The organism is Leisingera daeponensis (assembly GCF_019801465.1).
GTDB classification, from domain to species: domain Bacteria; phylum Pseudomonadota; class Alphaproteobacteria; order Rhodobacterales; family Rhodobacteraceae; genus Leisingera; species Leisingera daeponensis_A.
In genome coordinates this window covers 55,291-110,027 of the sequence record NZ_JAHVJA010000004.1, presented here as the reverse complement: position 1 = coordinate 110,027, position 54,737 = coordinate 55,291, and the positions used below count along the sequence as shown (strand labels likewise).

General features: G+C 61.7%; 56 protein-coding genes (1 of these 56 running past the window's edge). 28 read left to right on the top strand and 28 right to left on the bottom strand.

All coding sequences use genetic code 11. The features are described from left to right. Positions 1-231: 231 nt before the first annotated feature. The 3 genes from KUV26_RS11485 (at position 232) to KUV26_RS11475 (ending at position 4,043) form a co-directional block, all read left to right on the top strand. Entirely contained in the window at positions 232-1,803 is a 1,572-nt protein-coding gene (locus tag KUV26_RS11485; RefSeq protein ID WP_222504197.1) for a Hint domain-containing protein, read from the top strand. Between the two features lie 257 nt (positions 1,804-2,060). Next, positions 2,061-2,882: a Hint domain-containing protein gene (locus KUV26_RS11480; protein ID WP_261399845.1), complete on the top strand. Its 822-nt coding sequence runs from the start codon at positions 2,061-2,063 to the stop codon at positions 2,880-2,882. A gap of 105 nt (positions 2,883-2,987) precedes the next feature. Further along, a complete protein-coding gene (locus tag KUV26_RS11475) occupies positions 2,988-4,043 on the top strand; it encodes a transporter substrate-binding domain-containing protein (protein WP_222508592.1) in 1,056 nt (351 codons plus the stop codon). Between the two features lie 9 nt (positions 4,044-4,052). Here the strand turns inward: KUV26_RS11475 and KUV26_RS11470 are convergent, their stop codons facing one another. Next, the gene (locus tag KUV26_RS11470) at positions 4,053-4,400 is read right to left on the bottom strand and encodes a hypothetical protein (protein WP_222504199.1); all 348 of its coding nucleotides are present in this window, start codon (positions 4,398-4,400) and stop codon (positions 4,053-4,055) included. Positions 4,401-4,544: 144 nt separating this feature from the next. On the opposite strand from KUV26_RS11470, the gene KUV26_RS11465 reads away from it, so the two are divergent. Further along, a complete protein-coding gene (locus KUV26_RS11465; RefSeq protein ID WP_222508435.1) occupies positions 4,545-5,078 on the top strand; it encodes a HutD family protein in 534 nt (177 codons plus the stop codon). Here the strand turns inward: KUV26_RS11465 and KUV26_RS11460 are convergent. The 4 genes from KUV26_RS11460 to KUV26_RS11445 all read right to left on the bottom strand — a co-directional run bounded on the left by KUV26_RS11460 (position 5,075) and on the right by KUV26_RS11445 (position 9,202). Then, positions 5,075-6,442: a formimidoylglutamate deiminase gene (locus tag KUV26_RS11460; protein ID WP_222508434.1), complete on the bottom strand. Its 1,368-nt coding sequence runs from the start codon at positions 6,440-6,442 to the stop codon at positions 5,075-5,077. The two genes, KUV26_RS11465 and KUV26_RS11460, sit on opposite strands and share 4 nt — an antisense overlap. A gap of 254 nt (positions 6,443-6,696) precedes the next feature. Then, positions 6,697-7,524 carry a 2,3,4,5-tetrahydropyridine-2,6-dicarboxylate N-succinyltransferase gene (dapD, locus tag KUV26_RS11455; RefSeq protein WP_222477144.1) on the bottom strand — a complete coding sequence of 276 codons (828 nt, stop codon included), beginning with the start codon at positions 7,522-7,524 and terminating at the stop codon, positions 6,697-6,699. A 119-nt stretch (positions 7,525-7,643) separates the two neighbouring features. Beyond that, entirely contained in the window at positions 7,644-8,243 is a 600-nt protein-coding gene (locus KUV26_RS11450; RefSeq protein WP_222508433.1) for a GntR family transcriptional regulator, read from the bottom strand. A gap of 38 nt (positions 8,244-8,281) precedes the next feature. Then, complete coding sequence (locus tag KUV26_RS11445; RefSeq protein ID WP_222508432.1) at positions 8,282-9,202, bottom strand: threonine/serine dehydratase; 921 nt, start codon at positions 9,200-9,202, stop codon at positions 8,282-8,284. A gap of 148 nt (positions 9,203-9,350) precedes the next feature. Between KUV26_RS11445 and KUV26_RS11440 the strand changes: the two genes are divergently transcribed. Then, positions 9,351-10,199: a TIGR00730 family Rossman fold protein gene (locus KUV26_RS11440; RefSeq protein ID WP_222504204.1), complete on the top strand. Its 849-nt coding sequence runs from the start codon at positions 9,351-9,353 to the stop codon at positions 10,197-10,199. Positions 10,200-10,226: 27 nt separating this feature from the next. On the opposite strand, the gene KUV26_RS11435 is transcribed toward KUV26_RS11440, so the two are convergent. Continuing rightward, positions 10,227-10,436 carry a hypothetical protein gene (locus KUV26_RS11435; protein ID WP_222504205.1) on the bottom strand — a complete coding sequence of 70 codons (210 nt, stop codon included), beginning with the start codon at positions 10,434-10,436 and terminating at the stop codon, positions 10,227-10,229. A 331-nt stretch (positions 10,437-10,767) separates the two neighbouring features. Between KUV26_RS11435 and KUV26_RS11430 the strand changes: the two genes are divergently transcribed. Continuing rightward, positions 10,768-12,009 carry a reprolysin-like metallopeptidase gene (locus tag KUV26_RS11430; protein ID WP_222508431.1) on the top strand — a complete coding sequence of 414 codons (1,242 nt, stop codon included), beginning with the start codon at positions 10,768-10,770 and terminating at the stop codon, positions 12,007-12,009. 39 nt (positions 12,010-12,048) lie between these two features. Here KUV26_RS11430 and rlmN read toward each other — a convergent pair whose 3' ends face one another. The 3 genes from rlmN to KUV26_RS11415 all read right to left on the bottom strand — a co-directional run bounded on the left by rlmN (position 12,049) and on the right by KUV26_RS11415 (position 14,368). Continuing rightward, positions 12,049-13,236, bottom strand: a complete 1,188-nt coding sequence (rlmN, locus tag KUV26_RS11425) for a 23S rRNA (adenine(2503)-C(2))-methyltransferase RlmN (protein WP_222508430.1) — start codon at positions 13,234-13,236, stop codon at positions 12,049-12,051. A gap of 105 nt (positions 13,237-13,341) precedes the next feature. Further along, a complete protein-coding gene (locus tag KUV26_RS11420; RefSeq protein ID WP_222508429.1) occupies positions 13,342-13,737 on the bottom strand; it encodes a lysozyme inhibitor LprI family protein in 396 nt (131 codons plus the stop codon). Positions 13,738-13,837: 100 nt separating this feature from the next. Beyond that, entirely contained in the window at positions 13,838-14,368 is a 531-nt protein-coding gene (locus KUV26_RS11415; RefSeq protein ID WP_222504209.1) for an invasion associated locus B family protein, read from the bottom strand. 192 nt (positions 14,369-14,560) lie between these two features. Here KUV26_RS11415 and KUV26_RS11410 point away from each other — a divergent pair, with 192 nt between their 5' ends. Continuing rightward, complete coding sequence (locus tag KUV26_RS11410; RefSeq protein WP_222508428.1) at positions 14,561-15,559, top strand: asparaginase; 999 nt, start codon at positions 14,561-14,563, stop codon at positions 15,557-15,559. Between the two features lie 37 nt (positions 15,560-15,596). On the opposite strand, the gene KUV26_RS11405 is transcribed toward KUV26_RS11410, so the two are convergent. From KUV26_RS11405 to serB, 5 genes are all read right to left on the bottom strand, one after another. After that, complete coding sequence (locus tag KUV26_RS11405; protein ID WP_222504211.1) at positions 15,597-15,917, bottom strand: YciI family protein; 321 nt, start codon at positions 15,915-15,917, stop codon at positions 15,597-15,599. 33 nt (positions 15,918-15,950) lie between these two features. Further along, positions 15,951-16,388 carry an SRPBCC family protein gene (locus KUV26_RS11400; protein WP_222508427.1) on the bottom strand — a complete coding sequence of 146 codons (438 nt, stop codon included), beginning with the start codon at positions 16,386-16,388 and terminating at the stop codon, positions 15,951-15,953. Continuing rightward, positions 16,385-16,705 (bottom strand): ArsR/SmtB family transcription factor, encoded by a 321-nt coding sequence (locus KUV26_RS11395; RefSeq protein WP_222508426.1) that lies wholly within the window; start codon positions 16,703-16,705, stop codon positions 16,385-16,387. Before KUV26_RS11395 ends, KUV26_RS11400 begins: the two co-directional genes overlap by 4 nt. A 64-nt stretch (positions 16,706-16,769) precedes the next feature. Further along, on the bottom strand, positions 16,770-17,528 hold the full coding sequence (locus KUV26_RS11390) for a TSUP family transporter (protein WP_222508425.1): 759 nt from the start codon (positions 17,526-17,528) through the stop codon (positions 16,770-16,772). A 7-nt stretch (positions 17,529-17,535) separates the two neighbouring features. Further along, positions 17,536-18,411: a phosphoserine phosphatase SerB gene (serB, locus tag KUV26_RS11385; protein WP_222508424.1), complete on the bottom strand. Its 876-nt coding sequence runs from the start codon at positions 18,409-18,411 to the stop codon at positions 17,536-17,538. A 280-nt stretch (positions 18,412-18,691) separates the two neighbouring features. Between serB and KUV26_RS11380 the strand changes: the two genes are divergently transcribed. Next, positions 18,692-19,846 (top strand): phosphoserine transaminase, encoded by a 1,155-nt coding sequence (locus KUV26_RS11380; protein ID WP_222508423.1) that lies wholly within the window; start codon positions 18,692-18,694, stop codon positions 19,844-19,846. Positions 19,847-19,908: 62 nt separating this feature from the next. Beyond that, positions 19,909-21,504 (top strand): phosphoglycerate dehydrogenase, encoded by a 1,596-nt coding sequence (gene serA / locus KUV26_RS11375; protein WP_222504217.1) that lies wholly within the window; start codon positions 19,909-19,911, stop codon positions 21,502-21,504. 57 nt (positions 21,505-21,561) lie between these two features. Here the strand turns inward: serA and KUV26_RS11370 are convergent, their stop codons facing one another. Further along, a complete protein-coding gene (locus tag KUV26_RS11370; protein ID WP_222508422.1) occupies positions 21,562-21,954 on the bottom strand; it encodes a hypothetical protein in 393 nt (130 codons plus the stop codon). 188 nt (positions 21,955-22,142) lie between these two features. Between KUV26_RS11370 and KUV26_RS11365 the strand changes: the two genes are divergently transcribed. After that, positions 22,143-22,871 carry a metallophosphoesterase family protein gene (locus KUV26_RS11365; protein WP_222508421.1) on the top strand — a complete coding sequence of 243 codons (729 nt, stop codon included), beginning with the start codon at positions 22,143-22,145 and terminating at the stop codon, positions 22,869-22,871. Positions 22,872-22,948: 77 nt separating this feature from the next. On the opposite strand, the gene tdh is transcribed toward KUV26_RS11365, so the two are convergent. After that, positions 22,949-23,977, bottom strand: a complete 1,029-nt coding sequence (gene tdh / locus KUV26_RS11360; RefSeq protein WP_222508591.1) for an L-threonine 3-dehydrogenase — start codon at positions 23,975-23,977, stop codon at positions 22,949-22,951. 14 nt (positions 23,978-23,991) lie between these two features. Next, positions 23,992-25,179, bottom strand: coding sequence for a glycine C-acetyltransferase (locus KUV26_RS11355; RefSeq protein WP_222508420.1), 1,188 nt, complete (start codon positions 25,177-25,179; stop codon positions 23,992-23,994). Between the two features lie 162 nt (positions 25,180-25,341). On the opposite strand from KUV26_RS11355, the gene KUV26_RS11350 reads away from it, so the two are divergent. Next, positions 25,342-25,743 (top strand): VOC family protein, encoded by a 402-nt coding sequence (locus KUV26_RS11350; protein WP_222508419.1) that lies wholly within the window; start codon positions 25,342-25,344, stop codon positions 25,741-25,743. Between the two features lie 65 nt (positions 25,744-25,808). Here the strand turns inward: KUV26_RS11350 and KUV26_RS11345 are convergent, their stop codons facing one another. Then, a complete protein-coding gene (locus KUV26_RS11345) occupies positions 25,809-26,015 on the bottom strand; it encodes a cold-shock protein (RefSeq protein WP_039184356.1) in 207 nt (68 codons plus the stop codon). A 245-nt stretch (positions 26,016-26,260) separates the two neighbouring features. Continuing rightward, positions 26,261-26,827, bottom strand: coding sequence for a helix-turn-helix domain-containing protein (locus tag KUV26_RS11340; protein WP_222504222.1), 567 nt, complete (start codon positions 26,825-26,827; stop codon positions 26,261-26,263). A gap of 198 nt (positions 26,828-27,025) precedes the next feature. Between KUV26_RS11340 and KUV26_RS11335 the strand changes: the two genes are divergently transcribed. Continuing rightward, a complete protein-coding gene (locus tag KUV26_RS11335) occupies positions 27,026-28,201 on the top strand; it encodes an acetyl-CoA C-acyltransferase family protein (protein ID WP_222508418.1) in 1,176 nt (391 codons plus the stop codon). Positions 28,202-28,463: 262 nt separating this feature from the next. Beyond that, the gene (locus KUV26_RS11330; RefSeq protein WP_222504224.1) at positions 28,464-28,850 is read left to right on the top strand and encodes a response regulator; all 387 of its coding nucleotides are present in this window, start codon (positions 28,464-28,466) and stop codon (positions 28,848-28,850) included. A 13-nt stretch (positions 28,851-28,863) separates the two neighbouring features. On the opposite strand, the gene KUV26_RS11325 is transcribed toward KUV26_RS11330, so the two are convergent. From KUV26_RS11325 to ubiE, 5 genes are all read right to left on the bottom strand, one after another. Continuing rightward, positions 28,864-30,012, bottom strand: coding sequence for a sensor histidine kinase (locus tag KUV26_RS11325; RefSeq protein ID WP_222508417.1), 1,149 nt, complete (start codon positions 30,010-30,012; stop codon positions 28,864-28,866). A 114-nt stretch (positions 30,013-30,126) separates the two neighbouring features. After that, the gene (locus KUV26_RS11320) at positions 30,127-33,423 is read right to left on the bottom strand and encodes a chemotaxis protein CheB (protein ID WP_222508416.1); all 3,297 of its coding nucleotides are present in this window, start codon (positions 33,421-33,423) and stop codon (positions 30,127-30,129) included. 80 nt (positions 33,424-33,503) lie between these two features. After that, complete coding sequence (locus tag KUV26_RS11315) at positions 33,504-33,893, bottom strand: response regulator (RefSeq protein ID WP_222508415.1); 390 nt, start codon at positions 33,891-33,893, stop codon at positions 33,504-33,506. 321 nt (positions 33,894-34,214) lie between these two features. Next, positions 34,215-35,744: a 2-polyprenylphenol 6-hydroxylase gene (gene ubiB, locus KUV26_RS11310; protein ID WP_222508414.1), complete on the bottom strand. Its 1,530-nt coding sequence runs from the start codon at positions 35,742-35,744 to the stop codon at positions 34,215-34,217. Between the two features lie 3 nt (positions 35,745-35,747). After that, positions 35,748-36,500, bottom strand: coding sequence for a bifunctional demethylmenaquinone methyltransferase/2-methoxy-6-polyprenyl-1,4-benzoquinol methylase UbiE (gene ubiE, locus KUV26_RS11305; protein ID WP_222508413.1), 753 nt, complete (start codon positions 36,498-36,500; stop codon positions 35,748-35,750). 86 nt (positions 36,501-36,586) lie between these two features. Between ubiE and KUV26_RS11300 the strand changes: the two genes are divergently transcribed. The 6 genes from KUV26_RS11300 to rarD all read left to right on the top strand — a co-directional run bounded on the left by KUV26_RS11300 (position 36,587) and on the right by rarD (position 42,389). After that, positions 36,587-37,201, top strand: a complete 615-nt coding sequence (locus tag KUV26_RS11300) for a hypothetical protein (protein WP_222508412.1) — start codon at positions 36,587-36,589, stop codon at positions 37,199-37,201. Then, positions 37,194-38,045: a bifunctional DNA-formamidopyrimidine glycosylase/DNA-(apurinic or apyrimidinic site) lyase gene (gene mutM, locus KUV26_RS11295; protein ID WP_222508411.1), complete on the top strand. Its 852-nt coding sequence runs from the start codon at positions 37,194-37,196 to the stop codon at positions 38,043-38,045. The genes KUV26_RS11300 and mutM overlap by 8 nt, the downstream gene beginning before the upstream one ends. Positions 38,046-38,108: 63 nt before the next feature. Then, complete coding sequence (locus KUV26_RS11290) at positions 38,109-38,885, top strand: enoyl-CoA hydratase (protein WP_222504231.1); 777 nt, start codon at positions 38,109-38,111, stop codon at positions 38,883-38,885. Positions 38,886-39,096: 211 nt separating this feature from the next. Next, positions 39,097-39,360, top strand: coding sequence for a 30S ribosomal protein S20 (rpsT, locus tag KUV26_RS11285; protein WP_222504232.1), 264 nt, complete (start codon positions 39,097-39,099; stop codon positions 39,358-39,360). A gap of 546 nt (positions 39,361-39,906) precedes the next feature. Further along, positions 39,907-41,313, top strand: a complete 1,407-nt coding sequence (gene dnaA, locus KUV26_RS11280) for a chromosomal replication initiator protein DnaA (protein WP_222508410.1) — start codon at positions 39,907-39,909, stop codon at positions 41,311-41,313. A gap of 173 nt (positions 41,314-41,486) precedes the next feature. Further along, positions 41,487-42,389, top strand: a complete 903-nt coding sequence (gene rarD / locus KUV26_RS11275) for an EamA family transporter RarD (RefSeq protein WP_222508409.1) — start codon at positions 41,487-41,489, stop codon at positions 42,387-42,389. Positions 42,390-42,397: 8 nt separating this feature from the next. Here the strand turns inward: rarD and KUV26_RS11270 are convergent, their stop codons facing one another. Next, positions 42,398-43,147 carry a phosphodiester glycosidase family protein gene (locus KUV26_RS11270; RefSeq protein WP_222508408.1) on the bottom strand — a complete coding sequence of 250 codons (750 nt, stop codon included), beginning with the start codon at positions 43,145-43,147 and terminating at the stop codon, positions 42,398-42,400. Continuing rightward, complete coding sequence (gene rbfA / locus KUV26_RS11265; protein ID WP_019295139.1) at positions 43,144-43,539, bottom strand: 30S ribosome-binding factor RbfA; 396 nt, start codon at positions 43,537-43,539, stop codon at positions 43,144-43,146. The genes KUV26_RS11270 and rbfA overlap by 4 nt, the downstream gene beginning before the upstream one ends. An 86-nt stretch (positions 43,540-43,625) precedes the next feature. Between rbfA and dapB the strand changes: the two genes are divergently transcribed. After that, entirely contained in the window at positions 43,626-44,435 is an 810-nt protein-coding gene (gene dapB, locus KUV26_RS11260; protein WP_222504236.1) for a 4-hydroxy-tetrahydrodipicolinate reductase, read from the top strand. Between the two features lie 144 nt (positions 44,436-44,579). On the opposite strand, the gene KUV26_RS11255 is transcribed toward dapB, so the two are convergent. After that, a complete protein-coding gene (locus tag KUV26_RS11255; protein ID WP_222504237.1) occupies positions 44,580-44,771 on the bottom strand; it encodes a DUF1674 domain-containing protein in 192 nt (63 codons plus the stop codon). A gap of 77 nt (positions 44,772-44,848) precedes the next feature. Here KUV26_RS11255 and KUV26_RS11250 point away from each other — a divergent pair, with 77 nt between their 5' ends. From KUV26_RS11250 to KUV26_RS11230, 5 genes are all read left to right on the top strand, one after another. Beyond that, the gene (locus tag KUV26_RS11250; RefSeq protein ID WP_222508407.1) at positions 44,849-46,111 is read left to right on the top strand and encodes an RsmB/NOP family class I SAM-dependent RNA methyltransferase; all 1,263 of its coding nucleotides are present in this window, start codon (positions 44,849-44,851) and stop codon (positions 46,109-46,111) included. A 98-nt stretch (positions 46,112-46,209) separates the two neighbouring features. After that, entirely contained in the window at positions 46,210-47,952 is a 1,743-nt protein-coding gene (locus KUV26_RS11245) for a heparinase II/III family protein (protein WP_222504239.1), read from the top strand. Between the two features lie 24 nt (positions 47,953-47,976). After that, a complete protein-coding gene (purH, locus tag KUV26_RS11240; protein WP_222508406.1) occupies positions 47,977-49,566 on the top strand; it encodes a bifunctional phosphoribosylaminoimidazolecarboxamide formyltransferase/IMP cyclohydrolase in 1,590 nt (529 codons plus the stop codon). 15 nt (positions 49,567-49,581) lie between these two features. Next, positions 49,582-50,064 (top strand): signal peptidase II, encoded by a 483-nt coding sequence (gene lspA, locus KUV26_RS11235; RefSeq protein WP_222504241.1) that lies wholly within the window; start codon positions 49,582-49,584, stop codon positions 50,062-50,064. 55 nt (positions 50,065-50,119) lie between these two features. Continuing rightward, entirely contained in the window at positions 50,120-50,641 is a 522-nt protein-coding gene (locus tag KUV26_RS11230; protein WP_222508405.1) for a DUF3035 domain-containing protein, read from the top strand. Positions 50,642-50,645: 4 nt separating this feature from the next. Here KUV26_RS11230 and KUV26_RS11225 read toward each other — a convergent pair whose 3' ends face one another. Further along, complete coding sequence (locus KUV26_RS11225; protein ID WP_222508404.1) at positions 50,646-50,834, bottom strand: hypothetical protein; 189 nt, start codon at positions 50,832-50,834, stop codon at positions 50,646-50,648. Here KUV26_RS11225 and KUV26_RS11220 point away from each other — a divergent pair. From KUV26_RS11220 to pnp, 3 genes are all read left to right on the top strand, one after another. Continuing rightward, a complete protein-coding gene (locus KUV26_RS11220; protein ID WP_222508403.1) occupies positions 50,818-52,161 on the top strand; it encodes a M16 family metallopeptidase in 1,344 nt (447 codons plus the stop codon). The genes KUV26_RS11225 and KUV26_RS11220 overlap by 17 nt on opposite strands. Then, positions 52,158-53,477, top strand: a complete 1,320-nt coding sequence (locus KUV26_RS11215; protein WP_222508402.1) for a M16 family metallopeptidase — start codon at positions 52,158-52,160, stop codon at positions 53,475-53,477. Before KUV26_RS11220 ends, KUV26_RS11215 begins: the two co-directional genes overlap by 4 nt. Before the next feature lie 246 nt (positions 53,478-53,723). Then, on the top strand, positions 53,724-54,737 hold the 5' end (the start) of the coding sequence (gene pnp, locus KUV26_RS11210) for a polyribonucleotide nucleotidyltransferase (RefSeq protein WP_222504246.1). 1,131 nt of this gene lie beyond the right edge of the window; 1,014 of the gene's 2,145 nt are visible here — the first part of the coding sequence; it begins with the start codon at positions 53,724-53,726; the stop codon falls past the right edge of the window.

The following is a 54,737-nucleotide window of genomic DNA, read 5'->3' as shown; positions in this document are numbered from 1 at the left end:
ATTGTGGCGCAAAAGCAGCGGTTTCGCAGATGCGGACTGGAAGGCCTGATGCAAAATCGGGAATCGTGTTAATCAATTGTTAATCATAATTAACCCGAGGCAGGGTGTCCTAGCAGAAGCACCACCGTAACGGCGGGGCGCGCCATTGGACTGCGGAGTTTCCGCCGGCTGAGCAGACAGGCGCATCTGTCTGCACGGGACGCTTGCCCGGATAGCAGGAGCAGCGGAAGCATGGTCAGGGCACGCGAGTTAAACTACAACACCAATGCCTCCGCAGTGGAGATGGCGGAAACCATCTTTGGTTCCGGGGCCACGGTTGTGGACGCCTCCTACTCGGGGTGGAGCCAGTCCTCAGCGATCTACTCTGGCGGGGATTCGCGGGCCCCTGGTGCGACGCCAAGTGATTCCGGCGTAATCCTTTCGACCGGACGGGCCAGTCATTTCACCCGGTCGAACGGCGATCCCAACAGGTCAACCCAGACCTCGACCAATACCACGGGCGAAAGCAACAATCCGGATTTCAATGCCGCGTCTGGAACCAATACCTATGACGCGTCCTATCTGGATGTTAGTTTCATTCCCGATGCTGATGTGATGACGATGCAATTCGTCTTCTCATCCGAGGAATTCCCGGAATTCCAGAGCTCGGTCTACCAGGATGTGGTGGCAGTATGGGTCAACGGTGAACAGGTGCTTCTGGAAATCGGCAATGGCCAGGCCAATCCCAGCAACATCAGTTCGTCGATCAACGAGAATCTCTATCTCGACAATGCCGGTGACGACTACAACACCGAGATGGATGGCCTAACCATCACTATGACACTGACCATGCGGGTGAACCCGGGCGAGGTGAACGACATCCGTATCGGCATAGCTGATGTCAGCGACAGCAGCTATGACAGTAACTTGCTGATCGCCGCCGACTCGGTTCAGACTGATCTGGTTGCAATAGCCGACAATATCTTTGTCGAGCCGGACAGCAGCAAAACCATCGATGTGCTGGCCAATGATGTGAACAATTCCGGCGGCGTGTTGACCATCACGCATATCAACGGGACCGAAGTGGCGGCCGGATCGGTCGTGACTCTCAACACCGGCCAGCAGGTTCAACTGAATGCAGACGGCACGCTGACGCTGGTCGGCGACGGCGACATCGAGGATTTCAATTTCACCTACCAGGTGACTAACGGCACCATCAGCGACACCGGCTTTGTCAACGCAAGCTCGATCCCGTGCTTTGTGGCGGGCACCCTGATCCGCACCCCCGACGGTGACGTGCCGGTCGAAGACCTGGAGCCGGGCGATCTTGTGGAAACCCGTGATGATGGAGCGCAGCCGCTAAGCTGGACGGGCGGCCGCTCGGTTGCGGCGGAGGGTGCTTTTGCCCCCATTCGTATCGCTGCGGATACCTTCGGGCGGCATGGCGAGCTGATGGTTTCTCCGCAGCACCGGGTGCTGGTGCGCGGCGCCCATGCGGAACTGTTCTTTGGCGAAGACGAAGTGCTGGTGGCTGCCAAGGATTTGGTCAATGGCCGAAGTGTAAGCCGCAGGCCGGGCGGTAAAGTCACTTATGTTCATCTGATGTTTGACAGGCATCAGGTAATCTATTCAGAAGGCTTGGAAACAGAAAGCTTCCTGCCTGGCCCGCAAATTGTCAACCTGCTGGAACGGCCGGCGGCTGAAGAGATTTGCGCGCTTTTTCCCGAATTGGATCCTGAAACCGGTGCAGGCTATAGCGCAGCGGCGCGGCCGGCGCTCAAATCCTTTGAAGGAAGGCTTTTGGCCGTTACACGGGCGGCCTGAGAGCAATGTCCTGGTTCGCGGTTTCTGGAGGCGGCCACGCTTGGTGCGATACCCGGGCGCTGAGGGGGGCGGCAATCAGTGACGGCGACTACCTTCTGGTGCGCGGTACTATTTTGCTGGAATTACACCTGCCTGAAACCGCGCGCCCTGAGCCTTTGCTGCTTTACTCACAAGGCGGTGACTGGCCATTGCGGCTTGCTCTGCAAGCAGTTCCGGGTGGCGGTCTCAGCTTTGTGCTTGAGCAATGCGGCGCCGTCTTGCACCAAACGCTGAACCCGACCGGTCAGGGGCGGGCGGGCCGGTTGCGGTTGAGCTATGCTTGGGATGCGCTTGCCGGGAGCGGGCGGCTGACACTCGAACAGCCGGACGGCGGCCAGATGCAGATCGCCGGCCTTTCTGCCCCCAAACCCTGGCGGTTGCGGGACCTTATGGCGCTTACTGGACCGTTGAGGTTTATAGCCCCGGCGGTGGCGTATCTTGCACTGTCCAGCAAGGTCGAGCCTGCCGGGCCTGCTCCGGGACTAATCCCGTCCATTCCTGTTGCCACACCGGCGGGTTACCGCGCGCTAAGCAGTCTGCAGCGGGGTGATCTGGTGCTGACCAGCGGAGGAGAGGCAGTGCCAGTCCTCCAGATGGTGGAACGCCAGGTGCCTGCAATCGGCACCTTTGCGCCGGTGCGGCTGAGGGCCCCCTATTTCGGGCTGCTGCAGGACATCCAAGTTGCCACGTTCCAGCGCCTGGTGCTTTCGGGATCCGAGGTCGAATATCTGTTTGGCCGTCCTGAGGTGCTGGTGCCGGCCGGCAACCTTGTGGGCACCGGTACAGCACTGACAAGTCGGGCAGAAACGCCGCTGATCACGTATTGCCAGGCCGTGCTGCCTGATCACGAGCCGCTGATTGCTGCTGGTGCAATGACGGAGAGCCTGTTTCTGGGCCGTCTGCGCCGCGACCCGCAGCGGCTGGCTGCCAGCCTTCTTGCTCCGTTTGGTGCATCAGTTTTGCCTGAGCACCGGCAGCCGAAGTTTCCGGTGCTTCGGGCCTTTGATTCCGCGGTGCTGGCAGACCGGCGAACGGCCTGACACAGCCCTTGCTGCAATTTCCTCGTGCAGCCTAGGCGCTTGCGCGAAAACCGTGATCCGCCTAAGGACGTTGAAACCCAATTTCGAGGCCAACCCGAGCTTTCCGTGCTGTATCTCCGCCTGATCACTGCTGCCTTGTTCCTGCTTTGGGGGCAATTGCTCTCCGCACAGGTTCTGACGGTTAATACTGTTACCCGGCCACCGTTTTCCATGGTGGAAGACGGGCGCGACACGGGCTTTTCTCTGGAACTGTTCAAGATTTTGGCGGAACGGCTGGACTGGGAGTACCGTGTCAACCGCGCCAGCAGCTTCTCGGAGATGCTGGAGGGGGTGCGCGGCGGCGAAGCGGACCTGGCCGCAGCCAATATCTCGATCACTGCCTCGCGCGAGATCCAGATGGACTTCAGTCATCCGATTTTTGCAAGCGGACTGCAAATTATGGTGCAGGCTGATGACATCCGCGAACCGTCGCTGTTGAGGGCGATCATGTCCTGGGATCTGGCTGCGGCCATCGGCATTGCCTTTCTGCTGCTGTTTGGCGGCGGCATGATGATGTGGACGTTCGAACGCCGTGCGCAGCCTTACTTCGACCGCCCGTTGAAGGAGGCCTGGTTTCCCTCTTTCTGGTGGGCGCTGAACCTCGTCGTGAACGGAGGCTTCGAGGAGCGGGTGCCGCGCACCCCCATTGGCCGTATGTTCGGCGTGGTGCTAGTGGTGTCTTCGCTGTTTATCGTCTCCATATTCGTCGCCAAGATCACGGCCGTGATGACGGTGGAAGCCATTAGCGGTTCCGTGAACTCGGTGAATGACCTATACGGCAGATCCGTTGGCACCATCGGTGGATCGACCGCCGCCGGGTTCCTTGACCGGCGCGAGATCGATTACGCTGCCTTCTCAGAGCTGGAGGAAATGTTTGCCGCGTTTGAAGCGTCTGAAATCAAGGCGGTGGTCTTTGATGCGCCGGTGCTCAATTACTATGAGTTTCAGGGAGGGCACAAATATGGGCAGACTATAGGCCAGCCGTTCCTGCGCGAGAACTACGGGCTCGTGTTTCCGGCCGGCTCTCCGCTGGTGGAGGATGTCAACCAGGCGCTTCTGACGATGCAGGAAGATGGCAGCTATGATGCCCTTTACCGCAAGTGGTTCGGCAGTCAGAACTGACGCCTATGTTTAGTGGAAAACCGGTTCCTCTCCATCGAAGAACGGGGTCATTTGGGCAACGATCACCGCGTTTTCCTCCAGTGCCCGCTGCATCAGATCGCGTTCCTCGTCGCCGATCTCATGGCCTTCGGCCTCTCGCTCTTCCAGCGTGCCGTATCCCGTGACGTCCAGCGGTGCGGTATCCGCCTGCTTCAGGATCGCTACGGTCTCGCGCACTGCCTCTGCCTCGTCCACACCTGAAGCATAGATCATCAGCGCCGCGCCGGTGGCGCCGTCGGGCAGCCCGTCTCCGTCCTTGCGCCCGATCTGGACAAGCAGGGTGTAGACTTGCTGGCGGGAGGGTTTCTTCTTTTCCATGCCGCCGCCATAGCGCCGGGGCAGGGGGATGGTCAATCAAATAGCACTGCCGCCACCGGCTTGGCGTGAGTAAAACGGAAAGCTTGCAGAACTTAGCCTCGGGACTTTATGTCAAAGCATAATTAATAGGCTTGAGGATACCCCATGCGCTTCTCCGCCCTGGCTGCCCGGCCTGTGCCCTGGAAAAACGGCGGCGGCTTGACCCGAGAACTGGCGTCGGAGACAAAAGGCGGCGGCACGGTCTGGCGGCTCAGCCTCGCCGAAATCTCGCGGAATGGCCCGTTTTCAGCTTTTCCAGGCCTCGCGCGCATTCACTGTATCGTTGACGGTGCAGGCCACACCTTGTCGAACGACTGTACCCGTCTGGAGGCAAGGCTTCTGGATCTGCTCGAATTCGATGGAGGGCTGCAGCTGGAGTGCCGTCTGCGCGACGGACCTTGCAAGGCGTTTAACGTGATCTATGACCCGGCACGCGTTGCAGCGTCCGCCAGCGTCCTGGGTGAAGGTGCCGTGCCGGTTTTTGGAGGGCGGCAAGCGCTTTTCGTTATCTCCGGCAGTCTGGAAATTACGGGCACCGGCCGCCTGGGAGCGGGAGAGGGCATTGTAACGGCAAGCGCTGCCTCTGGAGCAGTCTCCAGTGGCAGCGCAGTCGTTCAAGTGCAGCTTGCGCCTGTTTAGAGACTGTTCAGCAAGGCTTTGACGGCTTTGCGGTAGCCCTCGACCACTTCGTCCCGCGCGATGTGGCGGCCTTGTTTCACAACATGGCGGCCAGCGCTCCACACGTTGGTCACAGTGTCATCACCTGCGGCAAAGCAGAGGCCGTCCAGCAGCTGCTCGGACTTCAGCGCGCAGAGAGCGGGCACGCCGCTGTCAATCGCCACCAGGTCTGCTAGCGCGCCTTCCGCAATGCGCCCGGCATCGCGCCCCAAGGCTTGCGCCCCGCCTTTGGCTGCGCCCAGGTACAGAGTCTCGCCGACTGAGCCTTCATCCGCCACCAGCACGTTGCGCGCTAGGTCGCGCAGGCGCTGGGAATACTCAAAGGTGCGCAGCTCCTCGGGCAGCGAAATCCGCACATTGGAATCTGATCCCACGCCAAAGGCACCGTCATGCGCCAGATACTCGGGTCCATTGAAGGGGCCGTCACCAAGGTTGGCTTCGGTAATCGGGCAAAGGCCCGCGACGGCTCCGGACCGGGCCATGCCGATCGTCTCGGCGCTGGTCATATGGGTTGCGTGAATCAGGCACCATTTGCCGTCAACGGCAGCGTTGTCCAAAAGCCATTCAACCGGCCGCGCGCCGAGCCAGGCGCTTATGTCGGCCACTTCCTTGGGCTGCTCGGAAATATGAATATGTACCGGCATCCCTTGTTGAAGCTGCAACACCTCCGCAAGGTCCTCAGGGCAGGTGGCACGCAGGGAGTGCGGCGCGATGCCGACCCTGGCATCTCCCGCCAAGTTCCGGGCGGCAATTTCGCGGGCACGCGTGACGAGATCGGAGAACTCAGCCACCTTGTTTCCGAACCGCAGCTGACCGCCATTCAGGGCCTGTTTCTCAGCCCCGCCATAGCTGTAGAGCACCGGCAAATGGGTGAGGCCAATGCCGGTTCGGCTGGCAGCGGAAAACACCCGTTCACTGAGTTCCGTCATGGATTCGAAATGCAAACCGCCCGCCTGATGGTGGACGTAGTGGAATTCCCCAACTGAGGCATAGCCAGCTTCGAGCATTTCCAAGAACACCAGAGCCGCGATGGCCTCGTATTGTTCCGGGGTGATGCGGTCCATGAAACGGTACATCAGATCCCGCCAGGTCCAGAAGCTGTCCTTGCCCGCCGCACGGTATTCGGTCATCCCCGCCATCGCGCGCTGAAAGCTGTGCGAATGCAGATTGCCCAGCGAGGGCAGCAGCACGTCCGCCCGGGTATCGCCTGGCTGAGGCTCGGCCCCAGTTTCAATGGAGGTGATCCGTCCGGCTTCCATTGTCAGCCGGAGGTTTTCTGCCCATCCTTGGGGCAGGCGGGCGCGCTGGGCAAATATGGTCTGCATCTGACCCTCTTATGTGTAGATGTAATAGTATTAGCGGCGGGTTTATTGCGCGGCAAGGGTTTTGCACAGGAAGGGCCCGGCCGCTCGGGCTGGCGGCCTCACCCCGGGATATTTCCGGGCCAGATGAATAAAAGATCCCGTCTTCATCCGGCTGAAAATATCCGGGGGTTTGGGGCAAAGTCCCAACCGCCGGAGGCAAAGAAAAACGCGCCTCAAAAGAGGCGCGTTCCAGCTGTTCATAATTGCGGCGCGGGTCAGTCGCGCAGCAGCTCGTTGATGCCGGTCTTGGAGCGGGTCTTCTCATCAACGCGCTTCACGATCACCGCGCAGTAGAGGCTGATGTTGTTCTTCGAAGGCATGGAGCCAGCCACGACCACCGAATAGGGCGGCACTTCGCCGTACATCACTTCGCCGGTTTCGCGGTCGACGATTTTGGTCGACTTGCCGATGAAAACGCCCATGCCAAGAACCGAGCCTTCGCGCACGATGCAGCCTTCGACCACTTCGGAACGCGCACCGATAAAGCAGTTATCCTCGATGATGGTGGGGCCGGCCTGCATCGGCTCCAGCACGCCGCCGATGCCGACGCCGCCCGACAGGTGCACGTTCTTGCCGATCTGGGCGCAGGAGCCGACGGTGGCCCAGGTGTCGACCATGGTGCCTTCGTCAACATAGGCGCCGAGGTTCACGAAAGAGGGCATCAGAACTGCGCCGGGGGCGATATAGGCGGATTTGCGGACCACGCAGTTCGGCACCGCGCGGAATCCCGCGGATTTCCAGTCAGCTTCGCCCCAGCCGTTGAACTTGCTGTCGACCTTGTCCCACCAGCCGCCGGCCTGCGGGCCGCCTTCGTGGATTTCCATGTCCTTAATGCGGAAGCCCAGGAGAACTGCTTTCTTGGCCCACTGGTTCACGTGCCAGTCGCCATTCTCCAGCTTCTCGGCTACCCGCAGCTTGCCCGAATCGAGCGCGTTCAGGGTGTCTTCGATGGCTTCACGCTGCTCGCCGGTGGTGGCGGGGGTGATGGTGTCGCGCGCCTCCCAGGCGGCTTCGATCGCTGCTTCCAGCTGGGCGTTGGACATGGATGTTCCTCCGGCATCGGTTTGAGTCGCAGCTTCATAGCGGCAATCTGCCTGCAGGTCATGTCCGGATTGCGTCCAAATTGCCGCCCTCGACGGCGTTTTGCCGGGTTCCAGCCGGGTCAGCGCACCCGGCGCAAGTGGCGGCGCAGGATTTCGCAGGCGGCGGCAGGATCGCGGCGGGTCATCGCGCTGACGATGGCGGCGTGGTCGGCGTCGACCCGGCGGGTCCACTGGTGCTGCCAGTTGGCAAACAGATGCCGGGCGGCGGCGATGTGCAGATCGTCGATCGAGGCCAGCAGCCGCGGCATCGCGCAAGGTGCCAGGATCACCCGGTGAAAGGCGCGGTTCAGGCGTTCCCAGCCGGCCATGTCCTCTGCCGCGTCGCAGGCCAGCCGGGCGGCCTCGGCCGCGTCGATGTCCTCAGGTGTCAGGCGGGCAAAGGCGTGGGTGAGGGCCAGCACCTCCAGCGCCACCCGCATCTCGATCACCTCGCGGATTTCTGACGGGTCCAGCGCGCTGACCCTGGTGCCGCGGCGGGGCTCGGATTTGGCCAGCCCATGCGCCTCCAGCCGCAGCAAGGCTTCGCGCACCGGCACGTGGCTGGCCTCGAACTCGCGGGCGATATGGTCCTGGCGCAGCTTTTCCCCGGCAGGCAGGCTGCCGGTGATGATGCGCTCGCTCAACGCCTGGTAGATCGTATCGGCAATGGTTGCAGACATGTAATGGCGATACCGGGGCGGCTTGCAGCCCGCAAGGATTATCCCAGCGGATCCGGGGCGATGTTGCCGCCGCAGATCAGCACCGCCACCCGCTCGCCCGGTGCCGGCCGGTAGGCGCCGCACATCAGCGCCGCCAGCGCCGTTGCGCCGGCAGGTTCGACCAGGATCCGCCGCTCGCGCCAGAGCGCCGTCTGGGCTTCGGTGATGGCGCTGTCCGGCACAGTCAGAGAGGTGATGCCCTGCGTTGCCGCCAGCTCAAAGCAGATGCTGCCGATGCGCTTGGCGCCCAAGGCGTTGGCCGCAACGCCAGAGACCTCCACGTCGACCGGTTGTTTCGCCGCCAGCGCCGCGTTCAGCGCGCAGGAGGTTTCCGGCTCCACCGCCACGATCTTCCGGGCGCCCTGAAACCAGGCCAGTGCGCCGCCGATCAGCCCGCCGCCGCCGACGGCGATCAGCAGGGTATCGGCTTCCAGCCCCTGGGCCTGCCATTCCGCAAAACAGGTGCCTTGGCCCGCAACGGTGGCAGGCGCGTCATAGGCGTGCACCTGCATGGCGCCGGTTTCCTGTTCGTAAGCCTGCGCCTGTTCCAGCGCGTTGGCATAGGCGCCGGCCACCACCTGCAGGTCGGCACCGGTGCGCTCGATCAGGGAAATCTTGGCGGGGCCTGCCATCTCCGGCACATAAATGCGCGCCTTGTGGCCCAGCTGGTGCGCGGCATAGGCCGCCGCGGCGCCGTGGTTGCCGCCCGAGGCCGCAACCAGCCCGGCCGCGGGCACCTCCTGGCTCAGCAGCGTGTTGAAGGCGCCGCGCGCCTTGAAACTGCCGGTATGCTGCATGTGCTCCAGCTTCAGCTCCACCGGATACGGCAGCCCGAAGCCCTGTGCCTGCATCACTGGAGTGCGCTGCACATGGGGGCGGATGCGCTCTGCCGCTGCGGTGATTTCACTCTGCCAGTCCATGCGCGGTCCTCCCTGCCTGCTGCGCCGGAACCTTAGCCGCACCGGGCCCGGGCGCAAGCGGAACGGCGCGTTCTGAAACATTCTTGATTGGCGCTAACGGCCAAGGACGGTTACACAGGAGGTCCTGTCATTTTTACTTGGATTGCTTATGACCGAAGACCGCCACAGCCGTTTCCGCGACGCACACTCCGACCGGGACCGGGCCGAACATGTGCCCGCCACGCCGCAGACCCAGGCGCCGGCCTACCGGCTGGCCTTTGCCGATGAGGAATTCCTGTGCCGCGAGGAACTGCGCCCGGTGCGCTTGCAGCTGGAGCTGTTAAAGCCGGAGCTGATGCTGAATGAGCATGGCATCGAAAGCACCATCGTGATGTTCGGCGGCGCCCGCATTCCGGATCCCGCCCACAAGGACAAGGCACGCACCCAGACGCTGGCGGACTTGTCGCATTTCTATGACGAGGCGCGCGAGTTCGCCCGTCTGATGACAGAGAAGTCAAAGGAAAGCGGCGGCCGCCATAATGTTGTGGTCACCGGCGGCGGACCCGGCGTGATGGAAGCGGGCAACCGTGGCGCGCTGGATGCGGGCGGCCATTCCATCGGGCTGTCGATCGTGCTGCCGCATGAGCAGGCACCCAACGGCTATGTGACGCCGGACCTCAGTTTCAACTTCCACTATTTCGCGATCCGCAAGATGCATTTCCTGATGCGGGCGCGTGCGATCACCGTGTTCCCGGGGGGCTTCGGCACTCTCGATGAACTGTTCGAGAGCCTGACCCTGATTCAGACCGGACGCATGGAACGGGTGCCGTTCCTGTTGTTCGGCAGGGCGTTCTGGGACAAGATCATCAACTGGGAGGCACTGGCTGACGCCGGCACCATTTCGGATCAGGACCTTGATTTGTTCCGTGTGGTCGATACCGCGCAGGAAGCGGTACAGATCATCGATAACTGGGAACCTGCACCGCCGCGCGACAGCCTGCCGGGCCGCGAGCGCTGAGCGCAAAGTGAATTGCCGCTGCCGGGATCAGGCGAATTCCGGCGGCAGTCGGCCCACTTCATCGCCGGTGCTCAGCCGGGTGAGGATCTGGGCACCTTCGACTGTCCTGACTGCATAACCGTATCCGCGCAGGCGGAACCGCCACTCCCGCGGGCTGAGCGCCTTCTGTCGTTCGCTGCGGATCAGGTCCAGAACACTGGGTTCAATCGGGGCGGTCTTTTGTTCCGTCGGAGCCATCTGCGTTTCCTTCTGAAATTTTGATTGTCCGTAATCCGGAAACTGTTTGCCGGAAGCGGCGGAAATTGAGCTGCATTTGGGAAAGAATGCGGCACACCGTGCGGCTGCCGCTTTTGTTGTGTTTTTGCAACATATGCGCCCGGTGTCTTTTAGTTGCCGCAGCAGCAGGGACGTCGAGTGGAATCGGCGCGAAGCACGTGCCCGTGCTAGGAGGCGATCTGCATTTTCCGAAAACTTGCCTGTGTTTGCACCGCGTGCGCCAGGAAACCGGCCAATCTTGGCCACATTTGCAAACAAAAACTTATCGGTGGTGGAGCAGTGGAGATTACCTATGTCCGAAGTCACAGACTATACGGCGCTTTTGGCCTATACCTCGAGCAACAATTACCGCTGGAACAGCCAGGCAAGACTCGGTACCCAGGCTGTGGTCACCTACAGCTTCGTCGGCAACGGCGAACTGGGAAATGCAGCGGATGACCCCTACGGCGCGACGAGTTACTGGACCTTCAATAGCACTCAGCGCAATTATTTCCGACAAGCGCTGGCGGAATTCGAGGAAGTCTCAGGCCTGATTTTCGTCGAGACCGATGGCCCGGCGATGGTCAATGTCTTCGGCTACAACGGCGGCTCAGCGGCGGGCTGGGCAAACTATTCCTGGGCCAGTGCCTATTCGACCAGCCAAGGGGACTTGGCGATTCAGGGCAGCAGCATGGCGCCAGGCACCTACGGATATGAAACCATCCTGCATGAGATCGGTCACGCCGTGGGACTCGAGCACTCTCATGACGGTGAGAACACGCTGGCCGGGCACATGGACGATCAGGCCCACACCGTCATGACGTATAACTATGGCGGCTACAACGCCACCGATCTGGGCACATTGGATGTGCAGGCGCTGCAGCATCTTTATGGCGGGGCGGCAGGGACCAATGGCTGGAGCGCCTTCGTGAATGACGGAGGTAAAGTTGTTATCAAAGCCAGCGGCCGATCCGAGACTGTTCTGGCAACCAGTCAGGAGACCAGAATCTTTGCTTATGGCGGCAATGATACGGTCAAAGGCCGTGAAGCCGATGACATGCTTGCGGGTTGTAGGGGCAATGACCGGCTATTCGGCGGTTATGGCCAGGACACTCTGATCGGTGGTGACGGCGCTGATTCCTTATTTGGTGGCACGGGCGGGTCCGACTTTTCCGGCACCAATGGCGAGCGGGATATCCTGCGCGGCAATCTGGGCAACGACCGGCTGTTCGGCGGGCGCGGCAATGACGTGCTTCAGGGCGGCGACGGGCATGACCGCCTCGTCGGCGGCGACGGTTCAGACATCCTGTTTGGCGGCAGGCACGCGGATATCTTCATCTTTAAGGCTGCTGACTACAACGACAATGACATCATCAGGGATTTCGGCCGCGGCAACGATCGAATCAAGTTCGAAGGCACTGGCGCTGACAATTTCAGCGACCTCACGATCTCCCAGCAGGATGGGAACACGCTGATCAGCTACTACGGCAACTACAATATTGAGCTCACCGGCTACACCGGCGGGCTGGCCGCGGACGACTTCATTTTCAGTTAAGGCAGCCGGGGACCCTGCCGCAGCGGGGCCGGAGCCAGGTTACTTCATCCCGGCTTCGGCCTCAATCTGCTTGCGGCTCTTGCGGGCGCGTTCGGTTGCGGATTTCAGCTGGCCGCAGGCGGCCATAATGTCCTCGCCACGGGTCTTGCGGATCGGCGAGGCATAGCCGGCCTGATAGATGATGTTGGCAAAGGCGTGAATACGGTTGTTGGAGCTGCGCTTATAGGGCGCGCCCGGCCACTCGTTGAAAGGTATCAGGTTGATCTTGGCCGGGATGTTGTAGCGCTTGATGTGGTCGATCAGCCGGTGGGCGTCCTCATCCGTGTCGTTCACCCCGTCCAGCATCACGTATTCAAAGGTGATCCGCTCTGAGTTCGACGCCTTGGGATAATCCGCCAGCGCCTGCAGCAGCTCGTCGATGTTCCAGCGCTTGTTGATCGGCACCAGCACGTCGCGGGTCTCGTTGGTGGTGGCGTGGAAGGAAATCGCCAAGAGGCAGCCGATTTCCTCGGCCGTCCGGGCAATCTCCGGCACCACGCCGGAGGTTGACAGCGTGATCCGGCGGCGGGACAGCGAGATGCCTTCCGGGTCCATCGCAATCTTCATCGCGTCGCGCACGTTGTCGAAATTGTAGAGCGGCTCACCCATACCCATCAGCACGATGTTGGACAGCAGCCGGGTTTCTTCCTTCGGTGCGCCCGGCACCGGCCATTCCTCCAGATCGTCGCGTGCCATCATCACCTGGCCGACAATCTCTGCCGGGGTCAGGTTGCGCACCAGCTTCTGGGTGCCGGTGTGGCAGAAGGAGCAGGTCAAGGTGCAGCCCACCTGGGAGGAAATGCACAGGGTGCCGCGGTCATCCTCGGGGATATAGACCACCTCAACCTCGTGGCCGCCGTTGATCCGCACCAGATACTTGCGGGTGCCGTCGGTCGACACCTGCTTGCTCACCACCTCGGGGATGCGGATCTCAAACGTCTCCGCCAGCTGCGCGCGGTAGGCCTTGGCCAGGTTGGTCATGTCGGCAAAGTCGCGCTTGCCCCACTGGTAGATCCACTGCCAGATCTGGCCGACCCGCATCTTGGCCTGCTTTTCCGGCGTGCCGTGCTCGATCAGCAGTTCGCGCATCCGCTCGCGGGTCAGGCCCACAAGATTGATCTTGCCGCCCTCGGGCTCCTTGCGGGGCAGGGTCATTACATCCTGAGTGATCGGCGCGCTGGCGGTCATGGCAAAAGCCTCGGTGCTGGTGGGCGGATGCGGCTCTATATAGGATTTCAGCCGAAGATCAAAAGGAATCCGCGTAAATCAGGTTTCGCATTGGCGGCCGGGCGGTCACTGGCTCATCCGCACCAGCTCGTCGACCCGCTCCCGTCCCAGAGTTGTCCAGCAGGCCCGGGTGGCGATTCCGGCGTCTTCCGGTACAGGGTGCGCAGACCCGATGTAACTGCAGTGAAAGGCGCGAAACGCTTCCCAGGCGGTTTGGCTCGCCATCAGCGCAGCCTCTGTCTCTGTCCCGCCTCTGCTGTTGTCGCGCTCGGCAGCCGTGACCATTGCTGCTTCCAGCGCGTTGAACAGCGCCGCTTCCACGCCCTCCTCATCCTCGGCCACGCAGGTACCGACTTCCTCTTGGCTGACCTCGCCGCATTCCAGCGCCGGATTGGCCTGGGCGGGCAAAGCAAACAGCACAACCGCAAGGCAGGGGATCGGGAGCAAGGCAGAGTTCGGCATGGCAGGCACCTCCTGTTCCCATGCTACGCGCCCCGCGGCTTTCAAACAAGAAAACCCCGGCGCGGGCCGGGGTCTTGTCGCTCCGCATACATGCAAAGGGTTACTTGCTGCAGCGCTTCTCTGCGTCTTCCACCGCAGCGGTGAAGCCCAGGAGCGAGAAGGTGTCCTTGGTCTGAGTGCCGCGGGCCGAACGCGCGGTCAGCACCGCATCGGCACCGCGCTTCATGGCGGTGACGATCTTGGCATCATCCGCAGGCGTTGCCGGCCAGGCCCATTCGCCTTCGGTGAAAAGCTCGAACTCGGACTCGCCGATCGCCATGTTCACGGTCGAGCCCGGCGCAAACGGGTAGCCGCCGGTAAAGCTCACCTCGCCCTTGGGCGCATCGCCGCTGCGGAAGGTGACAAACAGCTGGATCTCGCTGCGGCGCACCGCCACGACGCGGCCGTCGCGGGTGTTCACGGTCTCCTTCGGCGCGGAAACCCCCCAGCATTCGTTCGGATCGTTACCTTCGAAAACGCTCCAATCCACCTTGGCCGCAACCCGGTTGTTCGACGTTTCCTGCGCAACTGCGGTGGTTGCCAATGCTGCCAGACACAGGCCCGCAGCCACGCGGGCGAGTTTCAATGCCATTTGTCCCGACTCCAAGACTGTTCTTTCATACCTCAAAACCAAGCAAAGGGCCCGCAGCGTTCATCCGCCGTCTGGTCCCGATCCCCTCGCTTGCGCTACACAAGCACACTAACGTAACTAGCACCACGGGCGAAAGTGCGTTTTGGCGGGATTTCGCCCAGAATTCCGCACGCAAACATGAGGGGAAATACCATGCTGAATCCAGTGCCCATGGCCGAAGTCTGGCGCGGCCCGCTGCTGGAAAGCCTGCATCTGGGCCATGCCGTCATTTGCGACGCCTCCGGCCAGGTGGTGCGCAGCTGGGGTAATCCGGACGCGGTGATCTATCCGCGCAGCTCCGCCAAGATGATCCAGGCGCTGCCGCTGGTCACCTCCGGCGCCGCCGCGCGCTACGGGCTCACGTCCGAGCAGCTGGCGCTGGCTTGCGCCTCCCACAACGGCGCGCATATCCACACCGACCGGGTCAACGCCTGGCTGGGTCAGCTGGGCATGGGGGATGACGACTTCCGCTGCGGCCCGCAGCTGCCGGATGACATCCCCGCCCGCAACGAGCTGATCAAGACCGACAGCAGCCCCTGCCAGGTTCACAACAACTGCTCCGGCAAGCACGCAGGTTTCCTGACCCTGAACCAGTACCTGGGCGGCGGCACTGAATATATCGAAATGGATCACCCGGTGCAGCAGGCCTGCCTGGCGGCGTTTGAAGAAACCACCGGCCAGGACAGCCCTGGCTATGGTATCGACGGCTGCTCGGCGCCGAACTTTGCCACCACCGTCACCGGTCTGGCGCGCTCGATGGCCTGGTTCGCGAGCGCCGCGGACCGTTCCGACCGCGCCACCGAGGCGGCGCAGCAGCTTGTTGCCGCCATGACGGCGCACCCGGAGCTGGTCGCGGGCGAAACCCGCTGCTGCACCAACCTGATGCGCGCCATGGGCGGCAAGGTAGCGATCAAGACCGGGGCCGAGGCGGTATTCATCGCCATCCTGCCGGAACAGAAACTCGGGGTCGCGCTGAAGATTGCCGATGGCACCACCCGCGCCAGCGAATGCGCGATTGCGGCGCTGATGGTCAGCCTGGGCGTGCTGGAAGCGGATCATCCGGAGACCCGCAAATACATGAACAAGATGCTCTACAGCCGTCGCGGGCTGGAGTGCGGGTCAATCCGCCCCGCTGCTGAGCTGCTGTTCTGAAAACGAATGCCCCGGGCTCAATCCCGGGGCATTTGCGTTACATCTCCATATCGATGATCTCGGCCACTTCAACCGAACCGCTGCCATCCGCCACCATCGGGCAGCCCTTGGCCATCTCGCAAGCCGCGTCCTGATCTGACGCTTCCACCACCGAATAGCCCGACAGAGGGTTGGCGCCGCCATTGTCCGCCACCCCGCCGGCGCTGACGGTCTTGGACAGGCCCACCGGGGCGCCCGGCACTTTCAGCGAGTCCCCCATTGCCCCCATCCAGTCCTTCCAGGCCTGCATGACTTTGGCGCCTTCTTCCTCGCTCTCCGGGGTCTTGCCGCCGTGATAGGCAAAAATGAACTGTGGCATTGGTCTTCTCCCTTGGTTGCAGTGAAATACGTTTCAGGAAGCTGCGCCCAGCAGTGCCTCCAGCTTGCGCAGGGTTGAGGTCCAGCCTTCTTCATGGCGCGCAGCAATGCTGTCGTCGCCAAGGTCGCGGTGATCGACCAGCAGCAGGGCACCGTCCCCGACGGCTGCGATGGTAAAAGTCACATGGCTTTCGGCGCCGCGGCTGCCGTCCTCCTCGTGCCAGGCCCAGGTGAAACCGACTGATTTCGGCGCATCCACATGGGTCACTTGGCCGGAGACATGAAACCGCTGGCCGTCGCTGTTCTGCATGATCGAATACCAGGGGCCGGTGCGGCTCAGGTTCAAGTCATGCTCAGGGATGGAGACACCTTCCGGCCCCCACCATTCCAGCAGCTTGTCCGGTGTGGTCACCCACGCGAACAGCTTTTCAGGGGTGACCGGAAAAATCCGTTTCAGTTGCAGGTCGCTCATGCGCCGTCCTCCATCAGGGCCGCTTCCAGCCGTTTCAGGCTGCCTTCCCAGAAGGTGCGGCGCGACTGGGTCCATTCGGCAATCATCCGCAGCCCTTCGGGACGTGCGGAATACAGCCGGCGGGTGCCGTCGGCCCGCTGCGTCACCAGCCCGGCCTCACGCAGCACTTTCAAATGGCGCGAAATGGCAGGGGCAGAAATGCCAGCGCCAGGCGCCAGGTCCCCGGCGGGCAGCTCACCTTCGGTAATCAGCTGATCCACGATCATCAGCCGGGTTTCGTCCGACAACGCGGCAAAGGATTTCAGAATCGGTGTCATGCCTCTTATTAGCATGAATGTTAATTAAATGAAATGTTAAATAAAGGCGGCCCGATGCCAGCCTTCACATCATATCCCACAACAGCTTGGCCGCGAGCGAGACAGAGGTCACCACCAGCAGCGGCTTGATCACCTTTGCCCCCTGCTTCTTGGCCAGTCCCGCTCCTGCCCGCGCACCGGCAATCTGAGCGCAGCCCATCAGTAGGCCGGTGATCCACCACGGCGTGGCAAAGAAGGAAAACGCAAGCAGCCCCCCTGCATTAGAGGCGAAATTCAGCAGCTTGGTGTGGGCGGTTGCGCGCAGGATGCCATAGCCCGCCAGCGACACAAAGGCGAGCATGTAGAAGCTGCCCGCGCCAGGCCCCAGCAACCCGTCATAGGCCCCGCACAGCGGAACGATGAGGGCGGTGAACAGGGCAGGGGACAGGCGGCGGTGCCGGTCCAGATCGTCCAGCCCCTTCTTCAGCGCAAAGAAAATGGCGATCCCGATCAGCAGCACCGGCAGGATCACCCGGATCCACTCGGTGGGCAGGTAGGCCACCAGAAACGCACCCGCAACTGCCGCCGCAAAGGCAATCAACGCTGGCCCGACCTGGGCCTTCAGGTCAACATGCCCGGCACGCGCATATGTCGCCGCCGCCGTCGCAGCACCAAACAGTCCTTGGATCTTGTTTGTCGACAGCGCAGTGACCGGATTGGCCCCGGCCAGCAGCAGGACCGGCACCGTGATCAGCCCGCCGCCGCCGGCAATTGCGTCGATGAACCCGGCGGCAAAGCCCGCCGCCAGCAACAGCAGCAGGGTCTCAAAACCCACTTCCAGCATGTTGTGATCAGCCTTTGAATTCGTCCTGGGCGTAGCCCTGGATGTACAGCAGCGCCGTCAGGTCGCCGTGGTTGATGCGGATCTCGCATTCCGCCGCAACAGAGGGTTTGGCATGCAGCGCCACACCTGCGCCCGCGCGCTTCAGCATGCCCAGGTCATTGGCGCCGTCGCCCACCGCAATCACACCCGCTTCAGAGATGCCTAGCCGGGCGGAGATCTGCTCCAGGGCCTCGACCTTGGCCTCCCGACCAAGGATCGGGCGGCCCGCCTCGCCGGTCAGCTTGCCGTCCTCGGTCAGCAGCGTATTGGCACGGTTCTCGTCAAAGCCCAGCTGTGCTGCAACCCGTGCGGTAAACGCCGTGAAACCGCCGGAAACCAGCGCCGCGTAGGCACCATCCGCCTTCATCGTCGCCAGCAGCTGCTGGCCGCCGGGCATCAGCGTGATGCGCTCTTCCAGCACCTTGGTGATCACGGATTCCGGCAGCCCCTTCAGCAGCCCGACCCGCTCTGTCAGCGCGCCTTCGAAATCCAGCTCGCCGTTCATCGCCCGCGCGGTGATGTCCTTCACCCGCGCGCCGACGCCTGCCTCCTCGGCCAGCTCGTCAATGCATTCCTGCTGGATCATGGTCGAATCCATGTCGGCCAGCAGCATCTTCTTCTTCCGCTCGGCGCTGGGCTGAATGACCAGATCCACGCCCATGCTCTGCAGGTCTGCCCAGACGTCCCAGCGGTTGGCCGGCATCTGCTTCAGCGGAAACTCGGCCGCCGCCCCCAGCGCCAGCCAGACCGCCTCATCGCCGCCCCAGGCGTTGCGCAGCGATTCGATCAGCGCGGGTTCCAGAACCGGGTTGTCAGGATTGCAAAGCAGGGTGGCGGTGTACATCGGCGGGCTCCGTTCCAGCGCTGTTTGCCAATGTCATAGCGCCCTCGAAGCAGAACAACCAGACGGCAAAAATCTGCTGAAATCAGCGGGTATCATAAGGAGCAGACCTTTGCGCCATTTCAGCGCGGCTGTTTCCGATGGTGGAAAATCATGTCGCAAAAAACAGATGAACAGCCGCATTTTTCTGAAATTCCTGTTGCGTGCCGCGCTGCAGCACACTAGCTCTGATCACGGGACACCCCTCCCCAACGAGGGGCGCTTATCTGGAAGGGTAGCATTTATGGCTATTGAACAACCTGCCGCGCGGCCGGCCAATCCGCGTTTTTCGTCCGGCCCCTGCGCCAAACCCCCCGTCTTCGATCTGAGCAAACTTGCAGGCGCGCCGCTGGGCCGCTCACACCGCGCCGCGGTGGGTAAGGACAAGCTGAAAGCAGCTATCGAAGGCACCCGGGAAATCCTGAACATTCCCGCCGATTACAAGATCGGCATCGTGCCCGCCTCCGACACTGGCGCGGTGGAAATGGCGATGTGGAACCTGCTCGGCGCCCGCGGAGTTGAGATGCTGGCCTGGGAAAGTTTCGGCTCCGGCTGGGTTACCGACGCGGTTAAACAGCTGAAGCTCGACGCCACCGTCAAAACCGCCGACTATGGCCAGATCGTGGACCTCGGCACCGTCGATTTCACCAATGACGTCGTCTTCACCTGGAACGGCACCACTTCCGGCGTGCGCGTCCCCAACGGTGATTGGATCCCGGCGAACCGCGAAGGTCTGACCATCTGCGACGCCACCTCCGCCGCCTTTGCGCAGTATCTGCCGTGGGACAAGCTGGATGTGACCACCTTCTCCTGGCAGAAGGTCCTGGGCGGCGAAGCGGCGCACGGCATGATCATCCTCAGCCCCCGCGCAGTGGAGCGTCTGGAGAGCTACACACCCGCATGGCCGCTGCCCAAGATCTTCCGCCTGACCAAGGGCGGCAAGCTGATCGACGGCATCTTCCAGGGCGCGACCATCAACACTCCTTCGATGCTGGCGGTGGAGGACTACCTGCTGGCGCTCGACTGGGCCCGCTCGGTGGGCGGTATGGAAGGCCTGCGCGAGCGCGCCTATGCCAACCTGGCCGCGGTGCAAAGCTTCGTGCAGGACAACCCCTGGATCGCCTTCCTGGCCGAGCAGCCGGAATACCGCTCCAACACATCTGTCTGCCTCAAGTTCTCCGACGAGCGTATCCAGGACGGCGCCGCCTTTGCCAAGGCTGTGGCCAAACGGCTGGAAAACGAAGGCGTTGCCTATGATATCGGCGCCTACCGCGACGCGCCTCCGGGCCTGCGCATTTGGTGCGGCGGCACGGTGGAGGCCGCCGACGTGGCAGCCCTGATGCCCTGGATCAAATGGGCCTTCGAGGCCGAGATCGCCGCGCAGACCGAAGCGGCCTGAGCAACCTGCAGGGCGGGCGATTGCGCCCGCCGCTTCCAAGATTTCTTACAAGGACCGCAAACATGGCTCCCAAAGTCCTCATCTCCGACAAGCTCTCCGAGGCCGCCGTCCAGATCTTCCGCGACCGCGGCATTGACGTCGACTTCCTGCCCGATGTGGGCAAGGACAAGGAAAAACTGGCGGAAATCATCGGCCAGTATGATGGCCTCGCCATCCGCTCCGCAACCAAGGTGACCGAAAAGATCCTGGAAAGCGCCGATAACCTCAAGGTGATCGGCCGCGCCGGCATCGGCACCGACAACATCGACAAGGAAGCCGCCTCCAAGCGCGGCGTCATTGTGATGAACACCCCATTCGGCAACATGATCACCACCGCCGAACATGCCATCGCTATGATGTTCGCGGTGGCCCGCCAGCTGCCGGAGGCCTCCGCCTCCACCCATGCCGGCAAGTGGGAAAAGTCCAAGTTCATGGGGGTCGAGCTGACTGCCAAGACCCTGGGTGTGATCGGCGCCGGCAACATCGGCGGCATCGTCTGCGACCGCGCCCGCGGCCTCAAGATGAAGGTGGTGGCCTATGACCCTTACCTGAGCACCGAAAAAGCCGACAAGATGGGCGTCGAAAAGGTCGAGTTGGACGAGCTGCTGGCACGCGCCGACTTCATCACCCTGCACGTGCCGCTGACCGACCAGACCCGCAACATCCTGTCCAAGGAGAACCTTGCGAAGACCAAGAAGGGCGTGCGCATCATCAACTGCGCCCGCGGCGGCTTGGTGGACGAGGGCGCGCTGGCGGAAATGCTGACCTCCGGCCATGTGGCTGGCGCCGCTTTCGACGTGTTTTCGGTTGAACCGGCCAAGGAAAACGCCCTGTTCGGGCTGCCCAATGTGGTCTGCACCCCGCATCTGGGCGCTGCCACCACCGAGGCTCAGGAAAACGTCGCCCTGCAAGTGGCAGAGCAGATGTCGAACTACCTGCTGACCGGGGCTGTTGAAAACGCGCTCAATATGCCCAGCGTGACCGCAGAGGAAGCAAAGGTCATGGGGCCCTGGATCAAGCTGGCCGACCATCTGGGCAGCTTTGTGGGGCAGATGACGGATGAGCCGATCAAGGCGATCAACATTCTCTATGACGGTGTTGCCGCTGGAATGAATCTTGAAGCTCTGAACTGCGCGGTGGTTGCAGGTATCATGAAACGCTCCAACCCCGAGGTGAATTTGGTCTCTGCCCCGGTTGTAGCCAAAGAGCGCGGCGTTCAGATCTCTACCACCAGCCAGGACAAGTCCGGAGCCTTCGATGGTTATGTCAAGGTAACGGCTGTGACCAGCAAGCGCGAACGCTCGGTGGCAGGCACTGTGTTCTCCGACGGCAAGCCGCGGTTTATCCAGATCAAGGGTATCAACATCGACGCGGATGTCGGCGCCCACATGCTCTACACCACCAACGAGGACGTGCCCGGCATCATCGGTGCCTTGGGCCATACCCTGGGCGACCACGGCGTGAACATCGCCAACTTCACGCTCGGCCGTTCGGAGGCTGGCGGTGAAGCCATCGCACTTCTGTATGTCGATGACGAAGTTCCGGCAGAGGTGCGCGCCAAACTGGCTGAAACCGGTCTGTTCAATCAGATCAAACCGTTGCAGTTCGACGTCGTCTGACAGCGGCCTTGCACGATTTGGCCCTCCGGCTTGATGCTGCCGGAGGGTCCCTATCATTCATTGTTGCGGCGCATAGGCAGCTTTGTCAGGCCGACTGCGCAGGACAATCACGCCAAACAGCAGCATCGACACCAGCGCCGCCAGTGATCCGGCCTGCGCCAGCATTTCGGTGCGTTCCTGAATCGCCAGCGGAATGCCCGGCACCAGAAGGCCCAGAGACAGAAGGGCTGCGGCCAGATGCAGGCGCGGCAGCGCGCCGTAATCCGCACCAGGCACCAGATGATAGTAAAAGGCGTAGATCGCGCAACTGACCCACCCAAGCAGGTTCAGATGCCCATGCGCAGGCGACAGCAGGTGATCCTGGCTCGCTGACATCTGGATGCCCCAGACCATACCACCTAAGGCGCAGATCACCGCAGTCAGCATAAACAGCCGCGCAATTCCAGTCATTTCCCGTCCCTCCCCAGAGCGCCGCTCCGCCTTTCCTATTCCCGGCGGCTCGCAGCCATGTGCAGTTAGATTACCACATTCACCTGATCTTGCGGGTAAATCCGTTTCAGGGGCAGTTTCGCCGGGACTCCCGTTGCACGTCACGATACACCGGCCTTGCCTTCTTACCCGCTGAAAGGATCCGCTTCATGACTGCTCCCATTTACGCCATCGGCGATATCCACGGACAGCTCGACATGCTGGACCAGGCGCTGGAGCGGATTGAGGCCGACGGAGGCCCGGAGGCCCGCATTGTGTTTCTAGGCGACTACGCGGACCGCGGACCTGACAGCAGCGGCGTGCTTGACCGGCTGATTGCAGGCCGGGGCGAGGGCCGCAACTGGGTCTGCCTGAAGGGCAACCACGACCGGATGTTCGAGTGGTTTCTGGAAGAGACGCCACGCCACGACCCGCATCTGCTGATCGGCTACCATTGGCTGCATGAGCGGATCGGCGGAGTTGAGACTCTGGCCAGCTACGGGCTGACATTCGAGGACCGCACCCGGCTCGACGATCTGCACGCCAGGGCCAAGGAGGTCATTCCTGCGCCGCACGCAGAATTCCTGCGCAGCCTTACTGCCCTGCACGAGACGCCGGAGCTAGCCTTTGTGCACGCCGGGATACGTCCCGGAGTGCCGCTTGCGGGGCAGCATGAGGACGACCTGGTCTGGATCCGGCAGCCGTTCCACGACCACACCGGCCCGCATCCGAAGCTGATCGTGCATGGTCACACGCCGGTGGACAAGGCCAGCCACTATGGCAACCGCGTCAATCTCGACAGCGGCGCCGGCTATGGCCGACCGCTCACTGCTGCGGTATTCGAGGGACGCGACTGCTGGCTGCTGGCAGAAGCGGGCAGGGTTCCTTTGCTCCCGTAACGCCACTTCCTAAGGCGAAAAGCATCTTGGGGTGAGCGCCGGAAGGCGCGAGGGGGCAAGGCCCCCTCAAAAGGTCATCACGTCCAGTCCAGCACCACCTTGCCGCTGGCCCCGGATTTCATCGCCGCAAATCCCTCGGCAAAATCATCCACGCTGAAGCGGTGGGTGATCACCCGGCTGACATCCAGCCCGTTCTGCAGCATGGCGATCATCTTGTACCAGGTCTCGAACATCTCGCGGCCATAGACGCCCTTGATGGTGATCGCCTTGAAGACGATGCGCGACCAGTCGACCGGCGACTTGCCCGGCGGAATGCCCAGGAGGGCAATCCTGCCGCCCATCACCAGTGCCTCGACCATCTGGTCGAGCGCCGCCTGGCTGCCAGACATCTCCAGCCCGACATCAAATCCCTGCTTCATGCCCAGCTGATGGATCACATCCGGCAGCTCTTCCTTGGATACATCCACTGTGCGCACTGCAGGCACCACATGGGAGGCAAGCTTCAGCCGGTCAGGGTTGATGTCGGTGATCACCACGTGCCGCGCGCCGGCGTGTTTCGCCACCGCCGCCGCCATGATGCCGATCGGACCCGCGCCGGTGATCAGCACATCCTCGCCCAAGAGATCAAAGCTCAGCGCCGTATGCACCGCATTGCCCAAGGGGTCGAGGATTGCGCCGATCTCGTCCGGCACGTCATCCGGCAGCGGCACCACGTTGAAGGCGGGCAGCTTCAGATACTGGGCAAAGGCGCCCTGTTCGTTCACCCCGATGCCGCGGGTGCCGGGATCCAGGTGGAACTTGCCGGCCCGGCTCTGGCGCGAATCCGTCTTGATCAGGTGCCCCTCGCCGGAGCAGCGCTGCCCCACGACCAGATCGGTGACATTGCGGCCGGTCTCGACAATCTCGCCCGCAAACTCATGGCCGGTGATCATCGGAACCGGCACAGTGTGCGATGCCCATTCGTCCCAGTTCCAGATGTGAATGTCGGTGCCGCAGATGCCGGTTTTCTTCACCTTGATCAGCACCTCGTCCGGGCCGATCTCGGGCACCGGCGCCTGCACCATCCACAAGCCCTCCTGCGGATGGCTCTTCTCCAGCGCCTTCATCGTGTTCGGACGGCTCATGACACAATTCCCAATTCCTTGCCCACCTTGGCAAAGGCGGCCAGCGCCCGATCCAGCTCCTCCCGCGTCAGCGCCGCATTCATCTGGGTGCGGATCCGCGCCTGACCGCGCGGCACAACCGGGAAGAAGAAGCCGGAGACATAGACGCCCTCATCGAACAGACGCGCCGCCATATCCTGCGCCAGCTGCGCCTCGCCCAGCATCACCGGGATGATCGGATGCTCACCCGGCAGCAGGTCAAAACCTAGCTTTTCCAGCCCCGCGCGCCAGTATTTCGCATTCTCGAACAGCTGCGCCCGCAGGCCGTCCCCTTCCTCAACCAGCCGGATCGCCTCCAGCCCGGCAGCAACAATCGATGGCGGCAGCGAATTGGAGAACAGATAGGGCCGCGCCCGCTGCCGCAGCAGGTCGATCACTGGCTGCGGCCCGGCGATATAACCGCCGATGGCCCCCCCAAGTGCTTTGCCCAATGTCCCGGTGACGATATCCACGTCCACCCCGAAATGCTCCGGCGTGCCGGCGCCCGTCGCCCCCATGAAACCGGTGGCGTGGCAGTCATCCACCATCACGATGGCATCGTATTTGTCCGCCAGCGCCCGGATCTCCGGCAGCTTGGCCAGATAACCGTCCATCGAGAACACGCCGTCGGTGGCAATCATGATATGCCGCGCGCCGTCCTCGCGGGCCTGTTTCAGCCAGGCCTCCAGATCGTTCATGTCGCTGTTCAGGTAGCGGTAGCGCTTGGCCTTGCACAGCCGGATGCCGTCGATGATCGAGGCATGGTTCAGACTGTCGGAGATGATGGCATCCTCCGGCCCCAAGAGCGGCTCGAACAGCCCGCCGTTGGCGTCGAAACAGGCCGCAAACAGGATCGCGTCATCCTTGCCGAGGAAATTCGCCAGCCGCTGCTCCAGCTCCCGATGAATGTCCTGGGTGCCGCAGATGAACCGGACAGAGGCCATGCCGAACCCTTTCGGCTCCATCGCGTCTTTTGCAGCCTTGATCAGGGCGGGGTGGTCGGCCAGACCCAGATAGTTGTTGGCGCACAGGTTGATCACTTCGCGCCCGCCAACCGTGATCTCGCCCCCCTGCGGGGAGGTGATCATTCGCTCGCGCTTGTACAGCCCCTCGGCCTCGATCTGGGCCAGCGTGTTGGAGATGTCGGTCAGAAAAGCAGTGGACATGCGCAAACTCCCTTGGTGTCTCGAGTCGCGTGTCTATCATAGCGGATGCGTTTCCGGAATACAGGATTTCAGGATTGCGGAAAAAAATCCGTGAAACTGGAATGTGTGGGTGGAAATCCGCCAATCCGGACTATCTGCCCAGGAAACAGGGAAGGGCACGGAATGGCTAGGGTCACAGGAATCGGCGGGGTATTCATCAAGGCACGCGGCGATGCCAAGGCACTGGCAGAGTGGTACCGCGATCATCTGGGACTGGACCTGCAAGAGTTCGGCGGTGCGGTTCTGAATTGGCAGGAAGACACGGCTGAGGACGGCGGCCTGACCGTCTGGGGCACCGCCGACCCGAACGGCAGCTGGTTCGCCCCCAGCACCGCCAGATTCATGATCAACTACCGGGTCGACGATATGGACGGGATGATCGCGCAGCTCACAGACGCCGGCATTCCGATCCTCAAGGGGCCAGAGGCCCACGAGAACGGCCGCTTTGCCTGGATCATGGACCCGGAAGGCAACAAGGTGGAGTTGTGGGAGCCGAAGCTCTGGGATGAGAAGAGCAAGGGCTGACCGCCCAAAAAGAAAACGCGGCCCCCTTCCGGAGACCGCGCTTCCAATCAGCAAAGCTGTCTGGCTTATGCCAGTTCCAGGTTCACCGCCGACTCGCGGCCGTCACGGCCGGGCTCGATGTCGAAGGTGACTTTCTGGTTGTCGGCGAGGCCGGTCAGGCCGGAACGCTCAACAGCGGAAATGTGCACGAACACATCTTTGCTGCCGCCCTCGGGCGCGATGAAGCCGTAGCCTTTAGTGGTGTTGAACCATTTTACGGTGCCGGTGGCCATATCCGTAGTCTCCTGTTTGTTGCTGCCCGCGGAAGTGCGGCAGCCTGGCGTAGTCGGTCTGGATCGAGAGACTGGTAACGCCGCAAAAACGGGAGACAGTGGATCGACAAGAATAACGTTAGCGGTCCACATATGGGCCGGACCCCCGAGTCGTTCAAGGGAAATGTGCATAAAAGGCCCAGGGAGGGGATTTCCTGCCAACAAGTGCCGCCAGGCACTAGCAGTACAGATGGAGCGGATTTGGACTACGCATTCTTCACAATCAAAAACACCCGCGCAGGCCCCTCGGGTGCGGTGATCGAATGGGCCACATCGGCGGCATAGCGGGCGGTGTCGCCGGCCTGCAGCTGGTCTTTGGCGTTGCCGGAGCTGACCGCGATCTCGCCTTCCAGCACCGTCAGCTGCTCCACCGCGCCGCGGGTGTGGGGCTGGCTGACCAATGCGCCTCCCTGATCAAACCGGATGTCATAGACCTCATGCCCGCCGGCTTCTTCCGGCGGTGACAGGATGCGGATGCGGCAGCCCTGGCCCATGTTCTCGATCTTGGGGACGTCAGCAGCGCGCAGCACCTCGATCCGGTCCTGCATGTCGCCGGCTTCCAGCAGCCCGGCAAAATCTACCTGCAGGGCCCGCGTCAGGTTCCACAGCGTCGCGATGGTGGGGGAGCTTTCGCCGCGCTCGATCTGGCTCACCATCGACCGGCTGACGCCCGACAGGTTCGCCACCGCCTCAAGGCTCAGGCCCTGGGCGCGGCGCGCCTCCTTCAGGCGGGCGGGCAGCAGGGTCAGGATATCGTCAGTGTTTTCCGTCATGACGGATTCTCTGCGCCGATGGGCGGCGTTTGTCAATTGATCCGGTAGAATGCAGATGCTGCGCCGCTGCGGTTCACAGCGGGTGTACATTAAGGACACGGGGAGTGACGCCGCGTTTCCATGACGGCACGTCCCGGCAGACAGGTTCATGCTGCGGGCGCATAATAGCACCAACGCAGGAGTTGAGGAGAAGAACCAATGACAGACATCGTGATCCTGGACGGCGCCCGCACCGCCATCGGCACCTTTGGCGGCGCGTTGGCCGATACCGCGCCCATTGACCTGGCCGCCGCCGTGTCCAAGGCGGCGCTGGAACGCTCCGGGGTGGAGGGCGGACAGATCGGCCATGTGGTTTTCGGCCACATCATCAACACCGAACCCCGCGACATGTACCTAAGCCGGGTTGCAGCAATGCAGGCAGGTGTCCCGGAGGTGGTGCCGGCGATGAACGTGAATCGGCTTTGCGGTTCCGGTGTGCAGGCAATTGTCTCCGCTTATCAGTCTCTTGCCTTGGGCGATGCGGAATTTGCGCTGGCCGGCGGCGCCGAGAACATGTCGCGCAGCCCCTATATCCTTCAGAAAAGCCGCTGGGGTGCCAAGATGGGCGATGTGAAATCGCTCGACATGATGCTGGGCGCGCTGAACTGCCCGTTCGGCACCGGCCATATGGGGGTGACGGCCGAGAATGTCGCTGATGAGCATGGCATCACCCGCGAACAGATGGACGAGTTTGCCCTCAACAGCCAGACTCGCGCCGCGGCGGCGATTGAGGCGGGCCATTTCAAGTCCCAGATCACGCCCGTAGAGGTGAAGGTGAAGCGCGACATGGTGCCGTTTGAAGTGGACGAGCACCCGAAGGCCACCACGCCCGAGGCGCTAGCGGGACTGCGGGCTGTGTTCCAGAAGGACGGCCGGGTAACTGCCGGAAATGCCAGCGGAATCAACGACGGCGCCGCGGCCATGGTACTGGCCACCGCCGCCGCTGCAGAGCGTGCAGGACTGAAACCCAAAGCGCGGATTCTGGGCTATGCCCATGCCGGGGTGCGGCCTGAGGTGATGGGCATCGGCCCGGTGCCTGCGGTGCGCAACCTGTTGGAGAAAACAGGGTTGTCTGCCAGTGACTTCGATGTGATCGAGTCGAACGAGGCCTTTGCCTCGCAAGCGCTGGCGGTGAACAAGGAGCTGGGCCTGGATCCCGCCAAGGTAAACCCCAATGGCGGAGCAATTGCGCTGGGCCATCCGGTGGGGGCAACCGGTGCCATTATCACCTTGAAAACGCTGTATGAGCTGGAGCGTACCGGAGGGTCGAAGGGGCTGATCACCATGTGCATCGGCGGCGGCCAGGGCATCGCGCTGGCGATAGAGCGGATGTGACGGAAAGCTGCACGGGGCTGCCGGTCCGGCAGCCCCGTGTGTGTCCAGAGCAAGCACAGGTTTCACGCACAACTTACGAAGCTTTTATATACAATACTTACAATTCAAAGTAGAGATTATTGATTGGCAGGAATCATAGGTGACGATCTGGTTCTTAGGGTAGCTGCTCACGGGGCAGCTTCTTCGGGGTTCAGGAGACAAGCGTGAAAGTGTGAGGCCGTGCTTGTGTTCATTGCAACCTCTAGGTCAGCAAGGGGGCCATATGACGGCTAAGGTTTTGCTTCTGGAAGATGACAGTGGCGTCCGATTCACGTTCAAAATGGCCCTGCAGGATGCAGGGTATGATGTCACTGCTGTCGCCAGTTGCGCCGAAGCGATTGCTGCGCTTTCAGACATCTCTTCGGGAATTATGATCCTTGACCTCAAGATCGGAGAAGAGATGTCGTTGCCGGTGGCTGATTACGCAGCCCTCATGCGCCCTGAGATTCCGGTGGTTTACATCACTGGCAGCCGCCTGTTCACCGGCGGAGAACTGTTCGGCCTGAGCCGCAACATCCGCTGGGTACTGCACAAGCCGGTCAATCTGGCCGACCTAGTGAGCATGGTCGACTATGTAACCGGGCAGAGCGTCACCGCAGAAGCCAGCTGATCCGGACAGCGGTTCAACCAAAGGAAATAGTAAAAACCGCTCCCTCTTCAGGTTCGGCGTCGGCAGTGAAGTTCCAGTTGTGGCGGCGGCAAATTTCGGCACAGGTCGACAGACCGATGCCGCTGCCCTCGATTTCAGGGTGCGCGCGGTGAAAGGGCTGCAGTATTAGGTGCCGGTCTTCTGGGGCGAAACCGGTGCCGTTGTCCGCCACTGACAGTTGCCATTTGTCCCGTCCTGCGCCCGCCATTCTGATGGTGATCTCCAGAGGCCGTTCCGGGTGACGGTATTTTATGGAGTTGGATAGCAGGTTAGTCAGAACCAGGTGCAGTAGGGCGGGGTCAGCATGAAGCCGGAAACCACCGCCGGTGATCCGGATATTGCCCCCGCAGGCCTGCAAATTTTGGCTCAGGCTCGTACAGGCCTCCGATACCGCGTCCTGTGCAGAGATTTCCTGTATGTTTATCCTCGTGGAAATCGACACAGAATGTTCCAGCAGTTCCGTTGTCAGCCGGTCCATCTGGTCGGTGGCCCGGGCCATGTGCTGCAGGAACTCGCGGGCTGTTTCAGGTAATGAGGCGGCATAATGTTCCGAGAAGTAGTGGAGGGCCCCGGTCAGGGTGCTGAGCGGTGTGCGCAAATCATGCGACGCGGCACGGGCAAAGGCTTCCATCGACAGCAAGGTTTCCTGCAGTTTCAGGTTGGCTTCCTTGGCGCCGCGCACTTCAGCCTTCAGGCTGCTGCGCATATCATTCATCTGCCGAAGCGATGCTGCCGTGATTCGAAGCTGGTCTTGAGTCAGCAAGATCAGGCGTTCGCCATGGGTGCCGGAGGGAAGTAATGAAACGCGGAACTCGGTGTCCTGGGATGCAACTGATCGGATGCCAGCAGCCATGGGAAGGGTTGTGGAGCCCTGCGTCGTTCCTCTTCTCAGACGGGCAAGCACATGATCCGGTTCCAGCCGGGTCAGGGTACTGATGCAGGTTCCGTGCAGTGTGTTCCCACCGGGCGTTCTCCCTGGCGCAAAGCTGCGTTCGGCCCGCCGGTTGCAGACCAGGATCCGGCCATTCCAGTCAAGGATAAATGACGCATAAGGCGACGCCAGGAAGGCGTTCCCCAGAAGTTCAGCCTCCAGGCCGTTTTCAGCTGGCGGCGATGGCGTCATGAAAAAGAACCCGCTGTGGCCAAACGGGCATGTTGAGAGGAGCAGACAGGACTCGAAATAGCCGGTTCAGGGCTCAGCAGCCCGACAGGTGTCTGGCAACAGCACATGCTGCGCTTACTCCGGCTCGTGCCGGTACAGTTGAATACCTCCGAAGACATGGGTTGTCCGGCCTGCTGCATCCTGGCGGGCCTCTGCAAACAGCTCCCCCTTAGCGTAGCTGTCATCGCGGGTTTGCAACCGCATAGAGGAATGAAAGGGGTGCCCCCGCGTCAGCACGTTTTGCAGGCCGTTCTTAGCAAGATCCCGGTCCTCTGGATGAATCCGCTCCAGCAGCCTTTCCACCGACGGAACATCCTTTCCCTGCGTATACCCCAGAAGGCTGAACATCGGCGGGGTCCAGACCGGCACATTATTCATCACGTCAAAAGAGAAGATGCCAACCGAAAGGTGGTTCTGGACTGCAGCGCTGCAGCTGAGCATCAGCTCGCGTTCGTCGAATTTGGCCTTGTCCCAGCATACGCCGATCAACTGGATATTCTCACCGTGGGAATCCTGAAACACGATCAGGCTTCCAGCGATGGTGAGAGTTCCGCCGGTATCGTCAAAGAAACGTGCCTCAAACTCAAACGAGCCGCCGCCTTTTAAAAGCTCTTGCAGACGCGATTGCAGACCGATGCGATCCTCCGGGTGGGCCCGTGCCAGCAGACCGTCGAGGGTTAATCCCTCTTCAGCTTTCTCGATTCCGAGAATGGCATGGGCTTCGGGAGAGAGATAGGTGTCGTTGCTTTGCAGGTTCTGAGTCCAGAAGCCGACGCTGGTGACTTTACTGACCAGCTTCAGGACATCGCTGAAGGGTTCGTTGTCAAACCGTGTTACGGTGATGGAGATTCCGATCAGTTTGTGGTGGCGATCCTGAACCGGAGACAGAATCAAAGTGAAATAATCGTTGCCGGACAGGACCGGGATGCGACGGGTTTCCTGCAGCCGCAATACGGTATTCGCGAGCGGAGCCAGGGCTGGAAATCCGGCAGGCAGATTGCATTGGCTGAGGTGCAGCCCGGTCGGGGGCAGTTCAGCAATGCCGAAAACATCTTGGGCCGCGCGCGAGAGGCGCCGGATGATCAGCGCCTGGTCAGCCAGGGCCACCGCATAGGGGGAGGACGCGAGCATCGCTTCCATCTCAGATGCCAGCGCCTGGCGCTCGGCTGAGCTGATCTGCAATTCTTCGTTTACGGTCAGCAGCTCTTCGTTGGAGGACTGCAGTTCCTCGTTCGAAGTTTCCAATTCCTCATTGGTGGCCTGGAATTCCTCGTTGGTGGATTGCAGCTCCTCGTTGGAGGATTGCAGTTCTTCGTTGGCGGTTTGCAGTTCCTCGATGGTCTGCTGCAGAGCTTCCTGGGTAGACCGGATCTCCAGTTCCATGCGCTCGACATAATCGCGCTGATCCTGGTCGGAAATTTCATCCAGACTGATTTCTTTGTGCTCTTCGAACCGGCTGTTGATTGCCAGCAGGCAATGGGCCTCACCACCCTTTTGGTGATAGAAGGGAAAAGCCTGCAATTGAACGCGGTTGCCCGTCGGCAGCGAAAGTTTGTGCCAGCGCCCGTCCCGGCGCGCTTCATTGCGGATGGCTACGGCGATCAGGCTGGCGGCTTCGCTGCGCAGCGGCTCGATCAGAATTTTGACGTTTAGCGATGTCGACATCCCGGCCCGGATTTCGCTGTATACGCTGATGTCCCCGAGAATTTCGATGATGTTGCCATTCCGGGTGCAGATCAGGCCATTCGGGGCAACGGAGCGGGCCAGCGACAAATCGGCCTGTGCCGCTTCCTCCGTGGCCGCCTGAGCCGCGGAGTTCGTCAATTTGCGCGATTGCAGGTAGGACGCGCTTGGCACCGCCGGAGTGACAGTGAGTTCCCCGGACATTCCGCGGCGCTTGCCAAAGATTTTGTCCGCACCGTGGCGGGCTTCGAAATAGATACCCATTTCACCAACGGTTTCGGATGTGCCCAGGAACAGCAGGCCGCCTGGCGCCATGGAGTAATGAAGCCGCGTCAGCACGCGCTCCTGCAGAGCCAGATTGAAATAGATCAGCACGTTGCGGATGGTGATCAGGTTGACGTTGATGAAGGGCGGATCCTGAATCACGTTGTGGCGTGAGAACAGCGTGACATTGCGCAGTTCCTGCCGTACTGCGATGTCGTTCTCGCCAACGGTAAAATACTTTTGCAAATAGCTTGCCGGTATATCCTGCGCGGCTGATATCGGGTAGATCCCCTTGCGCGCGACTTCGATGGCATTCTGGTCGATGTCCGTAGCGAAAATCTGGACGCTGCTTTTGGTCAGGGCCTGCAGCCCGCCGAGCAGCTCTGCAACCAGGATGGCAATGGAATAAGCCTCCTCGCCAGTGGCGCAGCCCACAACCCAGATGCGCAGCGGGCCGGACCCGTGATTTGCCAGCTGCCTTTCAAGTTGTTCATTCAGCTTGCGGAACTGTTCCGGGTCGCGGAAGAAGCGGGTGACAGAAATCAGCAGGTCACGGTGCAGGGCATCGACTTCATCGACGTTCGACCGGCAGTAATCCACGTAGGTTTGATAGTCATCTATGGCCAATGCTGTCATCCGGCGGGCAACCCGGCGGTTTAGGGTGTTCTCCTTGTAGTTGGCGAAGTCAACTTGGGTCCGGGCGAGAAGAATCCCGAACAATTCGCTGAGCTTGCCCTGGCCATCCGTGTGCGGACGCAGAAGGGCCAGATTGTGCGGCCGGGTCAGGATTTTCTCGAAATGGCGGCCAATTTGCTCCGGTGTCAGGATCATATCGATGCAGCCGGTTTCAATTGCTGAGGCAGGCATGCCGTCGTATTTTGCCGAGCCGGGCTCCTGGGCAATGGTAATGCCGCCGCCTTCCCGGATTGCCTGCACACCATAGCTGCCGTCGCTTCCGGTACCGGAAAGCACAATGCCGACACAGCGTTCACCGCATTCTTCGGCAATGCTTTTGAGCAGCCGGTCTGCCGACGGTTTGGGTGAGGCCGGATGCCCGGCGGGATTGCGAAGGCGCAAAACGCCGTCTTCCAGCACCACGTCGGTGTCCGGCGGGGTGATGTAAATAGTGCCGGCCTCTGGTTCCGTCTCCCGGCCCAGTTCCACAACGGGCAGCATTGTTTCGCGGGCAATCAGGGAAGTCAGCACGCTTTTGTGAGTCGGTGACATATGCTGTGCAATCACATAGATGGCATTGGCCGAACGCGGGAGATTCCGCGCCAGATGTGACAGCGCCTCCAAGCCGCCGGCAGAGGCGGCGATTCCGACGACATGGAGACTGCCGCGGTCAGAACCAGCCAGAGATTCATCCATTCCCGGCGAGGCTTCAGGAGTTCCGGCACTCACTTGCTGATCCATATCTTCCATTCGTCTTCAATCGTATTGTCAAATTGCTTGCTCAAAAATGATACCTTGTACCTGCGCCCTTTGCGCAGGGCGCCACGGCTCTATGCAGCTGCGCAGAATTTGTCGATCAGCTGCAGCAGCTGGCCCGGCGTCACCGGCTTGGGCGCATAGCCGTCCATACCCAATTCCTTGACGGCAGCGTCGTCGTGATACCTTGAATCTGCTGTGACCGCGATGATCGGAACTTTTCTGGGGGGATCCATCGGGACCTCCCGGATTTGCCGTGCGGCTTCTATCCCGGAAACCCGGGGCATGTGCAGATCCATCAGCACCAGCCCATACTCATGGGGCGCGCGGCAGAGCATGTCGATGCCGGTTTGACCGTCTTCAGCGATGCCTACCTCCACGCCCAGGGCCGTGATGATCTCGCTCATCATGTACCGTGTGAATTCGTCATTTTCGACGAGCAGAACTTTGCGCGGGTTGTTCATCGACTGGTTCCGTTTTTTGCTGCGGTTACGGCCAGTGACAGGCCTCCGGCCACGGTGTGGCTTCAGGGGTGTTGGGGGGAACTCCGAAATAAACCTGTAGAATTCCATTTTTCAGCGGAATTCCTAGCCGAAGCCCCGCCGCCATAATGCTGGCGTTTCAACTTGCGGTCAACGTGTGCGAATTGCCAGAAAAACATCTTATGCGAGTTTTCGGCATGATTTTCGTGCGGGGTGCTGGCAAGGCAGCGGTGCGGCCAGACACGCGCCCGGTTATTTCCGCAGGCGGATGGGGGCAGCGGCCGGGAAGTGGGGTTTCTTTGCTCACACCAGCAAGGTGATGACGCCGAAAACAGTGGTGGCGCCCGCTGCACCCAACAGGGCGGGTGTGACCCAGCTGCGGGGATTGCGGGGCCGCACGCTGTTTTGCGCGGCTTGCGCGATCAGCGCCTGCTCCACCAAAGCAGGCAGGCGGGGGCCAAAGCGGGCCATCACTTTGGCGGTATCCAGCAGGTCGGTAACGACAGCACGCGGACCGATGGATTTCTTGATGTAGTCTTCGACCACCGGCCGGGCGGCTTCCCAGATGTTGATATGCGGATCCAGCGAGCGGGCGACGCCCTCGACTACCACCATGGTGCGCTGCAGCAGAATCAGTTCGGTGCGGGTTTCCATGCCGAAGCGCTCCGTGACCTCGAACAGGTAGTTCAGCAGGCGGCCCATGGAAATTTGCGAGGCGTCCATGCCGAAGATCGGCTCGCCCACCGCGCGAAGGGCGCGGGCGAATTCGTCAACGTCGCGGTTGGCAGGCACATAGCCAGCCTCGAAATGCACCTCGGCGACGCGTTTGTAGTCGCGCTTGATGAAGCCGTAGAGGATTTCGGCGTAAACCCGGCGGGTGTATTCGTCGATGTGGCCCATGATGCCGAAGTCATATGCGATGATGTCGCCGTTGGCCGCGACCTTGAGGTTGCCCTGGTGCATGTCGGCGTGAAAGAAGCCATCGCGCAGCGCGTGGCGTAAAAACAGTGACAGCACCCTGTTGGCCAGCAGCTTGCGGTCGTGGCCTGCCGCATCCAGCGCGTCGTTGTCACCCAGCGGGATGCCATCCGCCCATCCCATGGTCATCACCCGGCGGGCGGAATAGGCCCAGCGGATTTCCGGCAGTTGGAAGCCTTCGTCGTTGGCGGTATTCGCGGCAAATTCCGAAGCCGCGGCGCTTTCCAGTCTCAGGTCCAGCTCGCCCTGCACGACACCGTCGAAATGTTCTATCACGTCCATTGGCTTCAGCCGCCGCGCGCCGGGGGCAAACAGATCCACGATGCGGGCGGCAAAGTAGAAGGCGTCCACGTCCCTGTTGAAGGCGCGCTCGATCCCAGGGCGCAGCACCTTAACGGCAACTTCCTCGCCGGTTTCCGCCAGCGTTGCACGGTGCACTTGGGCGATAGAGGCGGCGGCGATCGGGTCGCTGAAGTCCGAGAAGATTTCGGAGACCGGACGGCCCAGCTCCTTTTCCACCTCGGCCAGCGCCTGGGCGCGGGAGAACGGCGGCAGCTTGTCCTGCAGCACCCGCAGTTGGTTGGCCAGATCCTTGCCCACCACGTCCGGACGGGTCGAAAGCACCTGGCCGAACTTGATATAGGCGGGCCCCAGCGCGTTCAGCGCGCGGGTCTCCGGCGGCATCGACGGGTCGCCCTTGTAGCCCAGCCATTTGAACGGCCAGCCCAGGGTGCGGGCCAGCATGCGCAAGGGTTTGGGCGCCTCGAACGCCTCCAGCACCGAATGCATGGCGCCGGTGCGCTCGAAAGTGGCGCCTGTGCGGATCAGGCGCAGGATATTATGAGGGCCGCGCATGGGTCAGATCTTCCAGCCGGAATGCAGGCAGGCGATGCCCATCGACAGGTTGCGGTATTTGGCGTTCCCGAAGCCCGCCTGTTTCACCATGCCCAGGAAGGTCTCCTGATCCGGGAAGTTGCGGATCGATTCCACCAGGTATTGGTAGCTGTCGTAATCCCCCGCAATCATCTGCCCCATCCGCGGGATCACGTTGAAGGAATAGAGGTCATACAGCTTTTGCAGCCCGTCATTCGGCAGCTGCGAGAATTCCAGCACCATCAGGCGTCCCCCCGGGCGCAGCACCCGGTAGGCCTCGTTCAGGGCCTCTTGCGGGCGGGTTACGTTCCGGATGCCGAAGGAGATGGTGTAGACGTCAAAGGTGTTGTCCTTGAACGGCAGCTTCATCGCGTCGCCAGTGACCCAGTCGAGGCTGTCGGCCATCTGCTCGGCTTCGGCGCGTTTGCGGCCTTCCTCCAGCATCGGGCGGGTGAGGTCCAGCACGGTGGAATGGCCGTGGCCTGCGCGTTTCAGGAAGCGGAAGGAAATGTCGCCGGTGCCGCCGGCCACATCCAAGAGCCGCTGGCCCGGGCGCGGTGCCAGCCAGTCCATCATCGCGTCCTTCCAGACCCGGTGAATGCCCACGCTCATCACGTCGTTCATGATGTCGTATTTCGAGGCGACCGAGTTGAAGACCCCCTGCACGCGGCCGGCCTTCTCCTCCTCGCGGACAGTTTCGAAACCGAAATGGGTGGTGTTCTGCGATGTGTCTGCCATGGGGCCTTGCCTCTGCGAATGCCGCCCCCTCTTATAGGGCGCTGGACAGGGAAGACAATTGGACCTTTTGGAAGCAAGGGATTTGGATGAAGCGGCTGCTTTGGGCGATAGCTATTTTGCTGTTTGGGGTACTTGCTGTAACTGGGCTGGTCTTGCTGATGCGACAGGGAGTGATACCTCGTTGGGGCAAGCCGGTGGCCACTCTCTTGGCAATTCCCTTAATCGCATTTCCTCTCTGCAATTTCTTATTCACTTGGATGGATGCGGGGCGGACTCAAAGCCGACAGGGAAGCAGAGGGAGCCGCGAAGCCAAATTTAAAATTGGCTTTCGTATCTTCATGCTTTTGGGCGGCAGTGCGCTTGGTATTTTGTTCATTGTAATTGGGTTCGGATTCCCAAGGGGACTTTGGGAGGGGCTGTTTCAGTTCGGAGCGATCGCTTTTGGCGTAGCTATGCTCTACTACACAGTTGTTTCGCAGTTTTGGGTTTGTCGCTGGAACAGCGCGTACCTTGATTGTCCAAACAGATTGGGTTGGCCTCGGCTGCATGAGTGGAGCAAAGTTGAGGCCGTCAGCAACTTCTCTGAAGGGATGGAGTGGCATCTGATGTTTTCAGAAACAGGAAAGGCCTGCATTCCTTACTTCTTGGAAGGCTGTGATGAGCTGGTGGCGTTAGCAAAGGAAAAACTGAACGATGCCTGAACTTCCCGAGGTCGAAACGGTGAAACGCGGTTTGGCGCCTGCGATGGAGGGGGCGGTGATCGCGCGGGCGCAGGTGAACCGCCCGGATCTGCGCTGGCCGTTTCCGGAGCGGATGGCAGAGCGGCTGACCGGAGCGCGGGTCAACGGGCTTAGAAGGCGGTCGAAGTACATCCTGGCGGATCTCGACACGGATGAGACGCTGCTGATTCACCTCGGCATGTCGGGCCGTATGACGGTGTCGGGAGATCCGCTGGGGCAGTTCGTGCATGAGCACCCGCAGGCGGAGAAGCATGACCATGTGGTGCTGGACATGGACAATGGCGCCCGCATCACCTTCAACGATCCGCGCCGGTTCGGGGCGATGGACCTGCTGGAGACGGCAACCGCCGAAAGCCACAAGCTGCTGGCAGTGCTGGGGCCGGAACCTCTGGGCAATGACTTTCACGAGGATCACCTGGTGGCCGCCTTCAAGGGGCGGAACACGCCGGTGAAATCCGCATTACTGGATCAGGGAATCATCGCGGGCCTCGGTAACATCTACGTCTGCGAAGCGCTGTTTCGTGCGGGAATTTCGCCACGCCGCAAGGCCGGGCAGATTGCCGCGCATCGGGTGGCGGCGCTGGTGCCGATCATCCGGCAAGTGCTGCAGGACGCCATCCGCGCGGGCGGCTCGTCGCTCAAGGATTTCCGGCAAGCCTCTGGTGAACTTGGGTATTTTCAGCACTCTTTCGATGTCTACGGGCGTGAGGGGGAGGCCTGCCGCCGCGACGGTTGCGCGGGGTCAATTGCCAGAATCGCCCAATCCGGGCGCTCCTCCTTCTACTGTGTAAAGTGCCAAAGATAGCTTGATCAGGGGGGGGCTTTTGGTAAGGACTCGGATTTGAACGGAACAACCGAAAGAGAAATCATGGCCTACGAGACGATCAACGTCGATGTGCAGGACCACGTTTGCCTTATTAAACTGAACCGCCCGGAGGCGATGAACGCGCTCAACAAGGAGCTGATTGGCGAGCTCTGCGATGCTCTGGAGGAGGCCGATGCCAGCGACAAGGTGCGCTGCATCGTGCTGACCGGCTCGGAAAAGGCCTTTGCTGCCGGTGCCGACATCAAGGAGATGTCGGAGATGAGCTTTACCGAGGTGTTCTCCACCAACCTGTTTGCCGATGCCAACGACCGTATCTCGGCGATCCGCAAGCCGGTCATCGCGGCAGTGGCCGGCTACGCGCTGGGCGGCGGCTGCGAGCTGGCGATGCTGTGCGATTTCATCATCGCCGCGGAAACCGCCAAGTTCGGCCAGCCGGAGATCAACCTGGGCGTTGTGGCCGGCATCGGCGGCACCCAGCGCCTGACCCGGTTCGTGGGCAAGTCCAAGTCGATGGACATGAACCTGACCGGCCGCTTCATGAACGCCGAGGAAGCCGAACGCGCAGGCCTGGTGTCTCGGGTGGTGCCCGCCAAGAAGCTGATCGAGGAAGCGACCGCCGCAGCGCAGAAGATCGCCGAGAAATCGCTGCTGACCGCGATGGCCGTCAAGGAAGCGGTGAACCGCTCATATGAGCTGCCGCTGAGCGAAGGCATTCTGTTCGAGCGCCGTGTATTCCACTCGATGTTCGCGACCGAAGACCAGAAGGAGGGCATGGCTGCCTTCCTGGAAAAGCGTGAAGCGCAATTCCGCGACAAGTAAGCTGCTAGGCAGTTTAAGGAGCAGCGGGCTGAATGGCCCGCTGCTTTGCTTTTGGGGCAGGCGCCCTTGCATTTCCATGCGGAGTTGGCTAAATGCCGCCCTCATACATGCGCGTGCAGCCCGCTCAGGCTAGAATCACACCGGTGAATGATCCCGGGGCTGGCTGGCATTGCGTCCGATAGAAACAGAACCCGAGATAAGGTCAGACACCATGGCAAATTCGCCCCAGGCCAAGAAGCGCGCACGTCAGAACGAGAAGCGCTTTGCCGTCAACAAAGCCCGTCGTTCGCGCATCCGCACCTTCCTGCGTAAAGTTGAAGAAGCCATCGCTTCCGGCGACAAAGAAGCTGCGACCGTCGCTCTGCGCGCTGCTCAGCCCGAACTGATGCGCGGCGTCACCAAAGGCGTGTATCACAAAAACACCGCTTCCCGGAAAATCTCGCGCTTGTCCGCACGCGTGAAGGCTCTGGGCTGAGATTCGCTCCGCTGAACAGGCTCTCGGGCCGTTGAGAATTCGACAGGGCGCTGCAGATTGCAGCGCCTTGTTTTTTTGGAGAAGCCTCGCCGGGGCACAGCCGGCGAAGGAGATTCTTTGCCGCCAAAGGCAGAGTCAACATCATAGTTTCGTTGCCGCTGCCCCCCGCAAATTGCTACCACTGTTACAGCGATTCACTCGCTGGGGGGACAGGCTGCTCGCGGCAATCTTGACGGGCATCAAGATTGCCAGGTTGCTCGGCACGGTGCGTATTTTGTGCGCTTCACTTGCCGGGAGCCACTGCTGTATCGGCTATGATCAGCAGCCTTGTCTCAATTGTGTGCGATACTGTTCGTAACGGCGAATCTGCCGCTTTTGGCGGCCGTTTTTGCTGTTTCCATCGAACGTCAGACCTACGGGTAATGCGGCCACTGCTGGCCCGCACATGAAATCCCTGTGCGTGAATGCCCCCCAGGTGGCTGGGGGTAAGAATAGAACTGGCCCGGCAAATGGGCCGCTGCTTTTTGGGGATGCGTGAGGCGCAGCATGACAGAAGAAAAATGGGGACAGCTCAGAAACCGGCTGTTGAAGACGGTCGGCCAGAACAATTTCACGACCTGGATTGAACCTCTGGAATTTGATGCGGTGGACGGCGGTGTCGCGGTCTTCAAAGTGCCGACGAATTTCATGGGCAACTATGTCAGCCAGAACTTTGCAGACCTGATTCTGCACGAGTTGTCGATGTCCGGGGAGCAGGTTCAGCGCCTGGCCTTCCGGGTCGCTGCCAACAGCCCGGCCCGTCCGGCAGAGCCCGGAGCTGCGGAAACTTATGGCGGTGCTGTCGGCGGGGTAGCGGTCATGGCTGCGCCTGCGACCGCAGCCTCCTCAGCTGGCAAGGACACCCTGGAAGCACTGCAAGCGGCGCCGCTGGATCCGCGTTTCACCTTTGACAGCTTCGTCGTCGGCAAGCCGAACGAACTCGCTCATGCTGCTGCACGCCGCGTCGGCGAGGGCGGCCCTGTCACCTTTAACCCGCTGGTCCTGTATGGCGGTGTGGGCCTTGGTAAAACCCACTTGATGCACGCCATCGCCTGGGAGCTGAAGGAAAAGAACCCGTCCTTGAATGTGCTGTACCTGTCCGCGGAACAGTTCATGTACCGCTTTGTGCAAGCTCTGCGCGAGCGCAAGATGATGGATTTCAAACACCTGTTCCGCTCAGTCGACGTGCTGATGGTGGATGACGTTCAGTTCATCGCCGGCAAAGATTCCACCCAGGAGGAATTCTTCCACACTTTCAATGCGCTGGTGGACCAGAACAAGCAGATCATCATCTCCGCCGACCGCGCGCCGGGTGAGATCAAGGATCTGGAGGACAGGGTGAAATCCCGCCTGCAATGCGGCCTGGTCGTGGACCTGCATCCGACCGACTACGAACTGCGTCTGGGCATCCTGCAGACAAAGGTGCAGCAGCAGCGCGAGACCTATCCGGACCTGCGTATCGCGGACGGTGTTCTGGAATTCCTGGCGCACCGCATCTCGACCAACGTGCGCGTGCTCGAAGGCGCGCTGACCCGGCTGTTCGCCTTTGCCTCTCTGGTGGGCCGCGAAATCGATATGGATCTGACCCAGGATTGCCTGGCGGACGTGCTGCGCGCCTCCGAGCGCAAGATCACCGTCGAGGAGATTCAGCGCAAGGTGTCCGAGTATTACAACATCCGCATGTCCGACATCATCGGTCCCAAGCGGCTGCGATCCTATGCGCGCCCGCGCCAGGTGGCGATGTACCTGTGCAAGCAACTGACCAGCCGCTCTCTTCCCGAGATCGGCCGCCGCTTCGGCGGGCGCGACCACACCACCGTTATGCACGGCGTCAAGCGCATTGAGGAGCTTAAACTGACCGACGGGCAGATTGCCGAAGACGTCGAGATGCTGCGCCGGTCGCTGGAAGCCTGAGGCGCTCCTGCATCCCAATATGAACGACTTGCGGCTCCGGCTTCCGGAGCCGTTTTTTGTGAGGCAGGGGACGGGTATCGGCCCATAACTCAGCTGGATACCCGGAATCACGGAAATCAAAGTTCCATCCGTTTCAAAATCAGCCATAAGTGCGGCCTGAACAGGAGCGCCGCATGACACCGCAATCCGCTGAAAATCTGGATACGCCCCGCGGGCTGGCCTTTGCCGTCACCGCTTATCTGCTTTGGGGATTCCTGCCGCTGTACATGAAGGCGCTGTCGCATATTCCAGCGGCTGAGATTGTCGTCCACCGGGTAATTTGGTCAGTGCCTGTGGCGGGTGCCTTGCTGATCGTCTTGCGCCGGACCAGGGACTTACAGGCTGCCCTGAAGAACCCGCGGATGCTCGGCATGGCCTGCATCACCGCGGTGCTGATCTCGGTCAACTGGGGGATCTATGTCTGGTCTATTGCGGCCGGGCGGGCGCTGGACGCGGCGCTGGGTTATTACATCAACCCGTTGTTCAGCATCGCGCTTGGCGCCCTTTTACTCCGCGAGCCCCTCAATAAGGCCCAGGTGGCGGCTGTTGTCCTCGCTGCTGCTGCTGTGTTGGTGCTGACGCTGGAGGCCGGCCGCGTGCCTTGGGTGGCAATTGGCCTCACCCTGTCCTGGGGTTTCTACGCCTTTTTCAAAAAGTCCCTTCCGATCGGTCCCAATCAGGGGTTTCTGCTGGAGGTTCTGATTCTTTTGGCGCCTGCTCTGGGTTACTTCTCTTACCTGACGGTCGCCGGCACCAGCAGCTTTGGCAGTTCTGTCACCGACACTTTGCTTCTGCTGGGGTGCGGTGTGGTCACCGCGGTGCCGCTGATTGTCTATGCCAATGGTGCCAAACTGGTGCGGCTGTCGACCATGGGTATTTTGCAGTACATCGCGCCAACGATGATTATGCTGGCGGCGGTGCTTCTCTTCGGCGAGGAATTCGGCCGCGCCCGGATGATCGCGTTCCCGATGATCTGGGCCGCGCTGGTGATTTATACTGTTCCTATGGTGCGCCAGATGCGCAAACGTCCTGGCTGAGACCGGCCTTATTCGCCCGCCGGGGTGTCCTCGACCACGCCGACAATCGGCCCCATCATAAACCCGGCATCACTGCGGCCCAGTTGCGGCGCGTGCAGGCGCGAAATATTGCCGTCGAAGTAAAGCGCTTGGGGCAGGTCCAGGTAGTCGCGGAACAGGCTGCCGAACTTGTGGAAGGTGACCGCATTTCGCGAGATTGCAAACACCGCGCGCGCGCCATCCGCCGAAGTGCCGACCCCGTTACGGATGTAAAAACTGTCCGAATCCGGCAGGAAACGCGGATGCAACTCTCCTCCGATCACCAGCATGGGGCCAGACTGGGTCGCATAGGTGCAGTCGGGCGCCGCAGCCTTAAAGGCCAGCGTTTCTATCACATCCGCCCGGCCTTCCCGGATGCAGAAGACGCCATTGGGCAGCAGGCCGAAATTGCCGGGTCCGGCATTGGTCACCAGCCGCATTTCTTCACCGCTTTCATCGGTGTAAAGACCGACAGGCGAACGGTCTCTGTGGTACATGCCGGCATTTGTGGCAAAGATCAGCGATTTGCCGTCCTCAGCCACCGCGGTTTCCAGGGTAGAGAAATGCCCGTATATCTGGCCATCGCCATCCCGCAGGAACAGCTGCAGCTGCTCCCTGGCGGCGTCGACCTCGCAGATCGTATACCGGCTACCCTCATAGGCCACATCGCTGCATTCGACCGCGCCGACCGCTGGAGCTGTCCAAAATGCTGCCAGAAACGCGGCGGCCTTGCGGATCACTCTTCAACGTCGCGGCGCACCGCGTCCTGGCTCAGCATCCGGCGGGTTTCATCCATCTGGTCGAAGGTCTCGTCCAGCCGGAACCGCAGGTCGGGGGTGAACTTCAGCCCCAGTTTCTTGCCGACCATGCGGCGCAGTTCGCTCTTGTTGCGGGCCAGCAGCTTCAGCACGTCCTCCTGCCCCTTACCGCCCAGGGGCAGTACAAATGCGGTGGCGATTTTCAGGTCGGGAGAGGTGCGCACCTCGCCAACAGTGATCGACATGCGGTTCAGGTCCGGGTCATGCACGTCGCCGCGGGCCAGCACTTCGGAGAGCGAGCGGCGGATCAGTTCGCCGACGCGAAGCTGGCGCTGGGACGGGCCGGGGCCATCGTGGAATTTGTTCTTTGCCATAGTTCCGATCTAAGCCGGATCGCAGGCTTTGCCAAGCGCTGCCCGGCACTGTAGGAGAAAACCAGCTTGAACAAGGAAATGGGCCAATGACTCACAAACCAGGGATCGTGATTACCGGCGCATCGGGCCGCATGGGGCAGATGCTGATCAAGACGGTGCTGGAAAGCGACAAGGCCACACTGGTTGGCGCGGTGGAACGTGAGGGTCACGCCTGGGTCGGCCGCGACGTGGGTGAGATGATGGGAGGCCAGCCGGTAGGCGTCACCGTGACGGCGGATGCGTTGGAAGCGTTTTCCAAGGCGCAAGCCGTGATCGACTTCACCGCGCCGGAGGCGACACTGGCCTTTTCCAAGCTGGCGGCGCAGGCCCGCGCGGTGCATGTGATCGGCACCACGGGCATGACAGATGAGCAGATCGCCCAGCTGGAACCGGCGTCCCGCCATGCGGTGATCGTCCGCGCCGGCAACATGAGCCTGGGTGTGAACCTGCTGGTGCAGCTGACCAAGAAGGTCGCCGCCGCGCTGGACGAGGATTTCGATATCGAGGTGATCGAGGCGCATCACCACCATAAGGTGGACGCGCCCTCCGGCACCGCTTTGATGCTAGGGGAGGCAGCCGCCGAGGGCCGCGGTGTGAAACTGGCGGACGTGCGCGATTCCGGCCGCGACGGCATCACCGGCGCCCGCAAGCGCGGTGATATCGGATTCACCGCCATCCGCGGCGGTGACATCGTGGGCGAGCATGATGTGCTGTTTGCTGCCGCGGGGGAACGGATCGTGCTGCGCCACCTGGCCACCGACCGTGGCATATTTGCCCGCGGCGCGCTGAAAGCTGCGCTGTGGGGGCAGGACAAAGGCCCGGGCCAGTATGACATGGTGGATGTGCTGGGGCTTTGAACCGCAGAAAGCGGCCCTCACAGGCCGCTGCCTCCGGCGGGAGTATTTAAGCAATTGAAAAGCACGGTCTTTTCTTCTTTGTCAAAAATACTCTGGGGGTGAGCAGGCCGCTCCTGCGAGGGGGCAACGCCCCCTGACTGTCGCTCAAAAATCGATGGCGATGCCTTTTTTCTCCCAATCTCCGTAGCGCGCGGGGTCGGGCCCGTCGCGGCCGCCCAACTCCCTGGCGCGCGGCTCCTGCGACTGTGCTGCCTTGCGGCGTTCTTCAGCCTCGGCCAGGGCCCGCAGGGCAGCAGGCGGCAGGTCATTCTGTTCGGGTGCGGTCTCTTCGCTCATCGCGGGTTCCTTTATGCTCCGCCCATGATATACGCCCCTGTCCCGCGCAAACAAGCCGCGCCCTGAGGAGTTGCCAGATGTCCGATGCCAATCACGCCCGCCGCACCGCGGTATACCTGCTGGATCAGGTGCTGGGAGAGGGGCGGCTCTTGGCGGAGTGCTATGCCGCGGGGGCGCTGGAGAAGCTGGCACCGGAAGACCGTGCCCGGGCGCAGCGGCTGGCGGCGGAAACCCTGCGCAGCCTTGAGCGCGCTGACCGGGTGTTGAAGAAACACCTGAAGAAAACGCCGCCGCTGACGGTCATGAACGCCCTACGGCTGGGCACGGTTGAGCTGTGCTCGGGCGGCGCGGCGCATGGGGTTGTGAATGCGATGGTGGCCATCGTTTCCAGGCACCGGCGTCACGGCCAGCTGAAAGGGCTGGTGAATGCGGTGCTGCGCAAAGTGGCTGAGGAAGGCCCCGCGGAATGGGCCAAACTGCGCACGCCCCGGTTGCCGAACTGGCTTAGGAAGCCCTTGGTGCAGGCCTGGGGGGCTGAGGCGATGCTGGGTATGGAAGCCGCGCACTATGCCGGCGCCCCGTTGGATGTTACCGGCAAACCGGATGCGGATCTGAGCGCGCTTGGCGGCGTTCTGCTCCCCACCGGATCGGTGCGGATCGCTGCTGCCGGGCAGGTGTCATCGCTGCCTGGTTTTGAGGCGGGCGACTGGTGGGTGCAGGATGCCGCCGCCGCTCTGCCTGCCCGAATCTTGAATGTTCAGCCCGGCGAACAGGTGCTGGAACTGTGCGCCGCGCCCGGCGGCAAGACCATGCAGATGGCCGCTGCCGGTGCCAAAGTGACCGCCGTTGATATATCGGAAAACCGCGTGGCGCGGTTGAGGGAGAACTTGGAGCGCACCGGGCTGGAGGCGGAGCTGATTACCGGCGATGCGCTGGAGCAGACCGGCCAGTATGACGCTGTGCTTCTGGATGCCCCCTGTTCGGCCACTGGTACCATCCGCCGCCATCCTGACCTGCCTCAGGCCAAGGATGGCAGCGAATTCGGCGGGCTGATAGAACTGCAGGCGCAAATGCTGGCGCATGCCTGGTCACTGGTGAAACCTGGCGGGCGGCTGATGTTCTGCACTTGCTCGCTTCTGCCGGACGAAGGCGAATGCCAGGTGGAGGAGGCTCTGGACATGTTCCCGGACATGACCGCAGACCGCGAGGCGCTGAACTTGCCGGGTGTAGAGCCGGCATGGATCACCGAGGAGGGCGGTTTGCGCCTGCGCCCGGACTACTGGGCAACGGATGGCGGCATGGACGGGTTTTACATGGCCCTTTTGCGCAAATCCGCGTGACACCGGGGTGTCCCCGGCATTCGCCGGTGACTTGATCCCAGCCCCGCGCTATGCTCCTGCCAAAACGCCCTGGAAAACGCGGCGCGAGGCAACAGAGCATGTCCACTTACGACAGAATGGCAGGCCGTGGCACCCGGCTGCTGAACCGGTATTATGCTTGGCGGGCGCGCAGCCAGCCGGCCGCAACCGGCTTTGTGTCGCAGCCTGAACCGCGCACCATCGGCAGTTTCGCCCGCGGGCGGCAGCTGGTGGCGGGCAACCTGCTTTTTGCCGGCTATCTGGTCGAATCGCCCGACACCGGCCTTTGGGAAGTTGCGGCGCCGGACGCGGCTTTTGACGCGGAGCGGCACGGGTTTTCCTGGCTCGACGACTTGGCCTCAGTGGGCGATTTCAAGGCCCGGCTGAAGGCGCAGAAATGGGTCTGGGGCTGGATTGCGCAGCATGGGCGCGGCGGCGGGCTGGCCTGGCTGCCGGATCTGACAGGACGGCGGGTAATACGCTGGATCAACCATGCGCTGTTCCTGCTCAGCGGCAAAGACCGCGAAGAGACCGAAGCCTTTTACAGCTCCCTGTCGCGGCAGACCTGGTATCTGGCGCAGCGCTGGCAGGGCGCCGCCCCTGGTCTGCCCAGGTTTGAGGCGCTGTGCGGGTTGATATATGCGGGCCTGGCCCTGCAAGGACGGGAAGAATTGGCCGATCCGGCGGTCAGGGCCTTGGCCGCGGAATGCCATTCCCAGATTGACGGGCAGGGCGGCCTGCCGACCCGCAACCCGGAGGAACTTTTGGAGGTGTTCACCCTGCTCACATGGGCAGCCGCGGCTTTGCACGAGGCTGGCCGCACAGTGCCGCCTGCCCATACCGCAGCCATAGAACGGATCGCCCCCACTTTGCGCACCCTGCGCCACAGCGACGGCGGGCTGGCGCGGTTCCACGGCGGCGGCCGCGGGCTGGAGGGGCGGCTGGACCATGCGCTCGCAGCCAGCCATGTGGCAGAGCGCCATGCGGACGGGCTGGCGATGGGATTTGCCCGGCTGTCGGCACGCCGCACCTCGGTGATCGTGGACGCTTCGGCGCCGCCCGCGGGCAAGGCATCGTACAACGGGCACGCCTCGACCCTCGCGTTTGAGCTGACATCGGGCCGGCGGCCCCTGATCGTGAATTGCGGGTCGGGCGAGGCCTTTGGAATCGAATGGCGCCGCGCTGGACGGGCGACGCCGTCGCACAGCACGCTGTGCATTGAAGGTCACTCCAGTGCCCGGCTGGCGGCACCGCACAAGACCACCGGCCATGAAGAGCTGATCGAGGCGCCTGATGACGTGCCGCTGGACATTTCTGACTTGCCCGACGGCTTCCGGTTTCAGGGCGGCCACAACGGCTTTGCCGCACATTTCGGCCTGACCCATGCCCGTACGCTGGATCTATCCTTTGACGGCCGCGCCCTGGCAGGGGAGGACATGCTTCTGGCTCTGGAAGACCGCGCAAGGGTCCGCTTTGACAAGGCCAGCAGCGGCAACCCGGAGGGCGGCATCAGCTTTGATATCCGGCTGCATCTTCACCCTGAAGTCGATGCAACCCTTGACTTGGGCGGCGCGGCAGTATCCATGGCGCTCAAGAGCGGGGAAATCTGGGTGTTCCGCCATGACGGCGCCTGTCATCTGCGGCTTGAGCCGAGCGTTTTCCTGGAAAAGACCCGCTTGAAGCCGCGTGCGGCAAAGCAGATCGTTTTATCCGGGCGGGCGATGGGATATGCCACCCGCGTCCGGTGGACGCTCAGCAAGGCGCAGGAGACTGCCGTTGCCGTGCGAGACCTGAACCGGGACGACCCCGAGACGTTTGACTGAGCCTTTGCAAAGGACCGCCCTGCCATGACCGACCTTCACCCCGTACGCCGTGCGCTGCTTTCCGTATCCGACAAGACCGGCCTGATTGAGCTGGGCAAGGCGCTGGCCGCGCGCGGTGTAGAGCTGCTCTCGACCGGCGGTTCCGCCAAGGCGCTTCGTGATGCCGGCCTGACGGTCAAAGACGTCTCCGAAGTCACCGGTTTCCCGGAAATGATGGACGGCCGCGTCAAGACCCTGCACCCGATGGTGCATGGCGGATTGCTGGCCTTGCGAGACAACGACACCCATGTCGCTGCCATGAACGAGCACGGCATCGGCGCTATCGACCTGCTGGTGGTGAACCTCTACCCGTTCGAGGCGGCGCTGGCGCGCGGCGCCGGCTATGACGAGATGATCGAGAACATCGACATCGGCGGCCCGGCAATGATCCGCGCGGCTTCCAAGAACCATTTGTTCGTGAACGTGGTAACAGATGTTCAGGACTACGAGGCGCTGCTGGCGGAACTGGACGCCAACGACGGCCAGACCAGTTATCCCTTCCGTCAGCGCCTGTCGCAGATCGCTTATGCCCGCACCGCGGCTTACGATGCGGCCGTGTCGAACTGGATGGCCTCGGCGATCGATGAGAAGACCCCGCGCCGCCGTGCCTTTGCCGGCGAGCTGAAGCAGACCCTGCGCTATGGCGAGAACAGCCATCAAGAGGCGGCTTTCTATACCGATGGCTCCAACCGTCCTGGCGTGGCGACCGCAGTGCAGCTGCAGGGCAAGGAACTGAGCTACAACAACATCAACGACACAGATGCGGCTTACGAGCTGGTGGCCGAATTCGACCCGGCCGAAAGCCCCGCAGTTGCCATCATCAAACACGCCAACCCCTGCGGCGTGGCCAAAGGGGCAACCCTGGCTGAGGCTTATCAGAAGGCCTTTGACTGCGACCGCACTTCAGCGTTTGGCGGCATCGTGGCGCTGAACCAGCCGCTGGACGCCGAAACTGCTGCCAAGATCACTGAGATTTTCACCGAGGTGGTGATTGCGCCGGGCGCGTCGGAGGAGGCGAAGGAGATTTTTGCCGCCAAGAAAAATCTGCGCCTTTTGCTGACTGACGGCTTGCCGGACCCGCGCAAACCCATCGTGGCCTACAAGCAAGTGGCTGGCGGTATGCTGGTGCAGGACAAGGATGTGGGATACGTCGGCATGGAGGATCTGAAGGTGGTGACTGAGAAGGCACCGTCCGAGGCCCAGATGCAGGACCTGCTGTTTGCTTGGAAAGTCGCCAAGCACGTGAAATCCAACGCCATCGTCTATGTGAAGGACAATGCCACCGTCGGTGTCGGCGCGGGGCAGATGAGCCGTCTGGACAGTGCCAATGTAGCTGCAGCCAAAGCGGGCCGCATGGCCGCCGAGCTGGGTTTGAAGGAAAGCCTTGCTAAGGGCTGCGCGGTCGCCTCGGATGCCTTCTTCCCCTTCGCGGACGGCCTGCTGGAAGCGGCGGCGGCTGGCGGCGCCTGCGTGATCCAGCCGGGCGGCTCGATGCGCGATGATGAGGTGATCAAGGCGGCCAACGACAAAGGTCTGGCCATGGTCTTCACCGGCATGCGCCACTTCCGCCACTGACAGGGCGCAAACGACATGGCAGCACGTTGGATGATCTGGGGCGCTGGCCTCTCCTTCCTGGCGGATCAGGCCAGTAAGTTTCTGGTGGTCCACTGGATGGGGCTGGACCAGCGTCACCGGATCGACGTGCTGCCGCCGTTTCTTAATTTCCGCTACGGCGAAAACACCGGTATCAATTTCGGGTTGTTCGGCGGCGGCGATGAGGCCGCGCGCTGGATCCTGATCAGTCTTTCGGTTGTGATTTGCGTGGCCCTGGCGGTGTGGGTTTTCCGGTCTCAGAAAGCGTCGAGAGGCATTCAGCTGTCAGCGGGCCTGGTTATCGGCGGCGCCTTGGGCAACGTTGCTGACCGGCTATTATACGGCTATGTGCTGGATTTTCTCAACACATCCTGCTGCGGGATTCAAAACCCGTTTGTGTTCAATGTCGCCGATATCTTCATCTTTGGCGGCGCGGCAGGGCTGATCTTCTTTGACGGGCGCAGCAAAAAGCCTGCGTAGACCTCGTCAGGCAATTGCGTTAAAAGCGCTGGGAAACAGGCAGGAGTTTGGGGCAATGCGGATCCCGTTCGGAGTGATCGTTCTGGCTGGCGCGCTGGCAGTGTCCGGTTGTGCGCAAAAGGGGCTGCGTGTGCTTCAGAAGCCCGGATCCGGTCCGGATGAATTCCTGATCCTGCCCTCCAAACCGCTTAGCACGCCGGAAAGCTACGCTTCGCTGCCCGCCCCGACCCCGGGCGGCAGCAATCTAACCGACCCCAATCCGCAGGCTGATGCCGTTGCCGCGCTTGGCGGCAGGCCGGGTGCTCTGGTGCCCGCTGCGGCTGTGCCTTCGGGGGATGCGGCGCTGGTCACTGCCTCCAGCCGCTATGGAGTCGAACCGGGGGTCCGCGAAACGCTGGCTTCGGAAGATGCAAAGTTCCGTCACCGCAACCGCCATCTGGGCCGGATCAAGATCGTTCCGGTGGACCGCTACGAGCAGCTGTACCGCAAGCAGAGCATCGACCCATTCGCCGTCAGCGATCAGTTCCGCAAGACAGGAGCGGCGACGCCTTCTTCGCCGCCGGAAGAAGAGTCCTGATCGCTCACTTTTCTGCCAGCCGGTCTTGCATGATGCCGCCAGCAACGTAGGTTGCCGGCAGTCTTTCTGCTGGCAATGGGCGGCTAATTGTGGCTGCATTGAGCAAAAATGAACGACAGAGCAGTAACCGCACCGTGCCGGGCAAGGGCAAACGTGCAAAAATTGGAGGATGCCAGATGATCCAGAGGATCACATTGGCCGCCGCAGCGCTGAGCGCTGTCTTGTCCGCCCCGGTGAGGGCTGAGGACGAGGCGGTGACCGCGTTCACCTTGGACAATGGCATGGATGTGGTGGTGATCGAGGATCACCGCGCACCCGTAGTGCAGCAGATGGTCTGGTACCGGGCCGGTTCCGCGGATGAGCCGCCAGGCCAGTCCGGGGTAGCCCATTTCCTAGAGCACCTCCTGTTCAAGGGTACTGATAAACTGGCGCCTGGTGAGCTGTCCGCCACGGTTCGGGCCAATGGGGGCCAGGACAACGCTTTTACCAGCTACGATTACACTGCCTACTTCCAGCGCGTCGCAGCCGACCGTCTGGAGCTGATGATGCAGATGGAAAGCGACCGGATGACCAACCTTCGCTTGAGCGAAGAGGACATAGCCACCGAGCGCGAAGTGATCCTGGAGGAGCGCAACCAGCGCACCGATAACGATCCGGTGGCGCTGTTTCGCGAACAGCTGCAAGCAGTGCAATACCTGAACCACCGTTATGGCCAGCCGGTGATCGGCTGGCGGCACGAGATGGAAAGCCTGGATATGGAAGACGCGCTGTCTTTCTACCAAACCTACTACGCGCCGAATAATGCCATTCTTGTCGTCTCCGGCGACGTGCGGCCAGAGGAGGTAAAGGTGCTGGCAGAACAGTACTACGGCGTGATCCCGGACAACCCGGACCTTCCGGAACGCTTCCGAAGTCAGGAGCCGCCGCAGACCGCTGCCCGCCGCCTGACCTTCGAAGACCCGCGCGTGGCGCAGCCGTATGTGCAGCGTTCCTATCTGGCTCCGGAGCGCGACAGCGGCGATCAGCAGAAAGCCGCCGCGCTTTACCTGCTGGCAGAGCTTCTGGGCGGCGGTAATACATCCTATCTGGCAAATGCATTGCAATTCGACCAGCAGGTCGCGGTTTACACGGGGGCCTACTACTCCGGCAGCACACTGGACGACACGTCGTTCACCTTGCTGATTGTGCCTGCCGAGGGCGTGGCTATGGACGAGGCAGAAGCCGCGCTGGACCGGACGATTGCGCAATTCCTCGAAAAAGGTGTGGATGAGGCGCAGCTGGAAAGGATCAAGCTGCAATTGCGCGCTTCCGAAATATATGACCGGGACAATGTGAATGGCATCGCCAACCGTTATGGCCAGGCGCTTAGCATCGGGCTGACGGTGCAGGATGTTCAGGATTGGCCGAAAATCCTGCAATCTGTCACCGCGGATGAAATCATCGCCGCAGCAAACGAAGTCCTGAGACCGGAAACCTCGGTCACAGGCTGGATGATGCGCAGCCAGGAGGTGACCCAATGAGCCCGCTGAAATATATCACCGCGGTGCTGCTGGCCTGGTTCATGGCACTGCCTGCCTGGGCCGAAATCAAGATTCAGGAGGTCTCTTCTCCCGGCGGCATCACCGCCTGGCTGGTGGAGGATCATGCAATCCCCTTCACTGCGCTTGAGTTGCGCTTCCGCGGAGGCACCTCGCTTGATGCACCGGGCAAACGCGGCGGGGTATATTTGATGACGGGCTTGTTGGAGGAAGGTTCCGGTGACCTGCGCGCGCAGGATTACGCACGGGCGCTGGAATCGCTCGCTGCGGAGTTTTCCTATGACGCAGACAAGGATTCGGTGTCTATTTCTGCCAGGTTTCTGAGCGAAAACCGCGAGGATGCGGTGGGGCTGCTGCGTCAGACCCTGTTTGAGCCGCGGTTCGATCAGGATGCGCTGGACAGGGTCAGGGCGCAGGTGCTTGCCGGATTGCGGTCGGATGCCAAGAACCCCAACAATATCGCCGGTCAAGCTTTTGCCCGGATGGCCTACGGTGATCATCCTTATGGCAGTGACGGCAAGGGCACACTGGAATCGGTTGCAGCCCTTAGCCGCCAGGACATCTTTCACGCCTATGAGGCTGTGTTTGCCAGGGACAGGCTTTATGTCAGTGCCGTTGGTGACATCACCGCTGACGAGCTTGGCGCGCTGCTGGACGATTTGCTGGGGGAATTGCCTGCCGAAGGCGCCCAGATCCCCGGTCCGGCAGAGGTCAGCATCGAAGGCGGTGTGACCGTGGTTGATTTCGACACCCCGCAATCGGTGGCGCTGTTCGGACAGAAGGGGATCGCGCGCGAGCACCCGGACTTTTTCACCGCCTATGTGATGAACCAGATTCTGGGCGGCGGTTCTTTTGAAACCCGGCTGATGACAGAGGTGCGGGAAAAGCGCGGGCTGACCTACGGGGTCTATTCCTATCTGGTGCCGCACGATCTGGCGGCCGTCTATATGGGGTCCGTGGCTTCAGCCAACGGAAAGATGGCTGAGGCTGTGGAAGTGATCCGGGGCGAATGGCGCCGGATGGCCGAGGATGGCGTGACGGAAAAAGAGCTGAAAGACGCCCAGACCTATCTGACGGGAGCCTATCCTCTGCGCTTTGACGGCAACAGCCGTATCGCTTCGATCCTGGCGGGCATGCAGATGGACAACCTGCCCATCACATACGTGGATACCCGCAATGACCGCATCAATGCTGTCACTCTGGAAGACGTGAAGCGTTTTGCGGCAGAGTTCCTGAACCCAGATGGGCTGCACTTCGTTATTGCGGGCCGCCCTGAGGGTGTGAAAACCACCAATTGAGGCAAGCCGGGCGGGGCAAAGTGCTCCGCCGGCCGCCGCTGAAGAGCGTGCTGCCGCCCAGCAGGGCTGCGCCGCACCGCTTTCCCTTTCATTTTGCGCAAAACTCCTGTATGGGCGGGCTTGTCTGAGACGATGTGCCAAGGCCCCGGCACGCGAAAGAAAGATAAATGGGGCCGGCGGCAATGGGGCCGCCACGCAAACGGGAGACCCGGAGGGCCGGGAGTGCTCCCAATTAGGATACGCTAGATGTTTAACGTCACCAAAAAATCGATGCAGTGGGGCGAAGAGACGCTCACACTGGAAACCGGCAAGGTTGCCCGCCAGGCGGATGGCTCCGTGATCGCCACCCTGGGTGAAACCAGCGTCATGGCCAACGTGACCTTTGCCCGTCAGCAGAAGCCCGGCCAGGACTTCTTCCCGCTGACCGTCCACTACCAGGAAAAATACTATGCTGCGGGCAAGGTGCCCGGCGGCTTCTTCAAGCGCGAAGCGCGCCCGACCGAAAAAGAAACCCTGACCGCACGTCTGATCGACCGTCCGATCCGCCCGCTGTTCGTCCCCGGCTTCAAGAACGAAGTGCTGGTGATGTGCACCGTGCTGAGCCACGACCTGGTCAATGACCCGGACATCGTTGCGATGATCGCGGCCTCCGCCGCGCTGACCATCTCCGGCGCGCCGTTCATGGGCCCGATCGCCGGCGCCCGCGTCGGTTTCGTTGACGGCGAGTATGTGCTGAACCCGACCGTCGACGACATGCAGGATCTGCGCCTCAACCCTGAGCAGCGCCTGGACCTGGTTGTGGCCGGCACCAAGAACGCCGTGATGATGGTGGAATCGGAAGCCTACGAACTGACCGAAGCCGAAATGCTGGGCGCGGTGAACTTCGCGCATGAGCAGATCCAGCCGGTGATCGACCTGATCATTTCGCTGGCAGAAGAAGCCGCGAAAGAACCGTTCGACTTCCAGGCGCCGGATTACTCCGAGCTGTACGAGGCCGTGAAGGCCGCCGGCGAAGAGCAGATGCGCGCCGCCTTTGCGATCACCGACAAGCAGGAGCGCACCGCCGCTGTTGCCGCTGCCCGTGAAGCGATCAAGGAAGCGCTGAGCGAGGAACAGCTGGAAGACGCCAACCTCGGCTCTGCCATGAAAAAGCTGGAAGCCGGCATCCTGCGCGGCGACGTGGTGAAAGGCGGCAAGCGTATCGACGGCCGCGACACCACCACCGTGCGCCCGATCGTGGCCGAAACCGGCCTGCTACCG

What these genes read in the sequence shown, in the direction of transcription:
- dnaA (WP_222508410.1), top strand. Translation starts at nt 39,907, where the DNA reads ATGACAGAAGAAAAATGGGGACAGCTCAGAAACCGGCTGTTGAAGACG.
- dapB (WP_222504236.1), top strand. Translation starts at nt 43,626, where the DNA reads ATGACTCACAAACCAGGGATCGTGATTACCGGCGCATCGGGCCGCATG.
- serA (WP_222504217.1), top strand. Translation starts at nt 19,909, where the DNA reads ATGGCTCCCAAAGTCCTCATCTCCGACAAGCTCTCCGAGGCCGCCGTC.
- purH (WP_222508406.1), top strand. Translation starts at nt 47,977, where the DNA reads ATGACCGACCTTCACCCCGTACGCCGTGCGCTGCTTTCCGTATCCGAC.
- KUV26_RS11435 (WP_222504205.1), bottom strand. Translation starts at nt 10,436, where the DNA reads ATGGCTCCGACGGAACAAAAGACCGCCCCGATTGAACCCAGTGTTCTG.
- KUV26_RS11290 (WP_222504231.1), top strand. Translation starts at nt 38,109, where the DNA reads ATGGCCTACGAGACGATCAACGTCGATGTGCAGGACCACGTTTGCCTT.
- serB (WP_222508424.1), bottom strand. Translation starts at nt 18,411, where the DNA reads ATGTACACCGCCACCCTGCTTTGCAATCCTGACAACCCGGTTCTGGAA.
- rarD (WP_222508409.1), top strand. Translation starts at nt 41,487, where the DNA reads ATGACACCGCAATCCGCTGAAAATCTGGATACGCCCCGCGGGCTGGCC.
- KUV26_RS11405 (WP_222504211.1), bottom strand. Translation starts at nt 15,917, where the DNA reads ATGCCACAGTTCATTTTTGCCTATCACGGCGGCAAGACCCCGGAGAGC.
- KUV26_RS11325 (WP_222508417.1), bottom strand. Translation starts at nt 30,012, where the DNA reads ATGACGCCATCGCCGCCAGCTGAAAACGGCCTGGAGGCTGAACTTCTG.
- KUV26_RS11485 (WP_222504197.1), top strand. Translation starts at nt 232, where the DNA reads ATGGTCAGGGCACGCGAGTTAAACTACAACACCAATGCCTCCGCAGTG.
- KUV26_RS11320 (WP_222508416.1), bottom strand. Translation starts at nt 33,423, where the DNA reads ATGGAAGATATGGATCAGCAAGTGAGTGCCGGAACTCCTGAAGCCTCG.
- KUV26_RS11430 (WP_222508431.1), top strand. Translation starts at nt 10,768, where the DNA reads ATGTCCGAAGTCACAGACTATACGGCGCTTTTGGCCTATACCTCGAGC.
- rbfA (WP_019295139.1), bottom strand. Translation starts at nt 43,539, where the DNA reads ATGGCAAAGAACAAATTCCACGATGGCCCCGGCCCGTCCCAGCGCCAG.
- KUV26_RS11315 (WP_222508415.1), bottom strand. Translation starts at nt 33,893, where the DNA reads ATGAACAACCCGCGCAAAGTTCTGCTCGTCGAAAATGACGAATTCACA.
- KUV26_RS11215 (WP_222508402.1), top strand. Translation starts at nt 52,158, where the DNA reads ATGAGCCCGCTGAAATATATCACCGCGGTGCTGCTGGCCTGGTTCATG.
- KUV26_RS11415 (WP_222504209.1), bottom strand. Translation starts at nt 14,368, where the DNA reads ATGGCATTGAAACTCGCCCGCGTGGCTGCGGGCCTGTGTCTGGCAGCA.
- KUV26_RS11400 (WP_222508427.1), bottom strand. Translation starts at nt 16,388, where the DNA reads ATGAGCGACCTGCAACTGAAACGGATTTTTCCGGTCACCCCTGAAAAG.
- rlmN (WP_222508430.1), bottom strand. Translation starts at nt 13,236, where the DNA reads ATGACCGCCAGCGCGCCGATCACTCAGGATGTAATGACCCTGCCCCGC.
- KUV26_RS11380 (WP_222508423.1), top strand. Translation starts at nt 18,692, where the DNA reads ATGGCTATTGAACAACCTGCCGCGCGGCCGGCCAATCCGCGTTTTTCG.
- mutM (WP_222508411.1), top strand. Translation starts at nt 37,194, where the DNA reads ATGCCTGAACTTCCCGAGGTCGAAACGGTGAAACGCGGTTTGGCGCCT.
- ubiE (WP_222508413.1), bottom strand. Translation starts at nt 36,500, where the DNA reads ATGGCAGACACATCGCAGAACACCACCCATTTCGGTTTCGAAACTGTC.
- KUV26_RS11300 (WP_222508412.1), top strand. Translation starts at nt 36,587, where the DNA reads ATGAAGCGGCTGCTTTGGGCGATAGCTATTTTGCTGTTTGGGGTACTT.
- KUV26_RS11465 (WP_222508435.1), top strand. Translation starts at nt 4,545, where the DNA reads ATGCGCTTCTCCGCCCTGGCTGCCCGGCCTGTGCCCTGGAAAAACGGC.
- KUV26_RS11335 (WP_222508418.1), top strand. Translation starts at nt 27,026, where the DNA reads ATGACAGACATCGTGATCCTGGACGGCGCCCGCACCGCCATCGGCACC.
- KUV26_RS11390 (WP_222508425.1), bottom strand. Translation starts at nt 17,528, where the DNA reads ATGCTGGAAGTGGGTTTTGAGACCCTGCTGCTGTTGCTGGCGGCGGGC.
- KUV26_RS11255 (WP_222504237.1), bottom strand. Translation starts at nt 44,771, where the DNA reads ATGAGCGAAGAGACCGCACCCGAACAGAATGACCTGCCGCCTGCTGCC.
- KUV26_RS11420 (WP_222508429.1), bottom strand. Translation starts at nt 13,737, where the DNA reads ATGCCGAACTCTGCCTTGCTCCCGATCCCCTGCCTTGCGGTTGTGCTG.
- KUV26_RS11355 (WP_222508420.1), bottom strand. Translation starts at nt 25,179, where the DNA reads ATGTCCACTGCTTTTCTGACCGACATCTCCAACACGCTGGCCCAGATC.
- KUV26_RS11450 (WP_222508433.1), bottom strand. Translation starts at nt 8,243, where the DNA reads ATGTCTGCAACCATTGCCGATACGATCTACCAGGCGTTGAGCGAGCGC.
- KUV26_RS11340 (WP_222504222.1), bottom strand. Translation starts at nt 26,827, where the DNA reads ATGACGGAAAACACTGACGATATCCTGACCCTGCTGCCCGCCCGCCTG.
- KUV26_RS11445 (WP_222508432.1), bottom strand. Translation starts at nt 9,202, where the DNA reads ATGGACTGGCAGAGTGAAATCACCGCAGCGGCAGAGCGCATCCGCCCC.
- KUV26_RS11440 (WP_222504204.1), top strand. Translation starts at nt 9,351, where the DNA reads ATGACCGAAGACCGCCACAGCCGTTTCCGCGACGCACACTCCGACCGG.
- KUV26_RS11230 (WP_222508405.1), top strand. Translation starts at nt 50,120, where the DNA reads ATGCGGATCCCGTTCGGAGTGATCGTTCTGGCTGGCGCGCTGGCAGTG.
- KUV26_RS11460 (WP_222508434.1), bottom strand. Translation starts at nt 6,442, where the DNA reads ATGCAGACCATATTTGCCCAGCGCGCCCGCCTGCCCCAAGGATGGGCA.
- KUV26_RS11395 (WP_222508426.1), bottom strand. Translation starts at nt 16,705, where the DNA reads ATGACACCGATTCTGAAATCCTTTGCCGCGTTGTCGGACGAAACCCGG.
- KUV26_RS11250 (WP_222508407.1), top strand. Translation starts at nt 44,849, where the DNA reads ATGTCCGATGCCAATCACGCCCGCCGCACCGCGGTATACCTGCTGGAT.
- KUV26_RS11370 (WP_222508422.1), bottom strand. Translation starts at nt 21,954, where the DNA reads ATGACTGGAATTGCGCGGCTGTTTATGCTGACTGCGGTGATCTGCGCC.
- KUV26_RS11470 (WP_222504199.1), bottom strand. Translation starts at nt 4,400, where the DNA reads ATGGAAAAGAAGAAACCCTCCCGCCAGCAAGTCTACACCCTGCTTGTC.
- KUV26_RS11410 (WP_222508428.1), top strand. Translation starts at nt 14,561, where the DNA reads ATGCTGAATCCAGTGCCCATGGCCGAAGTCTGGCGCGGCCCGCTGCTG.
- KUV26_RS11350 (WP_222508419.1), top strand. Translation starts at nt 25,342, where the DNA reads ATGGCTAGGGTCACAGGAATCGGCGGGGTATTCATCAAGGCACGCGGC.
- KUV26_RS11220 (WP_222508403.1), top strand. Translation starts at nt 50,818, where the DNA reads ATGATCCAGAGGATCACATTGGCCGCCGCAGCGCTGAGCGCTGTCTTG.
- KUV26_RS11345 (WP_039184356.1), bottom strand. Translation starts at nt 26,015, where the DNA reads ATGGCCACCGGCACCGTAAAATGGTTCAACACCACTAAAGGCTACGGC.
- rpsT (WP_222504232.1), top strand. Translation starts at nt 39,097, where the DNA reads ATGGCAAATTCGCCCCAGGCCAAGAAGCGCGCACGTCAGAACGAGAAG.
- tdh (WP_222508591.1), bottom strand. Translation starts at nt 23,977, where the DNA reads ATGAAGGCGCTGGAGAAGAGCCATCCGCAGGAGGGCTTGTGGATGGTG.
- ubiB (WP_222508414.1), bottom strand. Translation starts at nt 35,744, where the DNA reads ATGCGCGGCCCTCATAATATCCTGCGCCTGATCCGCACAGGCGCCACT.
- KUV26_RS11330 (WP_222504224.1), top strand. Translation starts at nt 28,464, where the DNA reads ATGACGGCTAAGGTTTTGCTTCTGGAAGATGACAGTGGCGTCCGATTC.
- KUV26_RS11245 (WP_222504239.1), top strand. Translation starts at nt 46,210, where the DNA reads ATGTCCACTTACGACAGAATGGCAGGCCGTGGCACCCGGCTGCTGAAC.
- lspA (WP_222504241.1), top strand. Translation starts at nt 49,582, where the DNA reads ATGGCAGCACGTTGGATGATCTGGGGCGCTGGCCTCTCCTTCCTGGCG.
- dapD (WP_222477144.1), bottom strand. Translation starts at nt 7,524, where the DNA reads ATGTCCAACGCCCAGCTGGAAGCAGCGATCGAAGCCGCCTGGGAGGCG.
- KUV26_RS11365 (WP_222508421.1), top strand. Translation starts at nt 22,143, where the DNA reads ATGACTGCTCCCATTTACGCCATCGGCGATATCCACGGACAGCTCGAC.